The following is a 54,712-nucleotide window of genomic DNA, read 5'->3' on the forward strand; positions in this document are numbered from 1 at the left end:
CCCGGCGGAGCGACCCCCTTTGCGGGTCTGCGCCAGCGGCGCTTTGCATACAAGTAAATTCGTTTGTGCTAATATATTCCCGGTCGTGCGTATCCATGCATGACGAGCATCGGGAGGATGCGATGAAAACCATGAATCGCAGGTCTGCAATTGCCCTCGGTCTGACGACCGCCGCGGTAACGCCTTTGTTCACTCTGGCGGCATCCGCAAAAATCAAGAAATACGGCCCGAAAGAGGGCAAGGAGATTGCGCCCGGTGTCAGGTTGGTTGAGGTCGGCACCGGCAATGCAGACATTCCCGCCTACAAGAGCATCGCAATTGTCGACGTGGTGTTTCAGCCCGGAGCACACGCGCCTCAGTCGGTGATGGACAACGACATGGTATGCACCATCACCTCAGGTGCATTCACGATCAAGAAAGCCGACAGGGAATTCAAGCTCAAGGTGGGCGACATGTACACGTGCGCCAAGGGCAAGACCGACGAATCGACGAATACAAGCAAGGAGGTCGGCGTGCATCGCATCGCCGTATTGATACCTGCATAGCAGATGGGAATCCGGCCGGACGGGCGGTTGCACGCCGTCGCGAGTCCGGCCGGGCCAGACGAGGCGATCGCGTTCCGTCGTCAGGGCGACCATCTCACGCCAGCCACTCCCTGATCGCCGGGCGGGCGAGAACGGCGCGCATCCGATCCTCGGCGTCCTTGACGGCTGGCGCCATCGGTGCGCGGGTTGGACCGCAATCGACACCGATGACCCGGAAGGCCGCTTTCATACCCGGCAGCACGCCGGTTTCGAGCAGCACTTCGACGAAATCCTGCGACACCATCTGCAGGGTTTTCGCCCGCAGCAGATCGCCGTCACGGGCCGCCTGGTCAACCGCCACATAGAGCCGTCCAAGCAGATTGTAGGTGGTGCCGATGCCGCCTTCGGTGCCGAGCATGCCGGCGGCGGCGTAGATCTCATCGAAGCCGTAGAAGAACAGCTTTTGCGGCTGCCGCTTGCGCAGCTGCGAATATTTGAACAAGTCGGTGGAGGTGTATTTGATGCCGACGACATTGCCGAGGTCGAGCAGCCTGACCAGCAGCGCCAGCGGCAAGGGACGGCCAGTGCGCAACGGGATCTCGTAGACGATCAGCGGCAGGTCGGTCGCCGCCGCCAGCGCCTGGTAATAGCCGTACACCTCCTCGTCGGAGAACGGATAGGAATGCGGCGGCAGCGCCGACAGCGCGTGATAGCCGAGCTTTTTCGCGTGCCGCGCGAGGCGGATGGAATCGCGCAGGTTCGGCATACCGACATGAGCGATCAGGTTTACCCCTGCCCCCGCGGCGCCTGTAAAGACCACTTCCTGCTGCGCCAACAATTCGTCCACCGTCAGCAGGCCGGACTCGCCGCTTGAGCCGCCGACATAGAGGCCCGCCAGGCCCTGGCGCAGCACGTAATCGTTGATGTTGCGCTGGCGCTCGGGGTCGAACTCGCCGGCGTCGCTGAGGCCGGTCATCAAGGCGGCATACATGCCCGCCAATTCTCTGGTCATTGCTAAGCCCTCGGTGCTGTCAGGATTGTCTCGGGGAGATCGGCGCCTGAACCACTGATTACGGTTCCGGCTCTATAGCGTTGTTTCAGCATGATCTTTTTCGACCGCCGATTTGGGTTCGGAGGCATTGGCTAGGCCTCCCCGGCATGGTGGCAGGCGACCAGATGCCGCCCTGTGGTAGTCGAGCCGAAGTCGCGCGGTTGCGGATCCACCTTGCTGCAGATGTCGGTCGGCTTCGGGCAGCGCGGATGGAAATGGCAGCCGGACGGTGGCTTCGACGGATCAGGCACGCCACCGCCGAGCACGATGCGCCGGCGCGTGCCGCCGGCCTTCGGGTCGGGCACCGGAATCGCCGACAGCAGCGCGCGCGTATAGGGGTGCAGCGGGCTGCCGAACACCGAAGCCGTGGTGCCAATCTCGACGATGCGGCCGAGATACATCACCGCGACGCGGTCGCTGAGATAGCGGATCATGGACAGATCGTGGCCGACAAACAGATAGGTCAGGCCGAGGCGCACCTTCAGGTCATCAAGCAGGTTGACGATCTGCGCCTGGATCGAGACGTCGAGCGCCGAGATCGGCTCGTCGGCAATGATGAATTTCGGATTGGTGGCAATCGCGCGAGCAATGCCCACGCGCTGGCGCTGGCCGCCGGAGAGCTCGAACGGGTAGCGGTTGCGCAGCGCTTCCCTCAAACCGACCAGCGCCAGCAACTCGCTGACCCTTGCATCGCGCGTGGCGCGGGTGCCGATCTTCTGCGCGCGCAGGCCTTCACCGATAATGCGGCCCACGGTCATGCGCGGATTGAGCGAGCCGAACGGGTTCTGGAACACCATCTGCATGTCGCGGCGGCGCTGCTTCAGCTCTTCGCCCGTCGCACCGGCATAGTCCCTGCCCTCGAACACGATGCTGCCGGCGCTTGGCCGCTCGAGACCGAGCACGGCACGGCCTGTCGTTGACTTGCCGCAACCGCTCTCGCCGACCAGCGCCAGCGTCTCACCGTGCAGCAATTCGAAGCTGACGCCGTCGACGGCTTGCACCGCACCGACCTGCCGCCTGAGCACGCCGCGCCGGATGGGGAAATGCACCTTGAGATCGGTAACGGTGAGCAGCGCCTCCTGCCCGGCCGCACCAGCCGGTTTCACGCTTTGAGCGGCGGCGGGCGATCGGGGCAAATGGTCTACCTCGCGCCAGCGCCAGCAGGCCGTGGCGTGGCCGGCGCCAACCGCTTCCAGCGGCGGCTTTTGCTCGCGGCAGCGCGCCTCGGCATAGTCGCAGCGCGGCGCGAAGGCGCAGAAGGTCGGCGGCAGCGTGACATTGGGCGGGGCGCCCTTGATCGGCACCAACCTGGTGTTCTCAGCCGTCAGCGACGGGATCGAGTTCAACAGGCCGATCGTGTAGGGGTGCGTCGTTGTCGAAAAGAGCTCATCGACGTCAGCGCATTCGACGATCGAGCCGGCATACATCACCGCGACGCGGTCGACGAAGCCGGCGACCAGGCTGAGGTCATGACTGATCCAGATGATCGCCATGCCGAGCTGTTTTTGCAGCCGGCTGACCAGCTCGACGATCTGGGCCTGGATGGTGACGTCGAGCGCCGTGGTCGGCTCGTCGGCGATCAGGATCGACGGCTTGCAGACCAGCGCCATGGCGATGCCGATGCGCTGCAGCTGGCCGCCGGAGAACTGGTGCGGAAAGGCGCGCATGCGCTGCGGCCCGTTGGCGATGCCGACCAGTTCCAGCATGTCGAGCGCCTGGCGTTCGGCCTCGGCCTCGCTCAATCCCTGATGCTCGCGCAGCGCCTCGGTCAATTGCAGGCCGATGGTCAGCACCGGGTTCAGCGACGACATCGGGTCCTGGAAGATCATGGCGATGTCGCGGCCGCGGATCTGGCGCAATTCGCTGTCGCGAATGGCGAGGAGATCTCGGCCGCGAAACAGCGCGCGTCCCGCGGTGACACGTCCCGGCGGCTTGCGGATCAGGCCCATCAGCGTCTGCACGGTGACGGATTTGCCCGAGCCGCTCTCACCGACAATGGCCAGCGACTCGCCTTCGGCAAGTTCGAAGGAGACGTCGTTGACGGCGTAGACGGCGCTGCCTTGCGGACCGAACTGAACGCTCAGTCCTTGCACGGAAAGCACAGGGGCTGGCCCCGGCAGTTCACTAGGCTGACGATGGGCCAGTTGACCACTGGACAATGTATCCGGCCGCATCATTTGCCGCCCATAATGTGCTGCGGGTCCAGCGCATCGCGCAGGCCATCGCCGACGAAGTTGATGCTGAGCACGGCCATGGCGATCATGGCGCCGGGCGGAATCCACATCCAGGGCTGGCTCTCCAGGATCGACAAAGTGCGCGCATCGCGCAGCATGTTGCCCCAACTCGCCGCCGGCGCCTGCGCGCCGAGGCCAAGGAAGGAGAGTGACGCCTCGAGCAGGATGACGGTCGCCACGTCGAGCGTGATCGCCACCAGGATCGGGCTCAGCACATTGGGCAATATGTGTTCGAGAATGATGACCGATGGCGAGGTGCCGAGCGAGCGTGCGGCGAGAATGAATTCCTGGTTGCGCAGCGCCAGGATCTCGCCACGCGTCAGCCGGGCGATGGACGGCCAGCTGAGCAGCCCGATCACCACCATGGTGTTGAAGATGCTCGGTCCGACGACAGCGACGAAAGCGATGATGATGACCAGGCGAGGAAAGGTCAGCACCATGTCGATCAGGCCCATCAGCAAGAGGTCGACCTTGCCGCCGAAATAGCCGGCGACGCAGCCGATGAAGATGCCGATCGCCGCCGAGATCGCCACGGCGACGAAGCCGACCGTCAGCGAGATGCGGCCGCCATAGAGGATGCGGGCAAAGATATCGCGGCCGGTGCCATCGGTGCCCAGCCAATGCATGCCGCCGGGCGGCTGATTGCGGCCCCTGAGGTCGATATCGTTTGGCCCGTAATGCGCGATCAGCGGCGCCAAAACGCAAGCGAGCACGATGATGGCGAGCATGATCAGCCCGAGCGTCGCCAGCCGGTGCTGCAGGAAGCGGCGCGCCGCCTCACCCCACAGGCCGCGCGAGGCGCCGGCGGCAATGGTCGTGTCGGCGGCGGTGGCGTCAGTCATAGCTCACCCTGGGGTCGAGCACGCTGTAGGCCAGGTCGGTGGCGAGGTTGGCCAGCATGACGATGATGGCGGTGATCAGTACGTAGCCCATGATGACGGGGCTATCCCGGTTGACCACGGAATCGATGAACATCAGGCCGATGCCCGGCCACTGGAAAATGGTCTCGATCACAACCGAGCCGCCGAACAAGGTTGGCAGCGCTAGGCCGAAGACGGTGACCAGCGGGATCAGCGCATTGCGCAGCCCGTGGCGCAGCGTGATGGTGCTGGGGCGCAAGCCCTTGGCCTTGGCGGTGCGCATATAGCTCTGGTTCAGCACTTCGAGCATGCCGGCGCGGGCATAGCGCATGAAGATGGCGGCGCGGAACAAAGCGAGCGCCGCCGCCGGAAGGATCAGGTGCTTGAGATTGTCGAGCAGCGAAAAACTGTCGCCGGCGGTCGAGATGCCGGACGACGGCAGCCAGCGCAGCTCCAGCGCAAAGACATAGACCAGCAGCAGACCCATGAAGAAGTCCGGGATGGAGACGCCGACAAAGCCGGCAAGCGTCAGGGAATAGTCGGTGAGCTTGTATTGCCGCAGTGCCGAGATCACGCCGAGCGTGGTCCCGAGGAGGAAGGCTATCAGCAGCGCCACGCCCATCAGCTCCAGCGTCATCGGCAAGCGCTCGCCTATGATCTCGCCGACGCTGCGGCCATTGACGAAGGAGCGGCCGAGATTGCCGTGCAGGATCTGGCCGATCCAATTGAGGTATTGGACGTAAAGCGGCTGGTCGAGGCCGAGTTCGCCGCGTCGCATGGCGATCAGCTCCTCGCTTGACGGCGCCTCCGCGGTGATCATCGCCAGCACCGCGTCGCCCGGCATGGCATGCGCAATGGCGAAGACGATCACGGTGACGCCGAACAGTACCGGAATGCTGAACAGCAGTTTTCGCAGGAGATAGCTGAGCACCGGCCTCTCCTATGGTTGAAGGCGGTTCTGAGACATCAGATCGTGAGGCTCGGGCAGAGCCTCACGATCGGCAAGGGCGGTGACTATTTCGCCACTTCCCACTTCTCGACTTCGTTGTAGACCGGGTGATTGAAGATCACGAGCGGCTGTTCCTTGAAGTGCTGAGCCAGGCCGACGATGCGATTGTTGAAGGCCAGCGGCCGCACCTCGTTCCACAGCCAGGCTTTTGGCAGGTCCTGGTTGAGGATGCGCGAGGCTTCCTGATAGCTCGCGGCGCGCACCGCGCGATCGTTGGATTCCAGCCCCTTGTTGAAGAGTTCGTCGACCTTCGGGTTGCAATAGCCCATGGCGAGAGGCTTGGCGCCGCAGACGACCAGCGGCGAGCCGAGCGAGGGATCGAGCCCCATGCCTTGCGCGAAGAAGCCCATCTGGAAGCTGCCGTCGGCATAGACCTGATTGATCGCCGCCGGGTCGAGCAGGCGCGGCTGGATGTTGACGCCGACCGCGGCCAGATAGCTCTGGACGGCGGTGACGGTGTCGACGTTCATCTGGTCGGAATAGTAGTAGATGAAATCGACCGGCTGGCTGGCGTCCCAGCCGGCGTCGGTCAGCAGCTGCTTGGCCTTGTCGGGATTATAGTCGTAGGCTTCGAGGTCCTTGGCGCGCGCCCAGTCCTGCGGGAACAGCGTGTTCAGGAGTTCGCCGGCGCCTTGCTTGACCGTCTCGATAATGGCCTTGCGGTCGATGGCATAGAGCATCGCCTGGCGCACGCGCACATCGGCGAAGCGCTTGTTCTCCAGGTTAAACTGCAGGTAGGTCGGCAGGCCGGCGGAGAACCTCGGCAGCACGGTGAGATAGTCGAGCTTCTGCAGGCGGGCGAGTTCGGAGACCGGCACGCCGCCGCCCTCATAGGACATGGCGTCGACCTCCTGCGTCTCGAGTGCTGCGATGATCGGCGGCACGTCCTTGTAGATCTGGTAGATGATGCGATCGAGCTTGGGCGCGCCAAGGAAATAGTCGGGATTGCGGTCGACCTCGACATACTGGTCGCTCTCGTATTTCTTCCAGATGAACGGGCCGGTGCCGACACGGTTGACCCAGAAGGCGTTACCCTTGATGTCGCCGGGTGCGACCTTGCCCAGAATGTGTTCGGGAAAGATGCTGATGGCGATAAGCTGCAGCTCGACCCAGAGCGGCTTGGCGCTGTCGAGCTCGACCTGGACGGTCATGTCATCGAGCGCTTTCACTCCGGCAAGCGAGGAGGCCGAGCCATCCTGGAAAGCCTTGTATCCGGCGACCGCGCCAAGCTTCTGCGCCCAGGGCGAGCCGACCTTGGGGTTGGCGTAGAGGTTGAGGCTGAACACCACGTCCTTGGCGGTAAAGGGCGCGCCGTCATGCCATTTGACGCCATGGCGCAAGCTGAAGATGTAGGTCTTGCCGCCATCGGGCGTCTTCCAGCTCTCGGCCAGCATCGGCTGCACGCCGTCGCCCGTCCATTTGATGTGAACAAGGCCTTGCAGCACAGTCTCATCGAGCCGGTGGCCGCAGGTGGTGTGCAGCGTGCCCATCTCGATGCAGCCGGTGCGCATCGCCGAGCGGAACGTGCCGCCATCCGCGGCCTTCGCGGCGCCGGCCGCAAAGGTCAGCGCCAGCGCCGACAGAAAGCTCATCAACAGTCTTCTCATGGAATTTTCCTCCCGTTGCTTTCGCCGGCCGAAATCGATGCCATGCCCCTGCTCCAGGCCGATTTCGCACCAGGTCCTCGCCTGTCGCGCGACCGCCGCGCCGATCGGCAAAACGGCGATCTCCATCCCTTCGGTTGCGCAAGATCCTCGCTTGCGGCGATTGGTCTAATAGCTTAAAAGGTAGACCATGCACAATATGCCGGTTCGAAAAAAATTGTCCGATGAAGTTCGCCTTCGCCTGGAGGCGATGATCCGCGACGAGGTCTACCCGGTCGGCGCTTCGCTGCCGTCCGAGCGCGACTTGATGTCGATGTTCGACGTCGGCCGCCCGTCGGTGCGCGAGGCGCTGTTTGCACTGGAGAAGATGGGGCTGGTGCGCATCAACAGCGGGGAGCGGCCGAAGGTGACGCGGCCGACGCCGAAAAACATGCTGGAGCAGCTGACTGGAACGGCGCATCTTTTGATGGACCAGCCCGACGGCATCGGCCATTTCGAGCAATTGCGGCTGTTTCTCGAGGTCTCGATCGCGCGCCATGCCGCCGAGGTGGCGACCCGCGAACAGATCGACGCGCTGGCCGCCGCACTGGTCGAAAACGAGCGTGCCATTCCCCGGGCGCGGGCTTTCGCCGTCACCGATGTCGCGTTTCACCGCGTCCTGACCGTCATCCCAGGCAATCCGATCTTCCTCGCCGCGCATGAGGCGCTGGTCGAATGGCTGATCAATCAGCGCATCCACATGGCCAACACCGAAATCGAGAACCGCAAGAGTTTCGCCGGCCACCAGGCGGTGTTCGAGGCGATCGAGCGCCACGAGCCGGAAGCAGCCGGCCAGGCGATGCGCGCGCATCTGGAAAACGCCAGGCGCAAGTTCAATTCAGGTTCGGGCAGATCTGACTAGCCGGCTGACGCGCGGCGAGTGGTTTTACGCGACAGCGCACTGGCGCAAAGCAAAAAGCCCGCCGTTCAAAGCCGGCGGGCGGCATCAATCATACAGTTCGATCCGATTGTCGCTAGCCACGACAACCGAATGTCGGCCTGCGGCGGCCGCAAGCGCTCAGGGGGCGGGCTTCGACGAGATTGAAGCGACCACCGATCCGAGCTTGCCTGCTTTGGCCAGACTCGGCTTTTCATAGGCTTTTTTCACAGAATCCCTCCTCGGATGACGGCATATGTTTCCCCTGCCGGGCCCGTCTTGTCAAATGCGACAGCAGGACATCACAGGCCTCGGCAGCAACGCGTGCCCTTTACGCCGGCTCGCGTTTCAGCGCCTGCGCCATGCAGTGGATGCCGCCGCCGGTCTTGGAGATCTCGCTCATGTCTATCGCCGCGACCTCGAAGCCGCGCGCCTTGAGCTGGCCGATCAGCGACTGGCTCGACGTCGGGGCGATCACCCTGTCCTTGCCGAGCGACATGAAGTTGCAGCCGAGCGCCATCGTGTCCTGGAACGGCACGTCGATGATCTCGTGGCCCTTGCCCTTCAGCCAGTCGACGATGCCCGGCTCGGTGCAGGCGAGGCAGACGGCGGTGAGCTTTTCGGCGATCGGAACCACCATCAGGTCGATATGGACGTAGTATTCGTCGATGAAGGCTAGCCGTGTCTCCCAGCCCTCCTTGTCGAACCAGGACTGCACCTGACGGGCGCCCTCTTCCTGCGTACGGGCGCCGCCGCAGCCGATCAGCACCACGCCCTCCTCGATGACGTTGAAGTCGCCGCCCTCGAAGGTACCTGATGTGACCATGTCGTAGATCGGGATGCCGAGCTTCTCATAGGTGCGGATGGCAGCATAGTTCTCCCCGCGACGCCACCAGTTGGCCATAGCGGTGATGAAGGCGCCATAAGGTGTCATGACGCTGGAATCACGGGAATAGACCTGCATCGGCAGTTCCGGCGTCGGCTCGTGCCAGTGGATGTTGACGCCGAAATGCTCGTAGGCGGCGACCAGGTCCTTGTGCTGCGCCTGCGCGATCTGGACGTTACAGGGCGCCTCGCGCAGATGTTTGCGCGACAGCGAGCTGGTCGACAGATGGCGCAGGAAATTCGGCGAGCCGAGCAGCACGTCGGTCAAGACATCGGTCTCGTTGGCAAAACCCCAGGCGGTGAGCGGCTTGGTGCCGCCGGCGGGATTGCGGCGCTGCAGCGAGAACGGTTCGGCGACGATGCGATCATGGACGGTCATGGGGTTCTCCTCTTGGTGATATCGGTGGTCGATCATGCGGTGCCGGCGGACGGAATCCACCAGTCGCGCCCGCGCGCGGTGGTGACATATTCCGGCCAGCGGAAATTGATCGGCGGGTCATAGTCGCAAAGCGGTGCGATCCAGTTCGAGCCGCCGATGCCGCCGCTGGTGCGGGTGGCAAATTCATCCATCGCCGCATCGCGCGCGGTCTTGTCTTCAAGCAAGCGGAGGGCTGCAAGCGCAACCGTCTTGGCGGCACAAATGACCATCGGATCGATGGTGGCCGATATGCCACCCAGCGCATTCATCGCCCAGGACGGATAGGCGTGGCCGTTCGCCGAGCGCAGCGCCGGGCGGGCGACATAGAAGCGGGCCGTCGGGGCGTGCCACGACATGTCGGTGTAATCGTCGGAGGTCGAGTTGATCTGCGAGGGCGGCAAATCGCGGCGCAGGATGGCCTCGGCGTCTTGCGGCGTGATCAGCCGCTCCATCTCGTCGATGAACGGGTTTTCGCTCGCCGTGCCGCCGGCATTGACCTGCACCTCGCGGGCGACCGTCTTCGCTGCCTCGTCCCAGTGCGGCGGGCCGACCGTAGACAGCGCTTCATAGGCGATCCCGGCCATGGCGTGATTGGCGAGCCCCGGCCGCGACTTCGACACCCAATGGCGCTCGTAGCGGCAGCCGCTGATCGCAGCGGCGGCTTGCGCGTTGCGGTCGAGCACGGCGGTAACCTGTTCGGCCATGGCAATGGTCGGCACGCGGATCATGTACTGGATCTCTGAGAGCCCCGCCGGCAGATTGTCGGCCGTAGCTTGTCCTGCGGTCAGGATCGCCTCGCTGATCGACCAGCCGCCCTGGTGCGGCAGCATGGAATCACGCAGCGCCTTGGAGGCCATATACATCGTCATCAGCGCGTCGTTGGCGCCGGGCGCCCGCACGGCCGAATGCGCCTGCGGGATCGGCGCGCCATCACCCGCGCGCACCCAGTTTTCGGGTTCGTCGCAAACGAAACGGTAGATCATCGCATAAGCGGCACCGCAATGCGTGTCCCAGCGCGCCGTGTTGCAGAGCGGCAGCATGTAGAAGGGGTGGAAGGAGATCATCCCGGCAAGGCCATCATAATAGCCTTTGGCCGCATGGATCGGCTTTGAGCCCCTCACCTTTTCGGCCGGCTCGCCGGTGAAGCGCAGCGTGCCCTCGATGCCGTGGCGCTGCATTGCTGCTTTGGTGGCCAGAAGCCCGCCGAGGCTGGCGACGCCAAGTCCGGAATGCGGATCGGTATGGCCGCCGGCCTCGCTGCCAAGACCTAGGCGCGGCCGCTTCACCGTTGCCGCATCCTGGCAATTGCCGGGCACGGCGTCATACTCGGCATACATGCCGATGGTCGGGCCGGCGCCGTTGGTCCAGTGCGCGCAGAAGGCGGTCGGCATGCCGCCCGAGGCTTCCTCGACGGAAAAGCCCTCGTGCTTCAGTCGTTCGACATACCAGGCTGCCGACTGGTACTCGCGCCAGGCGGTCTCGCCGAAGTCGAAAATGGTCCGCGTCCAGGCCGACAGCGACGGCTGGATATCGTCGAGGCAGGCAAGCGCGGTGGCTTGTGCCGAGGTCGTCACCGGTTTCTCCATGCAGCCCAAGAAAGCAGTGAAGCGGCTTTCCAAAAAGTGATATGTTTTCCCGGTTCGTGCAAATTCGGTTCACCTGAGGCTTCTTGCGAATACCCTCCACACAGGCGCTGCGCGCCCTTGATAGCTTTGCCCGCCACGGCAGCGTCTGGCGCGCCGCCGACGAACTGCATCTCACCCGCAGCGCCGTCAGCCATCAGTTGCGCTTGCTCGAACGCGATCTCGGCTTCGACCTGCTTGAGCGCATCGGCAAGGGCGTCGCGCTGACGCCACGCGGCCAGCGCTATGCCGCTGACGTGCGCAAGGCACTGACCGTGCTTGGCGACGCGGTGACACGCCAGGCCGGCACCGGCGTCGGCGGCTCGTTCGCCGTCTCCTGCACGCCGGGCTTCGCCTCGCTGTTTTTATGCACCCATATCGGCGAGTTCCGGCAGATGTATCCGGATGTGGCGCTGTCCATCCTGACACCAAGGCGGCTGGACGATGTCAGCAATCCCGACGCCGACGCCTTCATCGCCTTCGGCGTCGGCAACTGGCCGAACCGGGCGGTCGATTTGCTCTGCGAAATTTCGTTCACGCCGCTCTGCAGCCCGACCTTGCTCAACAAGGTCGGCGGCTTTTCCAAACCGGCCGACGTGTTGCGCGCCAACCTGCTGCATCTCGGCGACACCGAGGACTGGGCGCGCTGGCTGGCGCTGTCCAAGGTGGAAAATCCCGACATTGAAGGCGGTATTTTCTTCTCGGACATGAACCTGGTCTTTTCCGCCGCGATCGCCGGTCAAGGCATTGCCTTGGGCGACGAGCTGACCAGCCGCCGGGCGCTCAGCGAAGGCCGGCTGGTGAAGCCGTTCGACATCGCGATCCCCTCGCCGCGCTCTTACTTTTTGGTTTCGGAGCATGCCAAGGCCAGCCACCCGGTGCTGGAGGCGTTTGCGGGGTGGCTGCGGTCGAAGCTGTCGGAGATTAGCTGATCTCCCCCCTTGAGGGGGAGATGTCGCCGAAGGCGACAGAGGGGGTCGCCGCGCGTGAAGCGCCAACCTCCATCTGCGGCACGATGTAGAGCCCAGTCGAACCGACCCCCTCTGGCCGCTTCGCGGCCATCTCCCCCTCAAGGGGGGAGATTTGGCGCCATCCGTGAATCAAATTTGCCGATCAGGCGAAAACTATTTGGTTGCGGTGAGCCGCCGCCCTGCCCTACGCTCAAGCCACGACCAAGGAAGAGGCAGGATGCAGCAACCCCGCCGGGCCGCAGAGATCAAGGCAATCGGGATCGGCAAGAGCTTCGGCTCGTTCCGTGCGCTGGACAACCTGTCGCTCAACATCGGCCGCGGTGAGTTCCTGACCCTGCTCGGTCCGTCCGGCTCCGGCAAGACCACTTTCCTGATGATCCTGGCCGGCTTCGTGCAGCCGACCGAGGGCAAGCTTTTCAGCGACGGCGCCGACATCACCGAGCGGCCGGCCGAGCAGCGCGCCGCCGGCATGGTGTTCCAAGGCTATGCGCTGTTTCCGCATATGTCAGTGGAAGCCAACATCGCCTTCCCGCTCAAGGTGCGCAAGAAATCGGCAGCCGAGATCAAGCGCCGCGTCGCCGAGATGATCGAGCGCGTCGGGCTAAAGGGCCATGAGACCAAGCTGCCCGCGCAGCTTTCCGGCGGCCAGCAGCAGCGTGTGGCGCTGGCTCGCGCTTTGGTGTTCGAACCGGGCGTGCTTTTGCTCGACGAGCCTTTCTCGGCGCTGGACAAGAGCCTGCGCGGCCAGATGCAGGCCGAGATGAAGCGGCTGCACCAGGAGACCGGCACCACCTTCGTTTTCGTCACCCACGACCAGAGCGAGGCGCTGGCGCTGTCGTCGCGCGTCGCCATCTTCAACCACGGCAAATTGCTGCAGGTCGGCGCGCCGGACGAGGTCTATGACCGTCCCGCCAACCGCTTCGTCGCCGAGTTCCTGGGTGAGATCAACATGCTGCCGCTGACGGGCGTGAAGCGCGCCGATGATGGCGCCACAGCACTTTGCGAGGACCGCGCGATCACTCTGCGCGGCAATGCCGAGGCGGTGAACGGCAACGTCATCCTTGCGATCCGCCCCGAGCATATGTCGATCGCGCGCGAAGCCGCCGTCGGCGAGAACGGCATTGCCGCAACCGCCGTCGGCTCGACCTATCTCGGTGCGGCGACCAAGCTCGACCTGACAACGCGCCAGGGCGCCAAGGTGACGGTGTCGGTGCCAAACGAGGTCGCGGCAGCGGCGCTGAGCAAAGGCAACTCCGTCTGGCTGACCTGGCCAGCGGAAAAAGGTTTCCTCCTTCCGGACGGAGGATGACGACCAAACCGGCGAAGTCTTCCAGCAAAGAATCTGGAGCGCGCCACAACCACCAGAACTATCAACGAAAAAAGGGGAACTGACATGACAAACGAAACCAAGAAACAAGCCATGGACGGCCTGTCCGCCAGGGCAGCGCGCGGCGAGATTTCGCGCCGGCAATTCACGCAGCTTGCCGCTCTTGTGTTGGCCGGCACGCCGATGCTGTTGCGCTCGACCGGTGCCTTTGCCGCGGCTAAGGAGCTGGTGCTGGTGAACTGGGGCGGCGATGCCCTCACGGCTTACGACGCCGCCTATGGCCAGGCTTTCGCCAAGGAGACCGGCATCACCGTCAAGATGGACGGCTCGGGCCCGACAGAAGGCGCGATTGCCGCGCAGTTCAAGAGCGGCGCCCCAACCTGGGACCTCGTCGACGTCGACCCGTTCTCGGCCATCACGCTCGGCGCCCAGGGCGCGCTGGAGCCGATCGATTACACCATCGTCGACAAGAAGAAGATGCGTGAGGGCTTCGGCTGGGAATACGCGGCATCGACCTATTTTTTCTCCTATGTCATCGCCTATGATTCCGAGAAATACGGCAAGGACGCGCCGACCGGCATGGCCGATTTCTTCGACGTGAAGAAATTCCCGGGCAAGCGCTCGCTCTACAAATGGGGCGTGTCGAGCTGGGAAGCCGCACTGCTTGCCGACGGCATCGCGCCGGCCTCGCTCTATCCGCTCGATTTGAAGCGCGCGCATGACAAGATCGCCGCCTTCAAGGAAAACGTCGTGGCCTATTGGGGTGGCGGCGCCGAGAGCCAGAGCGTGTTGCTCAACGGCGAAGCCTCGATGGCGATCGTCTGGTCGACCCGCGCCTCGCTGATCGAGCAGGACTCGGGCGGCAAGATCAAGTTCATCTGGGACCAGGGCCTGATCTCGCCCGGCGCACTGGCCGTGCTCAAGAACAATCCCGGTGGCAAGGACGCGGCGATGAAATTCATCGCCAGCGCCCAGGACCCGCAAAAGCAGCTGGTGATGTTCGACAAGCTCGGACAGGGTCCGGCCAATCCGGCCGCCGATGCGCTGATCCCCGCCGACAAGAAGCGTATAAACCCGGTCGATCCCGAAAACATGAAGAAGCAGATCGCGCTCGACATGGACTGGTACGCCAAGAACTACGGGCCGGCGCTCGACGAGTACACCAAGATCATCTCGGCCTGACCAAGCCGGGTGTGACCCTCAGATGAGAGGCACCCTCTCAGACAGGATGGGCGCGGCGCTGTTGATGGCGCCGCTGCTCCTGTTTCTTGTGCTGGCCTATGCCTGGCCGTTCCTCGGCGTCGTCAAATGGAGCGTCACGCTGCCGACGCCTGGCCTCGGCCAATATGGCGCGCTCGCCACCGACGCGCTGGTGCAGTCGGTGTTCATCCGCACGCTGCGCATTGCGCTGATCGTCACCGTCGTGTCTGTCGCGGCGGCCTATGCAATCACCATGGTGTGGGTGCGCGGCAGCCCGGCGCAGCGCATAGTCGCTGAATTCTGCATTCTCGTCCCCTTCTGGATCTCGGTGCTGACGCGCGCCTTCGGCTGGGTAGCGCTGCTCTCCAACCGCGGCCTGATCAACACCTGGCTGCAATCGATCGGCTTCATCTCCGAGCCGCTGGCGCTGGTGCGCAACGAATTCGGCGTCATCGTCGGCATGACGCATTTCCTCATTCCTTTCGCGGTGTTTCCGCTGGCGTCGGCCATGCGCAGCCTCGACGAGCGTGTGCTGCTGGCGGCGCGCGGGCTCGGCTCCAGCCGCATGCGCACCTTCTGGACGGTGTTCGTGCCGATGACGCGCTCGGGCATCATCGGTTCGGCGATGATCGTCTTCGTCTTCTCGCTCGGCTTCTTCGTCACGCCGGCGATCCTCGGCGGCGGCCGCAGCGTGATGATCGCCGAACTGATCTATCTCAGGATCTTCCAGAGCCCCGACTGGGGGCTGGGCGCGGCGATCAGCGTCGTGCTGGTGCTGTTCGTCGGCGCGCTGATGGCTGTGCTGTTCCGCTATGTCAGACCGAAGCAGCTGATCTGATGCCGACCTATCGCCCCGGTCCCGTCTCGCTGATCCTCGCCGTGCTGGTGGCGCTGTTCCTGCTGCTGCCGCTGCTCGCGGTCATCCCGGTGTCGCTGACGCCAAGCCGCATGCTGGCGATGCCGACGGGCGAACTGTCGCTGCGCCACTACCGCTCGCTGATCGAGGATCCGCGCTGGCTCGACGCCATCCTGCTGTCGATCCGCATCGGCATCGTCAGCAGCGTCATCTCCACCGTGCTGGCGCTCTGCTTCAGCCTTGGCGTCTGGATGTTCCAGCCGCGCTTTACCGCAGCGCTCGTTGGCTTCGTGCTGTTGCCGATGGTGGTGCCGCCGGTGGTGTCGGCGATCACGCTCTACTTCCTGCTGACTTCGATCTCCGGCATGAGTTCGTTCTTCGGCTACGACACCTGGCTGGGTGTCGCCATGGCGCATTCGGTGATGACGGTGCCCTTCGCCACCGTGCTGATCCTGGTCTCGCTCAGCCAGCTCGACCGCCGCATCGACCTCGCCGCGCGCGGCCTGGGGGCCAGCGTGTGGGAGCGCGCGACGCGCATCATCATGCCCAACATCAAGTTCGGCATCGTCACCGCTGCCCTGCTCTCCTTCGTGCTGTCCTGGGAAGAAATCGGCGTCACTTTGTTCATCACCTCGGTCAACGCCATCACGCTGCCCAGGCTGATGTGGATGGGCCTGCGCGACAACATTGACCCGGCGATCGCAGCCCTTTCGGTGATCCTGATCATCATCACCGTGCTGGTGCTGGCGCTGCGCAGCGTTGTGGTCAAGGTACGCGGCGGGCACCAAGCCAAGTAGCAACAACAGCTTTGTGAACGACGTTACCGACGGAGCGCGGGGCACATTACGCGCCGGCATGGGAAACCTGCCGCTGGTGACATTCGCCTTCGTATCGGTGCTCGGGATGGCGGTTCCGGGACCGGACGTTGTGCTCGCCATCACCAACGGGTCCCGCTACGGGGCTCGACACGCATTTCTCGGCATTGCCGGCGTTGTGCTGTCGGATTTTGTCCTCATCAGCATCGTCGCGCTCGGCTTCGGCGCCCTTCTGCCGGCCTCGGAATTCTATCTCTCGGCACTCAGGATGTTCGGCGCCTTCTATCTGCTCTTCGTCGCCATCGGCACCCTGCGCAACGCATCTCGACCTGCGTTCAATCCGAACCTTCCCGAAACACACCATTCAGCCAAGGCCCTCATTGGGCGCTGCTTTCTGGTGGCGGTCACAAATCCGGCGGCCTGGCTGCTGTTTCCCGCAATCCTACCGCACTTGTCCGAGCAGATGACCCGATCGCAATCCAATATGCGATCCTTGCCACTATCGCCGCGCTTGCCGATGTCCTCATGCTGATGCTTTACGCGACGCTTGGCTCGCGGTCGACGAGGCTTTTGGCTGGGCCAAACGCCGTCTGGATCGACCGCCTGTATGGCATCGCCCTGCTTGGTCTTTCGAGCACTTTGATCCTGCAGTCGCCCGGGCATCTCTGAGGCGCGTGCCGGCAAATATCGACGAGCCTGCGCACCGGCGAGCGCCGCCCTTTCGGTGATCCCGATCGTCATCACCGTGCTGGCGGTGCGCAGCGCCGCCAGATGCTATCCCATTGCGTTGCGGATGGTCTTGGACAGGCGGGTAAGAAATGCCGGCCGGGATGAAGCGTCGAGTTTCCACGACAGCACGGCCATGGCCATTTTGGGCGGCAACATGCCTACCGACAGAAACCAGGCGGCAAGGACGGCACGCCGCCGCAAGATGCAGTCATCTCCAGGCTGGCGACGGCACCCGCCGCCGCCAGCGCCAGCCGCGAATCGTCGGCCACCGGGTGCTGGTGGCTGTCCGCGCAGAGTGAGGCCAGCCGCTCCTCCAGATGGATCGGATCGCGGCAGACGGCATCCGACGGGACAACCGTCAGGCCGGTCCCGGAGACCTGCTCCGACAACGCCTCCAGGCGGCGGAAATCGTGCCTTACGCGCCAACGCGCCCGCTCGGCGAGTTGCGCGCCGAATATCGAATGGTTCGCGCCGTGAATCCGGTAGGCGCCGAGGCATTCGTCGATGGATTGGACGTGTCCGTGGAAGGGTGCCAACGTTGCCAGATAGCCATCGGCGCCCTGGCGGAAATCCGGCTCGGGAATCGGCATGATCGTTTCCAGGGTCTCACGGTCAAAAGCCAGCCCGCTGGTCACGGTCGTCTGGTAGCGCCCCTTGTGCAGGAGTTTCGGCTTGACGTCGCCGCTGTCGAAGGGCAGTTCGGGTGGCGGAAAGACGTCCTTGATGCGCTGTTGTTCGTCGACGATATGCAGCCTGGATTGCACTTGGGCGGTTGCCGGATCCCAAGTGTCGACGATTTTGGAGACAGCAGGCGGATAGAGATAGTCGTCGGCGTCGAGGAACAGGACAATCCTGCCCGAGCTTGCGGCAAAACCGGTGTTGAACGCCGCCGCATGTCCGCCGTTTTGCGCTCGCGGGCAGGCGACGATCCTGTCGCCATAGGATTCCATAATGGTCGTGGAATTGTCCTGCGATGCATCGTCGACGACGATGACCTCGACGTCGCCGTAGTCCTGTTCCAGGGCGCTGTCGATGCTGCGGTTGAGGAAGCGCGCGTAATTGTAATTCGGGATGATGATGGATACCGGAGTTCCGTTCGACTGCATCGTATTCGACCTCGCATCTTGCTTCGGTTTCGGCGACAGCCCGCTCCATGGGCCCGCCCCCCTCTCAAGTGCCCGACGAGTTTCCCAGGGAAAAGCTGCGCTTTTCCTTCAGGAGACGGGTCACGTCTCTCATTGCGACTTCGGGCCGCCATCTGCCTTCGAAGCCGGCCGCCGAGCTGTGGTCTGCGGCAGCCAAGGCTCCGACGGTTCGACGCGGACGATGCCACAGCCGAGCCCGGCTGCGGTCGCGATCGGATCGGACGAGCGGGCGGGCGGGAGCCGTGAAGGCATGGCGAATACTGACCTTCAAATGTGGCCGGAATAACCCCTCGGGCAGCACAGGCGATCCTGGCAGATTCGAACCTGCAACCGTCGGCCTGGTCGCCGCTTCGCCCAACCGGGCCTCACGTAGCGAAGGAATTCAACAGAATTTTCGCCGTCCCGTCGGGGTTTTCCTCCGGGAAAAAGTGCCCGCCCTCGACAGCGCCACCTTCGATGCTGTCGGCCCATTGCCGCCAGATCGCCAGCGGGCCGCCCTCGTCCGCATACCAGTTTTCCAAGCCGCCCTCGCCGCTCCAGAGCGCAAGCATAGGACATTTGATACGACTGCCGTCAGCCTGATCCTGCGCGTCGTGCTCGCGGTCTATGCCGGCGGCGGCGCGGTATTCCTCGCAAATGGCGTGCACATGGGCGGGATCGCGCAACGCCTCGATGTAAGCCTCTCTCACTTCGGCGGGGAAAGCATCGGGAGCCGAGCCCCAGCCGGCGATCGCATTGTCGACGACAGCATCCGGGGCTGCGGCCAGCAGACGCTCCGGCAGCGGCTCGGGCTGGGCAAGCAGGCTCCATGGCCAGAAGGCAAGCGCCAGCCTGGCATCGGCGCGATCCCAGGCGGCGGCAGTGGGGATGACGTCGAGGACGGCGAGTTTCGACACGGTGTCGGGATGGTCGAGCGCCAACCGATAGGCGACGCGGCCGCCGCGGTCATGGCCGGCAAGCATGAAGCGGTCGAAGCCCAGCGCGTTCATGACCTGCACCATGTCGCGCGCCATCGCACGCTTGGAGTAGGCAGTGTGATCAGCATCGAAACCCGGACAACCGCTTTGGCCGTAGCCCCTAAGATCGGCGACGACCACGCTGAAGCGCTGCGCCAAAGCCACGGCAATGTCGCGCCACATCACATGTGTTTCGGGAAAGCCATGCAGGAGCAGCAAAGGCGGCCCTGAGCCACCGACCCTGACGAAGATCGATGTCTCCTCCACTTGAACGGTTCTGGCGCCAAAGCCCGAAAACATCAGTCGCCGCCGACCATGCCGTGACTGGAGCGGATGCGGAGCACCTGGACGCCCTTCGGCAATTCGATCAGGAACTCCTTGTCGCGGTCGAGATGGTGAATGGAATTCGGATCGCCGCGGGTAAAGGCCGCCATCGCCTCGACGCTTCCCCAATAGGAGATGGTGACGAATTCCGAATGGGTGGCCGTGTCCTCGCGAAAGGTCTGCACGCCGAGCGCTTTCTCGATCAGCGGCTTGATGCCGGCCTCGTAGTTGTAGCGCTCGTAGGCGTCTGCTCTGTCGGGCAACGTCCTGCCGCGCCAGATGCGGGCGATGGTCGGGGTTTTCGGTGCCATCTCCCATAAACACCTGAGCGCAAGCCACGTTCCAGCGGTCAGCTGAAGCTCCTGACAAAAGGGCCGCAGGAAAAAGGCGATCCCGACAGGATTCGAACTTGTGACAATCAGCTTGCCTCAGGGGTATTGAGACCCGGGCCTTGAGGCCGGCCGTCCAGGCCGGCGCCATAGGGAACAACCAGGCCTCAACCCGCTCCGAACCGAAGGTCAATACAGCAAAGTCGATTCCGATATTCGCACGCACGGATCTTCGGTTCGGGATCACGCGCTGCCACCTCAAGCAGCGCGCTGGCTTTCTTTCGGCCGCAGATTCTGGTTCATGCGGAACAGGTTCAGTGGGTCGTAGCGCTGCTTGATTTCCAGAAGCCGGCGATAGTTGCCGCCATAGGCCGCTTCGACCCGGTCGACTTCGTCCTCCGGCATGAAGTTCACGTAAGCCGTGCCGGCGGCATAGGGCTTGGTCGCCTCGTAGATACCACGAGCCCAATCGATGCAGGCCTTGTCCATTGCCGGTTCGCGCCAGCGGGCGTGGACATTCATGACGAAATGCGAGTTGCGCTGCGGAAACGCCGTTTCATCTGCCGCCACCCGGCCCGCCACGCCACCGACATGACCGAAGAAAATTTCACATTCGGGGCCGGGAAGCCTGGCAATCGCCGCAGTGGTGGCACCAATCGCGCCGTCCGAAAGCCCGGTCAGGTCATGGCTCTTCCAATAGTTGCGGGCGCCGGGCGCCAGCAGCGGGTCGAAGGCCTGCTGCCAGCCGGTGAACGGGTTGGGGCCGACGACATCGGCAATCGGTGTGCCGATGGCGCGAAGCTTCTGCGTCGCCTTTTCGCCCGCCTGGATGTCGCCGCAATAGCACATGGCCAAAACCAGCACCTCCTTGCCATGCCATTCGGTCGGCAGGAACGGCAGCGGCGGCGCCTGCCGCATGACCACCCAGCAGGTCAGTTCGTCGGGCGCGGTTTCGAGCGCCTTGCGATAGTCCCGCAGCACCTTTTCGGCATCGGCGAAGGGATGGACGACGAGCCCCGACAGAACCTGCGGACCCATCTGGTGGAGTTGGAACTCGAACGCCGTGACGACACCGAAATTACCGCCGCCGCCACGCAGCGCCCAGAACAGGTCCGGATTGTCCTTTTGGCTGGCGCGCAGCAACTTGCCATCGGCGGTGACCACATCGGCTGAAACAAGATTGTCGATGGTCAGGCCGAATTTGCGGGTGATCCAGCCGAAGCCGCCGCCCAGCGTCAGGCCTGATATGCCGGTGGTCGAGTTGATACCCGTCGGCACCACCAGGCCAAAAGCCTGTGTTTCCCGATCGACATCGACGAGCGTGGCGCCGGGGCCGACCCATGCCCGCCGCGCCGCGACATCGACCCGCACCGATTTCATCGCTGATAGATCGATCATCAGGCCGCCATCGCAGACGGCACTGCCAGCAATGTTGTGGCCGCCGCCGCGCACGGAGACGAGAAGCCTGTTTTCCCGGGCGAAATTCACGGCACTGATGACGTCGGAGGCGCCGACGCAACACACAATGAGACCGGGGCGCCGGTCGACCGTGGCATTCCAGACGGTGCGCGCTTCGTCGTAGGCGGCGTCGCCCGCCTGAAGCAGTGTGCCGCGCAATTGTGCCGAAAGCGCTTCAACGACCGCAGCGTCGACGGTCGTCTTGCCGCGTTCAAGCGTGGTGAGGCTCATGCTGTTCATGGTTTCCTCCCGATTTTTTGTTTGTGAGCCGTTCTCCCCCCAAACGCTTCGAACTGTGCGCTTATATTAGAGATCGCGCAAGTTTGGCACGGACCGGTGCTGCGCCCATGTTGGCACCCAACGACGTGCGGTCTGGCCGGCATGGACGGCCCAACGCTGGAGAGGCGCAGAAACGTCGAAAATACTGGCGATCAACGCCGGGATGGTGCGGACATCGACTTCGCGTTAGCGACAATGAAGTCCGGCATAAGGGTCAACCAATCCAGGCCGATGCCTGCCCTCAGGCTGCTCGCGCCCGCCGCAGCCTTTCGGCGACGTAATGCGGGCCCGGCCCCGTGAGCGGTCTTTCGGTCGCCAGGAAGCCATCCAGCATGGAAAGCAGTTCGCGCGCCGCACCGGACGAGCAGAAATAGTAGACCATCTGGCCGTCGCGACGGGTGTCGACAAGGCCGAAGGCGCGGAGCTTGGCAAGATGCTGCGACAGGGCCGATTGGCTCAGCAGAACTTTCTCGGCAAGAACACCGACCGAAAGTTCGCCGCCGGCCAGGTGGTTCATGATCAAAAGCCGCTTCTCATTTCCCATCAAGTTGAGAAAGGCGGCGACAGTTTCTGCATTGGCGGCAAGTGTTCTCGAAATCATCGATTCCAGATCTCTTACTTTCGCGCTCATCCGGCGCCGTGCCAAACGCGACCTTTGGATACACCGTTGCGATGATTTCATCGCATTTCGCCCACTCAACCGAGGCGACCTATGCGGTGAAAACCAGCGCCAAGTTCCAGTCGGCATAAACCAAGACTCCAGTCAGAATCATCAGACCAAAGTCCTAGCCAATGTCAGACCAAAGACTATCAGCGCTGCGCTCTTTCTACAAGACCATAACGATATCTGCCGGCGACCTGCTTTCAGGCAGCACGCAGAAATGGCGCTGACGTCCACTTCGCGCCCGGCGGAAACAGGGTGAGATGTTGGAACTTTGGAGCGGCGCCTGAGCTAAGCCGTTGAATTATTGGCGATCCCGACAGGATTCGAACCTGTGACCATCGGCTTAGAAGGCCGGTGCTCTATCCAGCTGAGCTACGGGACCGCTGGCCGGACAAGCCATTTGATATCTTGGCCGGCTGATGTCTATGTGCCGGACGCTGCCGAGGCGATGCCGGTCAATGCGTCCAGGGTATCCTGCGGTCATAGCGGAAATTTTCCGCATAGGAAATCTGCCGGCGCTTGGTCTCCTTCGGCTCCTCGACGCGGAAGGTCAGCCCCTGCTTTTCGGCATAAGCCACCGCCTCTTCCCTAGTGTCGAAGGTGAGCCGGATCTGGCTCAGCATGTCGCCCGATGTGGTGTAGCCCATCAGCGGGTCGATCTTCTTACGCTGGGCGGGATCGAATTCCAGCACCCAATGGCCGGTCTTGGCCTTGCCGGACTGCATCGCGGTTTTGGCTGGGCTGAAAATACGCGCGGACATGGGCACCTCGTGGCTGCGTTGGCGGTAGCGCCGCCTTATTTCAGTCAATACTGTGCAACACTGCCGACGGCAAGGCCGAAGCGGCTTGCAACCGCGCCGCTTCGGAAGCGGCATAGGTCCGATACACTAGCGTGGCATCAAAAGTCATGGTCATGATGGCGACATATAGAGGCATGGACGCAGGGATTTTGCACGCTAAGGCCGGCCAGCAAGCGATTTTCAACGACGTGATCGTCATCGGCGCCGGCGGGGCCGGGCTGACCGCAGCCCATGCGCTGCTCAAGGCCGGCGTACAAGTGATGGTGTTGGAAAAGGAGGCCCGGCTGGCCGAGCCATGGCACCGGCGCCACCCACAGCTTCACCTCAACACGCATCGCGATCTCTCGGCACTTCCGGGCGTCTCGTTTCCCGCCGGCACCCCTGCCTTTCCGCACCGAAGCGCAATCATCCGCCATCTCAACGAATTCCGCGCCATGCACCGGCTGCCGGTCGAGTTCGGCGTCTCGGTCGATGAGATCGCTTTCGACGGTGACCACTGGCTTGTGCAGACAAGCGCCGGGCCGCGACTGGCGCGCCATGTCATCATCGCCACCGGGCGCGACCGGCAGCCCGTCATTCCGGCCTGGAAAGGTATGAAGGCCTTTGCCGGGCGCGTCATCCATTCGGCCGAGTTCGGCGACGCCAACGACTATGCCGGCCGAAAGATACTGGTGGTCGGCGCCGGCAATTCCGGTTTCGACGCGCTCAACCATCTGGCGCGGGTGGATACGGCGCAGATCTGGCTATCAGCGCGAAACGGCCCGGCGCTGCTGCCCAAGCGCATCGGCCAGATCGCTGTCCACCGCTTTTCGCCGATTCTGGCGCGGCTGCCGTTCAAGCTTGCCGATGCGGTGATGGCAGCGACGCAGCGGCTGGTCTTCGGTGACCTCACCGCCTTCGGCCTGCCGCCGACACCTTCGGGCGGGGCAAGCCGGCTGGCGTCGGATTATACCGCCATCGCCGCCGATGACGGCGCCGTCGACGCCATCAAGGACGGCCGGATCATCGTCGTGCCGACGGTGCGGGAATTCACCCGCGACACGGTCATTTTCGATAATGGCGTGACGATCCAGCCCGATATCGTCATCGCCGCGACCGGCTACCGCACCGGTCTCGAGGCCATGTTGGGCAAGCTCGGCGTGCTCGACAAAAAGGGCGTGCCGCTGTTCAACGGCGCCGACAGCGACCCGAAACTGCCGGGCCTGTGGTTCACCGGCATGCGGCCGAGCATCCGCGGCTGCTTCGCCAACGCCCGCATCCAGGCCAAGGGGATCGCTGCCAGGATTGCGCGGGAGCGCAAACCGCCGAGTCCAGTTTGACGTTTTAGGGGTTGCGCGGCAGGGCCCGGAACCTTATACGCCGCAGGGCCTCGGAGTGTAGCGCAGCCTGGTAGCGCATCTGGTTTGGGACCAGAGGGTCGGGAGTTCGAATCTCTCCACTCCGACCATTTTTCTCCCTGCAAAGGTTGTTTGTGGTCAAAGGTCGCCAACGGCGGCCTCGCCGCCGGCGCATGGCGGTGCGCGTTCGCACCCCCCGCAGACCTGTATCGGTCAAGCCGGTCGTGGCGAAGGTCTTTGCGCTGGAGGATGCCGCCGACGGCCTGCGGTATCTCATCGAGGAGCGCCCGTTCGGCCGGGTGGTGCTGAAGATTTGACGCAAAGCGCTCCGCTCGGATAATCCATCGCTTCCATCGCTGCCGTCGGTTTAGACTTTGGCAAAAGGGGAGATTCCGGATGCTTGGTCTCGAGGCATGGCTGTCGCTGATAGGCCCTGCCTACTTCGCCTATATCGGCATTGCGATTCCGTTCGTGGTCGTCTGGGCCATTATTTGTGCTGCCCTGTGGATCTGGAACAACCGGCCAAGCAAGAGGCAGGGCCTTCCCCGGTCGTGGCCCGCCAGCCTGGCGTTCTTTGGCGTCGTCGCCGCCTGTTACGTGGCGGCGCATATAACGGTCTACCTTCTGGTCCGGTATCTGGCCCCGTTGTGGGCGTGACAGGAGCGCGCGAACTTTTACCGGGCACTCTGGCGACCATTCTGCCTGAAGGTAAGCTCGCCGGGCGAGAACCCCAATCATCACTCCCGGCGAGCCTACAACCCGATCAGGAACGCGATCAGGACCGGGGTCAGCCGGCAGGCGTAGTGCTGCAAGATGGATGCCAGAGGTTTTTTCTCGAAATGGGACAGGAGCGGAGTCTTCTCCTTCCACTGCCTAAATTTCGAACTCGCCCTGACCTTCATCCATCGCACTGACGATCTCGGCTGCCAGCGCACGGGTGATCGGGGTCTTGCGTTCGAGCGCGGTGCGATCGAGCCGTTCGACCACCCGCATTGCGGTGGCCAGCGAGCGCTCGATGCGGCGCACGAGATATTGCACAACATGCTGTTCGACCTCGACCTGGCGGTCGGCGAACAGTTTGGTGATGACGCCGGCCAGAAGCAGGTCGTCCGGTTCGTGGATTTCGACCGTCGCCGCCGCCTTCAGCCGCGAGGCGAGATCGGGCAGCGTTACCCCCCACGCGGCGGGAAAGCGCCGCGCCGTCAACAGCAAGGTGGACCCGGCGCTGCGCACTTCATTGATGAGATGGAACAGGCCCGCCTCGTCGATAGCTGTCTTGTCGACATCGTCGATCAGCGCCGGCCTGCCGCCGAGCCCGGTGATGGCATTGCCGATGCGCTGGGCATCGACCGCCACAGCGTTGGCCCGCGCCTGCCAGATCGACCCCAGATGTGTCTTGCCGGAACCAGCCGGGCCGGCCAGCACGATCACCGGCGAGGGCCAGTCCGGCCAGCGGTCGACAAGGGCCACCGCCTCGCGGTTGGTGGCCGACACCACCAGTTCGTCGCGCGAATAGCCGGTGCCGTGGCCGAGATCGAGCGGCAGCTGGCGTGGCGGTTCGGTCTTTTGATCAGCCACGTTCAGCTGCGCGGCGAGCGGTGGCCTCCGCCACGATCGGCGGGGAGCGGCGGGACGGGCTCAGTGGCGTGCCCCTTGTAGAGCGGCGATTCGAGATAGCGGGCGATGGCAAAGCGCACCAGCACGGCAACCGCGGCCGAGGCCGGCACGGCAATCAGCAGCCCAACGAAGCCGAACAGGGCGCCGAAAGCAAACAGCGCGAACATCAGCCACACCGGATGCAGGCCGACGCTTTTGCCGACCAGCCTGGGCTGCAGGATGTTGCCTTCGATGAACTGGCCGATGAAGAACACGCCGGCGACCAACGCCACCATGGTCCAGTCCGGCCAGAACTGGACGAAGGCGACGCCGACGGCCAGCACCAGGCCAGTCAGCGAGCCGACATAGGGGATGAAGGAAATCAGCCCGGCGAACAAGCCGATGAGGATGCCGAAATTCAACCCGGTCAGCGTCAGGCCGGTGGCGTACATGCCGCCAAGCACCAGGCACAGCGTGCCCTGGCCGCGCACGAAGCCGGCGGTCGCGGTGTTGATGTCCCTGAAGATCGCCCTGACCGTCCCGACATAATCGCGCGGCACCCAGCTGTCGACCACCGCCACCATGCGGTCCCAGTCGAGCAGCATGTAGAAGGCAACGACCGGGGTGACCACGAATAGGCTGACCACCGAAACCAGAGCCACGCCGGAACTCCAGATCGAGGTAAAAACGGTGCTCAGCAGGCCGAAGCCTGACGTGAGCAGCGAATTCAGACCATCGCGCAGGCCATTGGCGTTGACGCCGAATTTCTGCTCCAGCCATTTCGGATCGAAGCTGGTGATCAACGACTGCAGCCGGGTCAGATATTCCGGCAGCTTGCCGGCGAAGTCGGCCATCTGCGTCGCCAGCACCGGAACCAGGATGACGAAGGCCAGCACCAGCAAGACGATGAAGGTAATGAGGATGACCACCGTCGCCATCAGCCGGGAGAGCCCGAGGCGCTGCAGCCGGTCGGCGACCGGATCGAGGAAATAGGCCAGCACCATGCCGGCGACGAAGGGTAAGAGGATGCCGGAGAAGATGTAGAGGAACAGCGCCAGGAAGACGGCGGTGCCCAGCCAGAAGAAGATCTGGCGGCGAAACGCCAGGGACGCAGCTTCGCCGGCGGCCGCTGCCTCGGCCGCAACTTCGATGGATTCTCGATCAGGTGCCCGGGGTGGAGCCTTCGCCATAGCCGCTCATATGCCTCAGCCAAGCCACGAGATAGGCCGCGGCCGAAGCCACGGTCAAGACCCCGGACAGCAATATGAGCGCGGGCCTGAGCGGGTCAAGGTGGAGGCCAAAGGCAAGTTCACCCAGCACCACGGCCGCCAGCACGATCTGGGCGGCGGTGTTGGCCTTCGACACATAGAGCGGTTTCATCTCGACCGGATGCGCCATGACGGTGGACAACAGCACGGCGCAGATGATCAGCGCATCGCGTGAGACCATGGTGACGACCAGCCACAGCGGCAGTTCGCCAATGAATCCCATGACCACGAACACCGAGACCAGGAGCACCTTGTCGGCCATCGGATCGAGATAGGCGCCGAGTTTCGAATGCTGGTTGAAACGGCGGGCGATGAAGCCATCGACGCCATCGGAAATGCCGGCAACGAGAAAGCCGGCAAAGGCCCAGTCCCAGCGCATGTTCAGCATCGCCAGCACCACGGCCGGGACCAGCACGAAGCGCATGATGGTGATCAGGTTGGGAATGGTCAAAGGCATGTCCCGCTTTGCTTGTTGGGAGATAGATGAGGGAGATGGCGGGTGGGCGCAAGTCGCGAGGCGCCGAAGCAGCTGATCTCCCCCCACAAGGGCGGAGATTGGCTGTCACCCTCCTTGCCCCCCGAAACCATTCATGCGAAGAGCCCGCAAGGGAAACAGGGATGCGCCGACGATGAGCAAGGGCGACCGGGCCAAGCGCAAGAACGGGCTCACCTATGCCGAGGCTGGCGTCGATATCGATGCCGGCAATCTGATGGTGGAGAAGATCAAGCCGCTGGTGCGCGCGACGCGCCGGCCGGGCGCCGATGGCGAGATCGGCGGCTTTGGCGGCCTGTTCGACCTGAAGGCCGCGGGCTTTACAGACCCGGTGCTGGTTGCCGCCAATGACGGCGTCGGCACCAAGCTGAAGATCGCCATCGATGCCGGCAAGCATGACACGATCGGCATCGACCTCGTTGCCATGTGCGTCAACGACATTGTCGTACAAGGGGCGGAGCCGCTGTTCTTCCTCGACTATTTCGCCACCGGCAAGCTCGACCCCGACCAGGGGGCAGCGATCGTCGGCGGTATCGCAATAGGCTGCCGGCAGGCCGGTTGCGCGCTGATCGGCGGCGAGACGGCTGAAATGCCAGGCATGTATCATGGCAACGACTACGACCTTGCCGGCTTTGCCGTGGGCGCGGCTGAACGCGGCCAGTTGCTGCCGACCGACGATATTGTCGAGGGTGACGTGCTACTGGGTCTGGCTTCCTCAGGCCTGCATTCGAATGGCTTTTCGTTGGTGCGCCGCATCGTTGGCGTCAGCGGCGTTGCCTGGAGCGATCCGGCGCCGTTCAACGATGAGGCGACGCTGGCCGAGGCGCTGCTCGAGCCGACGCGCATCTATGTGAAATCGATCCTGAAGGCGATCCGCAACACGCACGGCATCAAGGCGCTCGCCCATATCACCGGCGGCGGCTTTCCCGAAAACATCCCGCGCGTGCTGCCGAAGGATTTCTCCGCCGAGCTCGACCTCAATGCCATCGATGTGCCGTCGGTCTTTTCCTGGCTTGCGAAAACCGGCGGCGTGGCGCCGGAAGAGATGATGCGCACCTTCAATTGCGGCATCGGCATGATCCTCGTCGTCGCCTCCGGCCAGGCGGCGCAGGTCGCCGCCGTGCTGCAGGAGGCCGGCGAGACGGTGACGCCGATCGGCCGCATCGTACCGCGCCGCGACGCCGGCGTCATTTATCGGGGCTCGATCGGCCTATGAGCAGGAAACGCACGGTTGTCTTGATCTCGGGACGCGGCTCCAACATGACGGCGCTGATCGCGGCGGCGAGCGATCCGGCCTATCCCGCCGAAATCGTCGGCGTCATTTCCGACCGGGTGAACGCCGCCGGCCTCGGCATCGCAGCCGCGCGCGGCATCCCGACCAAGGTCATCGTGCGCTCCGACCATGCCAGCAAGGAAGCCCATGATGCGGCGATCGACGCCGCACTGGTTGCGTTCAACGCCGAGATCGTGGCGCTGGCCGGCTATTTGCGCATCCTTTCCCGGGGCCTGGTCGAGAAGTGGCAAGGGCGCATGCTCAACATCCACCCTGCCCTGCTACCGGCCTTCAAGGGGCTCGACACGCATGCGCGCGCGCTGCGGGCCGGCATGCGCATCCATGGCTGCACGGTGCATTTCGTCACGCCCGAGATGGATGACGGCCCGATCATAGCGCAAGCCGCGGTGCCGGTGATGGTCGGCGACAATGAGGACACGCTGGCCGCGCGCGTGCTGAAGGCCGAACACCGGCTCTATGCGCTGGCGCTCGGCCTCGTTGCCGACGGCAAGGCGCGCATGGAAGGCGGCCGCACGGTTCTCGCCCATTTCGCCGACGACGCCGACAATGCAACTTCGGTTGTGATGGCGCCTAACCCGTTGCGCGAAGAGCGCGATCTCGAGCATCTGGCGCGGATCACGCCTTGAGGGCCTAGACCCACAACGAGCCGAACCTATGAAACAGCTGCTCCTGCTGCGCCACGCCAAGTCGAGCTGGGACGATCCGGCGCTTGCCGATTTCGACCGGCCGCTTGCCCCGCGCGGACTGAAGGCAGCGCCGATGATGGGGCGCGAACTGGCCAGGCGCGACTGGCTGCCTGACCTGGCGCTGGTGTCACCGGCGCTGCGCACGCGCGAGACATGGCGGCTGGTCTCGGCCGAACTGCCGACGAGAGTGCCGGTGGAGTTTTCCGAGGGGCTGTTCGAAGCCACAGCCGGCGACATTCTGGCCGAGGTGCAACAGGCAATGGCGTCGGTCGGCTGTCTCCTGGTGCTTGGCCATAATCCAGGCCTGGAGGATTTGGCACGCCGGCTTGCCGGTCCGCGATCGGATGCCGGGGCTCGCAGGAAGCTTGAAGAGAAATTCCCGACCGGCGCCCTTGCCCGCTTTGTCGTCGACGATGGCTGGGCGGAACTCGCCTTCGGCACAGCCCGGCTAATGCATTGCATCAGGCCGAAGGATTTGGGCTGATGCTGTCCAAATCAAAAGCGGTGGACCACGCCCGCCGCTTTTGGTGCAAATGATCAGTTGCCCCAGATGCCCTGGCCAGGATCCGGCGAGGCTTTCGATCCTGCCGATCCCGTTGTCGTCGTATCGACGTTAGCCGCAGGCTTGGTCATCCTGTGCTTGCGGATCGAGGCGGTGAAGCCGCGGTCGACGCCGGCGGTCGGCTGGTTAGCGTTGTCGGCGCCATAGTGATCGCTGCCGGCAGAGGCGCTGCCCATGGCAGCGACGAGCATCGCGGCTGCGACGAATACCATCCTGGTCATTTCAGTGTTCCTTGTCTGTCGTTTCATTGCGCGGGCGCCTTGGGAGGATGGTCCGCTGTCAACAAGACCCGGAACGGTCGGGTTTTATTCCCGGGCGAAACGGATTGCCTCACGGAACCCAGCCGGCTGCACAAAAAAACAAGAGCGGCGGGCCAAGCCCACCGCTCTTTGTGGTCGTAAATCTCTCTGGAAATTAACGACCCCAGATGCCCTGGCCGGATTCACCGGGAACCTTGGCATTGGCGTCAGCCTGTGCCTTTTCGGGCTTCAGGATCGAGCCGGTGAACATGTGGTCGACGGAAGTCGACTGGCTGGCAACCGGCTGGTTGGCGTTGTTCGAGCCATAGTGGTCGCTGCCCGCGAAAGCGGAGCCCGTGGCGACGAGAATGGCGGCGGCGGTAAGAGCGATCTTGGTCATTTTTAAATACCCCTGATTTGAGACGATGATCGATTCGGATGGAGCCGGCTTAGCGGCCCCAGATGCCCTGGCCGGATTGCGGCTGGTTAGAGTCGCCCTTGATCGTGAAGCCGCCGAGGCTGACAGGCTTGCTGATCGAGGCCGTATAGCTGTGGTCGATATTGCCATAGCTGTGGTCAATATTGCCGGCAGGAGCGGTCACGGCGGGCTGGTTGACACCGTCAGAGCCGTAGTGGTCGCTGCTTGCAAAAGCGGTGCCGGTGGCAACGAGGAGGGCAGCGGCGGTAAGAGCGATCTTGGTCATTTTAAGTACTCCAGATATCTGGTCCTGTCCGTCTAGTGGCGTGCCTTGGGAGGAATTCGCGTCGCTCGGACCACCCCGAGATGGGTCTGTCTTGCCGCCATTTCCAATCACTAAAATGTGTGAACCGAACCGTTCAGTTCGATCTTGAAATTCACCGAATGACTCGGCGGTTGCAATTTTCTACAGTGATATCAAATAGTTAAATTATAGCACTTGCTATAATGCGCGGTCGACTCGTTGAGCCGACGTGCATCGATCACGATACAGTGCGTCAATGTGAATCGAACCGAACGGTTCTGCTTCTTTAGTATCTCGACTGATTAGGCGGCTCAAGGACCCATCGCAACCGCCCCTCGCTGCCGTTACCATTGCATCTCAAAGGCGGTAAAACCCAGCGCGTCGCGCATGTCGTATTCCCCGGGCGGACGTTCCACCAGCCAAAGTGCCGCGACAATGGCGCCCCGCGCGAACATCGAGCGGTCACCGGCCGAATGCGAAAGCGTGAGGGCCTCGCCTTCGCTGAGTAAGCTCACGGTATGATCGCCGACAATTCTGCCGCCGCGCAGCACGGCAAAGCCGATCTCACCGGCAGGGCGAGGACCGGTGACGCCGTCGCGACCGCGTCTCGCCACATCGTCGAGGCCGACGCCGCGCCCCCTCGCGGCCGCTTCGCCAAGCATCAGCGCCGTGCCAGACGGCGCGTCGACCTTCAGACGGTGATGCGCTTCGAGGATTTCGATGTCGGCATCGGGGCCAAGCGCCCGCGCCGCCTGTTCGACCAGCCCCGCCAGCATGTTGAGGCCGAGCGAGTAGCTGCCCGAGCGCACGATTGCGATAGACTTCGCCGCCTCGGCGATGGCTGCAAGTTCAGAGGCATTGAATCCGGTCGAGCCGATGACCAGTGCCGGGCCGCCGCGGGCCGCGCAGGCCTTTGCCAGTTCGACGGAGGCCGCCGGCGTGGTGAAGTCGATGATGACATCGGCAATCGCCAGCGCCTCGTCGCGTTCGATCAGGCCCCCGCCGGCGCTGCCAGGCCGGTGGAATCGCGCGACGAGCGCTAGCCTGGGATCGGCTTCGACGGCCAGCGCCATCTGCCTGCCCATACGGCCGAGCGCGCCGGCTATGGCAATCTTCACTGGATGCGGCATGGCGGCTTTCGTTGGAAATGCTTTACCGAACAATGGTCTACCATGCCGCCTTGCCAGATTGATTCAGGCGGCGCCATGCGTCTTCAGCATCATGCCGGCGATTTCCTTGACCAGCTTGGCGGCGACAAGCGCTGTCAGGTTGGAGACATCCTGGTTCGCATTGTATTCGACAACATCGGCTGCGACGATCGGCTGGTCGATCCGCTGGATCAGGCCGATCACTTGCCGGGTTGTAAGACCACCGGGTTCGCGGTGCGAGACGCCGGGCGCACAGGCCGGATCGAGGCCGTCGAGATCGACCGAGAGATAGACCGGCGTCTTGAGGTCGAGCCGCAGATCATCGCTGAAATGGCGCGCCTCGATCACCTCGACGCCGAAGTGTGTGAGCTGGTCACGAAGCTCGTCGTCGAGCGTGCGCAAGCCGATCTGGACCAGCCGGTCGGCCAGCCCTTCCTCCAGGATGCGTGCGAAGGACGAGGTGTGCGAGCGTTTGTTGCCCTGATAGGCATCGTAGATGTCGGGATGGGCGTCGATCTGGACGATCGTCAGGCTGGGGTGGCGGCGCCGCACGGCGCGCAGCAGCGGCCATGCGATCGCGTGGTCGCCGCCGAGACTGATCAGCGGATGGCCGGCATCGAGCGCGCGGCCGACCTCACTTTCGATCCGCTCCCACGGGTCGCCAACGCCTGAAAAATCGATGTCGCCATGGTCGAGAAAACTGTCCGCCACATCGAAGCCGGTCTCACTCCAGGAACTGTGGGCGTCGCTTTTAAGCTCGCGCCTGATCAAGGCAGGCGCTGCTGCGGCACCTTTGAGATAGGACGAGTTGTCGTCATGCGGTATTCCCAGAAGCGAAACCCTGGCCATTGGCGTGCGATCTCCGGCAACAGGCAATCTCACTAAACCCGGGAGCTGGCTGGCGATAGCGGTGCCGCTTGGGCCAGCAGCGAAGGCGAACCGGCAATCAAGCCGTCATTTGCCGGCCTCCCCGCCCAGTCTTTGCCTGACGATCGCGGCGTGGAAATTTGTGCCGTGCAACAGCCCGTCATCGTTGAAGTCGTAACTGGAATTGTGCAGCGGCACTGACGCCTCGCCATTGCCGAGGAAGACGAAGCAGCCCGGCACGTGGTCGAGGAAGCGGGCGAAATCCTCCGAACCGGTCATCGGCTCCGCCGCGACGCCAACGTCGGCCAGCACGCGTTTTGCGGCGGCAAAGGCTTCGTCCACGAGTTCAGCATCATTTTGCAGCGGCACGAACTCCCTGGTGTAGGTGACCTCGGCGGAGACATTGTAGGCGGCGGCCGTACCCTCGGCGATGATGCGCATCTGCCGCTCGATCTCGGCGCTGACCTCCGGCCGAAAACTGCGGGCGTCACCGAGGATGCGGGCAAGGCCGGGCAATGCATTGCGCGTGCCATCGGTGATCAGTTCGGTCACCGAAACCACCGATATGTCGGCCGGACTCAGCCGGCGCGAGACGATGGTCTGCAGATTGGTGACCAGCGCGCAGGCGGCAACCAGGGTTTCATTGCCGGAATGCGGTCGCGCGGCATGGCCGCCGATGCCATTAAGCACGATCTCGAAATTATCCTCGGCCGACATGATCGGGCCGGCGCGGGTTTCGAAATACCCGATGGGCAGGCCAGGCATGTTGTGCAGGCCGAAGATCTCGTCGAAGGGGAAGCGCTGCATCAGGCCGTCGTCGAGCATCGCCAGCGCGCCCTTGCCCCACTCCTCGGCCGGCTGAAAGATGAAGCGCACAGTGCCATCGAACCCGCCCTCGGTAGCCAGCAGCTTTGCCGCGCCGAGCAGCATTGTGGTGTGGCCGTCATGGCCGCAAGCATGCATGAAGCCGGGGTTTTGCGAGCGATAGGCGGCCGTTGACTGCTCGGTGATGCGCAGCGCGTCCATGTCGGCCCGCAGCGCAATCGCCCGGTTGCCGCTGCCGCGCTTCAGCGTGCCGACCACACCGGTGCCGCCGACACCCTCGGTGACATCGTCCAACCCGAATTCACGCAGCTTGGCGGCGACGAAGGCAGCGGTGCGCTTTTCCTCAAAGCCAAATTCAGGATGCGCGTGCAGATCGCGCCGCCAGCCCGTCATCTCCCGTCTCAGCGCATCACGATCGAGTTCAGCCATTTTCTCCCCCGACCTATTTTGCAAGCTGGGTGGCGACATCAAGCAGGATGTTGGCGCCGGCGACAAGCTCGGCATCGTCGGTATGTTCGCGCGGACTGTGGCTGATGCCGCCGGCACTCGGCACGAAGATCATCGCCGCCGGCGCGATGCGGGCCATCATCTGCGCGTCGTGGCCGGCGCCCGATGTCATGCGCCTGACGCCGAGACCGCGATTTTTCGCGGAGGCCTCGATCCGTTCGACGATGCCGATATCGAACAGGACCGGCTCGAAGCGGGCCAGTTGTTCGGCAGAAATCGACACGTTCTCGACCACAGCAAGCTCTTCGAGGTATGCGGCAAGCGCCGCCTCATGTGCCTGCAGGCGCTGTTCATCGGGATCGCGCAGGTCGACAGTGAAGACGGCGCGCCCGGGAATGACATTGATGGCATTCGGCTCGAAGCGCATCGTGCCGACGGTGACGACCATCGGCGTGTTCGAAACCTTGGCTCGATCGTGCAGGAAGGTGATGACGCGGGCGGCGGCGTGGCCGGCATCGCTGCGCATCGACATCGGCGTGGTGCCGGCATGATTGGCGGCGCCGTCGATGGTGATGCGCTGCCATGAGATGCCTTGCAGATTTTCCACGGCGCCGATCGGCACGCCTTCGCGCTCCAGCACCGGCCCCTGCTCGATATGCAGTTCGAGATAGGCGTGCGGCTTGAGGAAGCCGGGTTCGCGGTCGCCGGCATAGCCGATGCGGGCGAGTTCCTGGCCGAGCACGCTGCCATCCGTGCCGATGGCGGCCAACATCGCGTCCGGGCCGGCGCCACCGGCATGGACCAGCGAGCCCATCATGTCGGGCGTGTAGCGCACTCCCTCCTCATTGGTGAAAGCGGCGACCGCGACCGGACGTGAGGGCGAAAAGCCCGAGGCCTTCAGCGTCTCGATCACCTCCAGCCCGGCAAGCACGCCATAGCAGCCATCATAGATGCCGGCATCGATGACGGTGTCGATGTGCGAACCGATCAGCAGGGGCGCCTGCCCGGCACTGTCGGGGCCTTGCCAGATGCCGAAGATATTGCCGACCCGGTCGATCGCGACATCGAGCCCGGCCTGGTTGAGCCAGCCGACGAAGAGGTCGCGGCCTTGCCTGTCGGTATCGGACGCGGCGAGCCGGATCAGCCTGCCGTCCTTGTCACGACCGACGGCGCCGAGTTCACGGATGCGGCCTAGCAGGCGCTTCGCATCGATGGCGATCATGATGCTGCCTCGGCTGCCATCTTGCCGGCCAGCACATCGGCCGGTGTCATGCCGACCAGTTCGGCATAGCGATGCGGGTCGGTAGCGCCTTCGGTATTGATCAGCAGCACGCGGGATTGGCTATCGAGCCCGAGAGCGACCTTGTGGTCAGCCACCGCCCGGATTAGCCCAGCAAGACCGACACCGCCGCTTTCACCTGAAACGATCGCCGGATCGCCTGCACTTGGCTGGGCGAGAAGCCGCATTACCGCGACGGCCTCATGCTCGTCCACCGTCATGAAGGCATCGGCAACCCGCGCCAGCACACGCCAGGCGACCGCCGAGGCCTCGTAGCATTCCAGCATCGCCATCACGGTTGGCTGGTCGTGCGCGACCTTGACCACGCGACCCGCCTGGGCGGCCGCGACAACGCAGGCCGCGCGCGCTGGCTCGACCACGATGAAGATCGGCCTCGCATCGCCGAGCACGATGGCGAGATGACCGGCCACCGCTGCGGCAATGCCGCCGACACCGGCCTGCACGAAGACATGGGTTGGCGGCTGCGGCAACTGGTGCAACGCTTCGCGCACAATCGCCGTATAGCCCTGCATAACCAGACCGGGAATGCGTTCGTAGCCGGGCCAGGAGGTGTCGGACACCACCGTCCAGCCCTTGTCGGCGGACACCTTGGCGGCCTGCCTCACCGAGTCGTCATAGTTGCCGTCGACGCGGATCATCTCGGCGCCATAGCGGGCGATGGCCGCAATCCGCTCCTCGCTGACGCCGGCATGAACGAAGATTACCGCCTTGGCGCCGACGAGTTGCGCCCCTTGCGCAACCGAGCGGCCGTGATTGCCGTCGGTGGCACAGGCCACCGTCATGCCGGCAGCGATCGCCCGGACGTCGGGCCGGTTGAGATCGGCTACGTCGACGGGCCGGCCGAGCGACCGGCTTGCCTCCTCCAGCACAAGGCGGAAGACGGCATAGGCGCCGCCCAGCGCCTTGAAGCTGCCGAGGCCGAGGCGAAGGGCTTCATTCTTGATGTGGATGGTGCTGAGACCGAGTTCGCCGGCCAACGCCGGCAAGGCATGCAGCGGCGTTACCTGGTGATTGTCGCGATGGGCCAGAAAGCGCTCGACCGTGTCGGCGCCGGCAACCCCCAGCGTTTCGGCATCGACCGGATCGAGCGGCCGGCGGTGCACGGCATTGCTGTTGAGCAGGAACACGGGCGGCCTCCTTGAGATCAGACGAGACCATATTGCAGCAGAGGCGCAAAGAGCGCTGTAATTGGACCTTCCAAATGCAAGTTTGTTTCGCCGGGATACCTCCATTGCCTGCATCGTCCTCACTCGACAGTTTCGACCTCGCTATCCTTGCCATCCTGCAAAGGGACAACACCACGCCGCAGCGGCTGATCGGCGAGGCCGTCAACCTGTCGGCGCCGGCGGTGCAGCGGCGCATCAAGCGCATGGAGCAAACGGGCGTGATTGCCGGCAATGTCGCTGTCGTCGAGCCGGCGGCGGTCGGCCAGCCCATCACCATCTTCGTCGAGGTCGAGCTGGAGAGCGAACGCTCTGACCTGATCGACGCGGCCAAGCGGCAATTCTCGGCGGCGCCCGAAGTGCAGCAATGCTACTACGTCACCGGCGAGGCCGACTTCATCCTCGTCATCACCGTGGCCGACATGGGCGCCTATGAGGCGCTGACGCGCAAACTGTTCTTCGACAGCAAGAACGTGCGAAAATTCCGCACCTTCGTCGCGATGGACCGGGTCAAGGTCGGGCTCACCGTGCCTTTGCCCGGATAACCGATATCAGCCGACCGGTCGCAGCCAGACCTTGTTGTCGTGGAAGGCGGCACCGCCATAGGGCGCAGGCGCATCGGCGCCGGTCAAAACATTGATGCCTTCGCCGCGCTCATGGGCGCTGTTCGGCCAGATGCCCTCGGCGATCACCACGCCGCGCTTGATGCCTTCGAACAGTTTTGCGTGCAGCACCACCTCGCCGCGCCGGTTGCCGACCTCGATGCGGTCGCCATCGCCCAATCCAAGGGCAGCGGCATCCTCCGGATGCAACAACAATTCCGGCCGGCCTTCCTTGGCCCTCGACACCGGCGTTTCCGTGAAGGTCGAGTTGAGAAAATTGCGCGCCGGCGATGTCGTCAGCCGGAACGGATGCTCGGCGTCCGCGACCTCGATCAGGTCGACATGGTCGGGGAATTCCGGCAGTTCTGACACCGGCCCGAACAGGCCCATGCTTTTCGGCGGCCGGTTGGGCGCCGCCTGCCCGCTCCAGTTGGCGCGGAAGTGGAATTTCTTGTCGGCGTGACCGAAGCCCTCGATGAAATGCGCGGCTTCGAAATCAGGCTGCAGGTCGACCCACTTGTCTTCCTTCAGGCTGGCGAAACTGCCCAGCCCGCGCTTGCCCAGGATGATGTCGATATGTTGCTGCTCGGTCAGGCCAAAGCCCGGCCGGTCGGCGACGCCGAGGCGCTCGGCCAGTTGCTCGATGACGAAATGGTTGGTGCGCGGCCCTTCCGGCGGCTCGATCAGCTTGGGGCCGAGCGTGATGTGCTGGTTGCCGCCGCCCTTGTAGACATCGTCATGCTCGAGGAACATCGTTGCCGGCAGCACGACGTCGGCAAGTTTTGCGGTGTCGGTCATGAACTGCTCGTGCACGCAGGTGAACAAATCGTCGCGCAGGAAACCCTGCTTCACCAGTCGCTGCTCGGGCGCGACATTCACCGGATTGGTGTTCTGGATCAGCATCGCCGTCACCGGCGGGCCGCCATAGAGTGCGTCCGCCGCACCGGTCAGCACCGGGCCGGTGCGCGACTGGTCGAGATAGCGGATCGAGGGATCGCGCATCGCGGTGCCTTCCAGCACATCCTGGTTGAGCTTGAAGATGCCGGAGTTGGAATGGAAGGCGCCGCCGCCCTCATATTGCCAGGCGCCGGTGACGGCGGCGATGCAGGACGCCGCATGCATGTTGACCGAGCCGTTGCGCTGGCGGGCAAAGCCATAGCCGAGGCGGAAATAGGTTTTCTTCGTCGTGCCGACGAGGCGGGCGAAGGCCTCGATCTCGGCGACGGCAAGGCCGGTGATGGCGGAGGCCCATTTCGGCGTGCGCGTCTCCAGATGCGCTTCCAGCCCGTTGGGATCGTCGGTGTATTTTTCGAGATAGGCGCGGTCGGCCATGCCTTCCCTGAACAGCACATGCATGACCGCACAGGCCAGCGCGCCGTCGGTGCCCGGCTTCAGCACAAGGCCCATATCGGCCTGCTTCATCGTCGCGTTCTCGTAGACGTCTACGACGACGATCTTGGCTGAACGTTCCTTGCGCGCCTTGATGGCGTGGGTCATGACATTGACCTGCGTGACCACGGCATTGGTGCCCCAGATCACCACGCAGTCGGATTTGGCCATTTCGCGCGGATCGGGACCGCGCAAGGCGCCCGCCCCCATCATCCAGCCGGTCCAGGCCAGATTGGTGCAGATCGAGCCGAAGAAGCCGGAATACTTTTTCGCATGGCGCAACCGGTCAATGCCGTCGCGCTGCACCAGTCCCATCGTGCCGGCATAGTAGTAGGGCCAGACAGTCTCCGACCCGTATTTTTCCTCGGCTGCGATGAATTTTTCGGCGACGAGGTCGAGCGCCGCCTCCCAGCTGGATTCCTTCCAGAGGCCGTCGCCCTTGGCACCGGCCCGCACCAGCGGCTTCAGCAGCCGGTCCGGATGGTGGACGCGGTCGGCATAGCGCGCGACCTTGGCGCAGACGACGCCGGATGTGTAGGTATTGGCCTTGGCGCCATGGACGCGGCCGATGCGGTTGCCGTCGAGCAATTCGACCTCGAGCGCGCAGGTCGACGGGCAATCATGCGGACAGGCCGAATGGCCGATGCGGAGCTTGGCGTGCTGGTTCATGGCGCCCGCTTAGCCGGTTCCGGACGCGGCGTGTAGGGCCAGATGGCGCCTCTTCCTTCTCCCCTTGTGGGAGAAGGTGGATTGGCGCGATAGCGTCGAGACGGATGAGGGGTGTTCCAGCGAAGTGAGGCGTTGGCGTTTCCTGGAACACCCCTCATCCGGCCGCTTCGCGGCCACCTTCTCCCACAGGGGGAGAAGGGAAGAACTGCCCTACTCCGCCGTGCCTTCCTCATACTCGGCCGACATGGTCAGCCACTTCTCCTCGTGGCCGGCAAGCTGCTGTGACAGTTGCGAGCGCTCCTTGGCCAGCCTCGTCGCCGTCGACGGATCCTTCTCATAGACGGCCGGGTTGGCGAGTTCGTCCTCGATCAGGTCTATGCGCCTGCGGATACGGTCCATCAGCGCCTCGGTGGCGCGGATTTCCTTGGCCAGCGGCTCGAAGGCGGCGCGGCGCGCGGCTGCATCGCGGCGGCGATCGGCCTTTGATGCCTTCTCGGCCTCGCGCTTGCCGCGACGGTCTCCGGACACGCCGGTAACCAAAGTCTTATAGTCCTCAAGGTCGCCGTCATACGGATTGACCGCGCCGTCCTTGACCAACCACAGCCGGTCGGCCGTCGCTTCCAGAAGATGCCGGTCGTGCGAGATCAGGATGACGGCGCCGGGAAACTCGTTCAGCGCATGGATCAAGGATTCACGGCTGTCGATGTCGAGATGGTTGGTCGGCTCGTCGAGGATGAACAGGTTCGGCCCCTCGAAGGCCGACAGGCCCATCAGGAGGCGCGCCTTCTCGCCGCCGGACAGGTCCTTGGCGGCGGTGTTCATCTTTTCGGTGGTGAGACCGAACTGGGCGACGCGGCCGCGCACCTTGGATTCCGGTGCTTCCGGCATCAGCCGGCGGACATGCTCGTAGGCGTTTTCCTCCGGCCTGAGATCGTCGAGCTGATGCTGGGCGAAGATCGCCACTTTCAGCCCGGGCGCAACCGTCATGGTGCCGGTTTCCTGCTTCAGCCGGCCCGACAAAAGCTTGGCGAAGGTCGACTTGCCGTTACCATTGGCGCCGAGCAGCGCGATGCGGTCGTCGGCGTCGATGCGCAGCGTCATCTTCTTCAGGATCGGCTGGCCTTCGGTGTAGCCGACATTGACGTTGTTCAGCGCCACGATCGGCGACGCCACCGTCTTCACCGGCTCGGGGAAAGAGAACGGCCGCACTGTGTCGTTCACGATCGCGGCGATCGGCTTCATCTTCTCCAGCGCCTTGATGCGCGACTGCGCCTGCCTCGCCTTGGAAGCCTTGGCGCGGAAGCGCTCGACGAACGATTCCATATGCTTGCGCGCGGCTTCCTGCTTGACGCGGCCCTTCTCCTGCAACTCCTTCTGCTCGGTGTACTGGCGCTCGAACTGGTCGTAGCCACCGCGCCAGAAGGTCAGCTTCTTCTGGTCGAGATGGACGATGGAATTGACGGCGCGGTTAAGCAGGTCGCGATCATGCGAGATCAGAAGTACCGTGTGCGGATACTTCGACACATAGTTTTCCAGCCACAACGTGCCTTCAAGATCGAGATAGTTGGTCGGCTCGTCGAGCAGCAGAAGGTCGGGCTCGGCAAACAGCACCGCGGCGAGCGCCACGCGCATACGCCAGCCGCCGGAGAAGGACGAGGCCGGGCGGCGCTGTGCAGCATCGTCGAAGCCGAGGCCAGCAAGGATGGTGGCCGCTCGCGACTCGGCCGAGTGCGCGTCGATATCGGCCAGCCGCATGTGGATGTCGGCGATGCGGTGCGCGTCGGTGGCGGTCTTTTCCTCCTCAAGCAGGGCAGTGCGCTCGAGGTCGGCCTTCAGCACGATCTCGATCAGCGGATCCTCGGTGCCCGGCGCTTCCTGCGCCACCTGGCCGATGCGGGTGTTTTTGGGAAGGCTGATCGAGCCGGTCTCGGAGGGGAAATCGCCGGTGATCGCCTTGAACAAGGTCGTCTTGCCGGTGCCGTTGCGGCCGACGAGACCGGCCTTGGTGCCGGCCGGCAAGGTCAGCGAGGCATGGTCGAGAAGCAAGCGTCCGGCCATGCGGAGCGAAAGGTCGTTGATGATAAGCATGCCGGGGCTTTTGCACGGGAGGGCGGCGCTTCGCAAGGGCTTGGAGGGCCGGCGGGGCCATAAGGCATGAAAACGGCGCGCCTGAAGCGCGCCGTCCATGACTGCACACTGCTAACTTTCAGAGACGACCTAGGTCAGGCCTTCGTCTTGCGCTTCGTCACCTTGGCCGTGGCGGCCGGAACGGCCGGCTTGCGGCCGAGGCCCGAGGATTTGGCCAATGCCGAACGGGTCGCGGAATAGTTCGGCGCCACCATCGGATAGTCCGGCGGCAAGCTCCATTTGGTGCGATACTCGTCCGGGCTGAGGCCATGATCGGTCATCAAGTGGCGCTTCAGCGACTTGAATTTCTTGCCGTCCTCGAGGCAGACGATGTGGTCGGGAAACACCGAACGCTTCGGATTGACGGCCGGGTTAAGCACAGGGCTCTCCACGGCGGCGGCACTGCCCAACTTACGAACCGAAGCGCTGACGCTTGCGATCAAGTCCGGTAGACTAGAAGCTGGCAGTGGATTGTTGCCGACATAGGCCGATACAATGTCGGCGGTCAGTTCAATAGCAGTCTTGTTGTCGAGAGTTTGCAATTTGTTTTTCTCCCGCCGGTGATGCAGTTGCCGGCTTTTTTTTGAAGAGTGTTCTCGATGTATCCACTTAACAGCACCCCCCCAGCGGGTCGTTAAGCGTCAGTAAATCATCAAGAATCGGTGCAGGAGGATGTTTCCACATCAGGTTGCAACGTTGCAAATTAGAAAATCTAATACTTCGAAGCAGCAGATTTCGCCGTTGCGGAACTGACGGGCCTGGAGTCGGCCAATATCTCTAGAATACGTTTCCAGCGGGCGCACCGCCCGAAGTCTTTTTGCTCGATCGCCTTTTCGGCTTTCATCGCGGCATAGAGCGGCGCCTCGGCGCCGAACTCCTTGATCAGCCAGCATGCTTCCTGTCTGGCGAGGCGTTCATCGTCGTCAAGCATGGTTTTCAGCCTCCGAGCGTTCTATGCCCACCGCAATGCAACTACCGATGACGAGGACCGCACCGGCAATCGCGGTCAGCGTCAGGCTCTCACCGGACAGCGTCAGCAGCAGCGTCGAGGCGATCGGCGTCAGATAGGCGACAACCGCAACCTTGCCGCCGCCTTCGAGCTTCAAGGCGCGTGACCAGAAATAATAGCCCAGCCCCATCGGACCGGCGCCGAGATAGAGGCCAAGCAGGAGGTCCGCGCCAGATGGCCAGGCCGTGCCGTCGTGAACAGACCACAGCAAGGTCAGGCCGACGCCGACCAGTGCCGAAGGCAAAAGCAAACGTTCCGACGGAGTGGCCAGGCGAGCGACCGCGATCGAATAGAACGCCATGCACAGCGCCGAGCCGAAGGCCGCGAGATAGCCGACGATACTGCCCTGGAGAAATGGCTGGCCGCGACCACCCGAGATCACCAGCGCCACGCCGACAAAGCCGAGCACGGCAGTCAAGCCGAGAAGCACAGGGCGCTGCGGCTTGGCCAGCACGATGACCGCCGCCGCAACCATCAGCGGCCAGGTGTAGGCAACGAGATTGGCCTCGATCACCGGCATGGAGGCAAAGGCGATGTATTGCAGCACCATGGTGCCGACCAGGCCGATGATGCCGACCGCGACCGCCCGGGCGCCTGTGGCTGCGCTTTCCGGCGCCGCGTCCTTGCGGCTCGCCAGATGGATGACGGCGAACACCAGCGCCGCTCCGCAAAACTGCAGCAACTGCACCAGCGACACCGGGTGGCTGGCCAGCAGGGATTTGCCGACCAGTGCGTTGGTCGACCACAGGGCGACCGCGCCGGCGGCGAAGACCAGGGCCGATGGCGAGCCCGATCCATCCCGGAACCGCCGGGATGGCGCCCTGTTTCCGTCGCCGACCATGATTTCTTCCGAACCGACGGTCAAACCGGTGTCCACTTCTATACACTGGCTACCATGATTCCCTTGAGCCGCCCGGGAACGGCGCATCGGTCGCCGCCGCAACCGAACGCTCTTCCTCGAAGCGGCGATAGGCCGGCAACTGGTTTGTCCAGACGTCTTCGGCCAGCTCGTTGACCCATTCGCGATCATGATCATTGTCGGCTGCGAGATAGAACATGCGGTTGTCATCGACATAGGGCTTGGCCACCGAGCGCTGGTTGAGCACCAGCGTGACGCGGTCACCGAACTGGATCGGTGCCGTCCGGTGCAGAACGCCAAGAAACTGCCCGAGCGTCGCGTAGTTCATCTTGTGGTCGATGCGCATGATACGGTTGCGCGGGATCTCGCGGCCGGATTCGAGGGTGGCCCGACCGGTCTCGGAATCGTCGCAGTAGATTTCGAGATGGCCGCCAACCAGCGGATTGCTGATCGACAGCGGAATGAGTTCGGTGACCGGAACACCGTCGCAATGCCAATCGACGGCGCCGTCCTTGGGATTCATAAAGGTGACGGTCGAGCCGACGATCGACAGCGGGTAAGGCTCGAGCTTGGTGCCCATCATGTCGGACAGACGCTCCAGGCGCAGCTTGTCATGCAGCAGTTCCTTGATCTCCGGAATGAAGCGATCGGCGCCGGTGATGAAGGTCAGATCGAGATGCTTGTGCACGGCGTGGCTGGCCTTGAGCTTCAACGCCGCCTCTTCGATCGCCGCCAGCAAAGCCGGGTCGTAGCCGTGCAGATACTGCGCAACGCCGAAACTCGACACTTTCCAGGCTGTCTCGTGACCGATAATGGCTTCACGGCTCATCGCATAGCGCAAATCGGGAATGGTATGGGCGTTCATTCTACTTCTCCAGGGTGGGGGCATCACTTGGTAAACAGTCGATTAATTTCGCCACCCCTGTAAAATTAGGAATGCTGGTGCTAGTGTAAGCCCAGCTTAAGGTCGAAACCCGTGCGTCTGCTCAGTCAGGTCAACCTCAATTCGCTGAAGATTGTCGAAAGTGCCGCCCGGCACCGTAACTTTACGCGCGCCGGCGAAGAGCAGTTTATTACTGCTTCCGCGGTCAGCCAGCGCGTCAAAAGCCTCGAAGACCAGCTGCGCTTCAAGATCTTCCAGCGTGGCGGCAATGCGGTTTCGCTGACGCCCGAGGGCGAGACCTATGTGGCGCGCGTTCGCGAGGCATTGGAGCGGATCGTGGCGGCCAGCATGGAAGCGACCGGACAGTCGCAAGCGCATGTGCTGAAGATTTCGGTGCTGCCGACTTTCGCCGCGCGTTGGCTGTTTCCGCGGCTGCCGCTGTTCCAGCGGCAATATCCCGAAATCGAGATGCGCGTCTCGACCTCCTACGCCACCAATGAGTTCGCCACTTCCGAGTTCGACCTTGAGATCCGCTATGGAGACGGCAACTTTCCGGACCTGGCGGCGGACCTCTTGTTCAAGGAGGATTTGACGCCGGTATGCAGCAGGAAGCTGTTCCAGGAGATTCTCGGCGGCAAGCCGGTGTCAAAGGTGACGCCGGACGACCTCAGGTATTTCACCCTGCTGCATTCCGACACCTGCACGCAGAACTGGCAGTCGTGGCTGGGTTTTGCCGGCGCGAGTTCCGTGCTCGGCGAGGCCAAGAGCATCTATTTCGATTCCTGCATGATGTCCTATGAGGCGGCCAATGCCGGCATGGGCTTTGCAGTCGCCAACCGCGCCTATATGGCGAGCGACATCCGCGCCGAGCGGCTGGTGGCGCCGTTTGCCGTACATCACCCCAACACCGCCGGCTGGTATTTCGTCAGCCCGGTCACCGCGCCCTATGCGCGCAAAGTGGAACTGTTCAAGCAGTGGATCATGGCCGAGGCGGCGCTGACGCAGTGCCAGCTGGACGCCGAGATCGCCAGCGGCCCGGTAATGCGGCAGGCTATGGCCTGAGGTCGCTCCTACTGAGAGTTCTTGCCCAGCGCACTACTATTTCTCGCACTTCACCATAGTTTCCTACCAACGGCTGGTATTTTCGCAAAGTTGTCCGACCGGATCGATGATTTCCGGCAAAAATTCCAGGTTCTACTGTTAGTTTTTACAGTTGCTCCCGGGCCGCCCAGCAGACTTGCGCGCTCACCTCATGACGCAGAGGAAAGACTCAGCTATCTTCGGTCGTGCGGCGGGCCTGTTTTCCCGCTTGGCCGGCGCTTTCAGCTTCCTCCCGAGCAGCGCCGGCCTTCTTCACTCAGGCGCCGTTTCGCTTCACCCTATTTTGAGACGATTATTGCGCCGGTGACGGTTGTTCGCCACCAGTTGCCGGCTTTGGCGCCGAATCCGTCTGCGGCGTTTGATCGAGCACCGGGGCTTTGGTTGGCTGGATGTCGCTGTCGCAGGCCGCGAGCGCCAGGCCTGCGGCAAACAGAATCAGAAGCCTCTTCATGGCAACCTCCTAGGTCTGCCCTCTCCTTCGTAAAGGCAACGAGGTGGTTCGGCTTTGGTTGCACGTCCGCAGGCGACGCCTCCCGCCGGCTGGAACCAAATGCCGCCGCCGGGGTTGGTTGCCCGAAGGAGATCGCGCCATGATCCGTCTGCTCATAACCGGCCTTGTCGCCTATGCGGCCTATCGTGCCGTCAGAAAAGTCATCGACGAGGTGCCTGACGATTTCGATCCGCTGCCGATGCCCGGCGATGAACGCGCCTTGCGACGCCGGTCGGCGGCAATGGGAGTCGCCCCGCGGAGGTAGGCCAGCCATCCCCACAGGGATAAAGGCCCGGTAGAGGCCGGGTTGCGCTAGCCCGTTGCGAACAAAGCAGAAACGATGCTTGATGGGCGATGACCATCGCCATCAATGATTCGACCCTGCAGCCCGCCTATCTCGCCAAGCTCAACGCCGAGCAACGGCTGGCCGTCGAACATGGCGACGGCCAGATCGCGGGACCGTTGCTGGTGATCGCGGGCGCCGGCTCCGGCAAGACCAACACACTGGCCCACCGGGTTGCGCACCTGATCGTCAAGGGCGCCGATCCGAGGCGCATCCTGCTGATGACGTTCTCGCGCCGCGCCGCCACCGAAATGGCCAGGCGGGTCGAACGCATTGCCGGCGAGGTGCTGGGCCGCGACGCGTCCGTCATCGCCGACGCGCTGGCTTGGGCGGGCACGTTTCACGGCATCGGCGCCCGGTTGCTGCGCGACTATGCGCTGACGATCGGCCTCGATCCGGCCTTTACCATCCACGACAGGGAGGATTCCGCCGACCTGATGAATCTTGCCCGGCATGAGCTCGGTTTTTCGAAGACCGAAAGCCGGTTTCCGACCAAGGGCACTTGCCTGGCGATCTATTCGCGCACTGTCAACGCGCAGGCGCCGCTCGGCGAGGTGCTGGGCGCGGCGTTTCCCTGGTGCTCGGGGTGGGCCGAACAGCTAAAAGAGCTGTTCGCCGGATATGTCGAGGCCAAGCAGGCGCAGAATGTGCTCGATTACGACGACCTCCTGCTCTACTGGGCGCAGATGGCGGTCGAGCCTGAAATCGCCACGCATCTTTCTTCCCGTTTTGATCATGTGCTGGTCGACGAATACCAGGACACCAACCGGCTGCAGGCCTCGATCCTTTCAGCGCTGAAGCCGGACGGCGCCGGACTGACGGTGGTCGGCGACGACGCGCAGTCGATCTATTCGTTCCGCGCCGCCGAGGTGCGCAACATCCTGGATTTCCCCCAGCAATTCGCGCGAGCCGCAGACGTCATCATGCTGGAGCGCAACTACCGCTCGACCGAGACCATTTTGGCGGCGGCCAATGCGGTGATTTCCGAGGCGTCGGAGCGCTTCACCAAGAATCTGTGGTCGGAGCGCAAATCCTCACAAAAGCCGAAACTGGTCAGCGTGCGCGACGAGGCCGAACAGGCAAATTATGTCTGCCAGGCGATCCTTGCCGAGCGCGAGGCCGGCACGGTGCTCAAATCGCAAGCGGTGCTGTTTCGCGCCTCGCATCACAGCGGGCCGCTGGAGATCGAGCTGACGCGCCGCAACATCCCGTTCGTCAAGTTCGGCGGGCTGAAATTCCTCGACGCTGCCCACGTCAAGGACGTGCTGGCGGTGCTGCGCTTTGCCGAGAACCCGCGCGACCGTGTCGCCGGCTTTCGCGTGCTGCAGCTTCTGCCTGGCATCGGCCCTTCGGCGGCCAGCGCCGTCGTCGAGACCATGGCGACATCGCTCGATGAAGCGATGGGGCTGGCCCGCTACCGGCCGCCGCAACGCGCTGCGGAGGACTGGCCAGCTTTCGTTTCCCTGTTTTCCGGCCTGCGCGCCAGGTCAGGCAAATGGCCGGCCGATCTCGAACAGGTCAGGCTGTGGTACGAGCCGCATCTTGAGCGCATGCATGAGGATGCAACGACGCGGCGAGCCGACCTCATGCAGCTCGAGCAAATCGCCTCCGGCTACGCCTCGCGCGAGCGCTTCCTGACCGAACTGACGCTTGATCCACCGGATGCGACCAGCGACCAGGCCGGGCCGCCGCATCGCGACGAGGACTATCTGATCTTGTCGACCATCCATTCCGCCAAGGGCCAGGAATGGAAGAACGTCTTCGTGCTCAACACCGTCGATGGCTGCATCCCGGCCGATCTCGGCGTCGGCACAAAGGAAGACATCGAGGAGGAGCGCCGGCTGCTTTACGTCGCGATGACGCGGGCCAAGGACGGCCTGCACCTGGTGACGCCGCAGCGCTTTTATCCGCACAACCAGCCGGCGCGCGGCGACCGCAACGTTTATGCCTCACGCAGCCGCTTCATCCCGGCCTCGATCCTCGGCGCCTTCGAGCAGACCTCGTGGGCGAGCGTCCACGCAAAGGACGATCCGCGCCACAGACCTGAAGTCAGGGTCGACCTCGGCGCCCGCATGCGCGGCATGTGGAAATAGCCGCCGGCCGCAACTGCGGATGCCGACCGGGGAGCGACCTCAGAAAGCAAATCTCCCTGTCATGGCATCTCTCAGGGAACCTCGGGCCGCCCGCCGCGTTTTTCGGCGTCCAACCCTTGATCGGAGAGCGGCTACCGTCGCCCTTCCGCCCATCCAGAGAGGCCAGAATGCACGACGCGATGTTCTTCACTCCGGTTGCCGTCACCGTTGGCGCCGGCCACAAACGCATGCTCGCTTCGCTGTTCGAAATGCATGATTTCCTGACCGAATTTCCGCCATCGCGCCGACGCGTGAGCTATGGCGCCGCGGTGAAGGCCTGCGAGGCGGCACGCGCCGGCGAAATCTCGACTGAGGCCGCGCGCGATGCGCTGATCACCTTTGCGGTGACGGCCGGCATCCTCTGGCCACCTGTTCAGCCGATCATCTCGGCCAAGCCAGTGGCGCGTGGCTATGGCGGCTACGCCGCCTGAGACGGCGGATCAAACCTGGCTGCCGAAAAGATCAATCGGACTTGCCGGCCGACGTCGGTGAGGCTTCGGCCAGCCTTGCAGCTTGCGCGAGCTGTTCGCTGCTGCCGACAAAGAGTTGATCGGCGTTGCCGACAAACGGATAGGCAAGCTGCTGATGATAGAGCGGCGGGACCGGATCATCGGTGCCGTATTTCTGCGGCATCCTGTCGGGCATGAACAGCGTGCCTCCCAGCATGTCGAGCAAAGGCAGCTGCCCGGCGAAATTCTTGTCCCAGGCTTCACGCTCATTGGCATGATGCCAATGATGAAACTGCGGTGACGCCAGAAGCCATTTCAACGGTCCGACCTTGATACGCGTGTTGGAATGGATGAACAGCGACTGCCACTGATAGATCAGTGTGAAGATCAGTATGGCGGTGCTCGAAAAATCGAGCGCGAAAACCGGCACGAACGAGGCCGATTTTGTCAGGATCTGGTCGACAGGATGGACGCGATGCGCGGCCAGCCAATCCATCTCCTCGATGCTGTGGTGGATCGAATGGAAGCGCCACAGGAACGGGACGGCGTGAAAGGCGCGATGCGCCAGGTAGAAGCCGGTATCGGCCAGCACCAGAACCTCCACCGCCTGCAGCCAGACCGGTTGCGACTGCACCGCCTGCGTAAGCCCGGCCGGAACAAACTGGTGGAGCACCAGCATGGCTGTGCCGATCACGATGAGCAGGCCGATCTTGATGATAATGCCGTTGAACAGGAGGTAGACGACGTCGTTCAGCCAATGCCGGCGCGTCGATGACTGTTCCGCATGCAGCGGCAACAGCCGCTCCAGCGGAATGAAGATAAGCGCGATGACCAGCACCGCCTTGAGGTCTACGAGATCGGACACCCCTGCCCTCGCTGCAGCCGGAGATCGGCTCGCCAGAGATTAATAGCCAAGGGATGAACGGATTGTTGACGGGCCGCGCCGTGAACCGGCAGATTCAGACGCTCACGACAAGGAATGAGGCCCTGCTGCAGTCGACATCGTGGACGGTAACAGCTCCACTGCGCTTTGTCAGGTCGGCGTTGCAGCGATCCGCCTGATCAGGCCTGCTCCGACGCTATCGCTCAGTCTCAATGGAACGTTGCCGGATCGCCGGTCAGCAGGCCGCGCGGCCCGGTTGTCTCAAAACTGACCTGGTCGCGCCCGTTCGACTTGGCCTTGTAGAGGTGCCGGTCGGCCGTCAGGAACATGTCGGCATAGGTTGTCGGCCCGCTGAAGGCGACGCCGCCGATGCTCACCGAGAGCGGACAAGGTCGTCCACCCGGGGCAAATTCGACCTCGCGGATGCGCCGCCGGATCCCCTCGGCAACCAGCCAGGACTGCGACGGGTCGGCGCCGGGCAGGAAAACGGCGAACTCCTCGCCGCCGATGCGTCCGACAATGTCGGCGCCGCGCAGCTGGGCCTTGATCGTCTGGGCGATCAGCTTCAGCGCCTGATCGCCGCAATCGTGACCCAGCCGATCGTTGATGGTCTTGAAATGGTCGGCGTCGACGATCAGCAAGGCGCCGGCGTTGACGACGGCCTGGCTGCGCGCCTGGTCGAGATAGGCTTCGACCAGCATTGAAAACGCGCCGCGGTTGAACACCGCTGTCAGGCTGTCGGTCGCCGCTACGATGCTCAGCTCTTTCTGGGCGATGGCCAGCTGACGCATCTTGTACATCAGGAAAGAGAAGAACGATCCACCCAGCACAAGCGGCAGCAACAGGTCGGTGAGTTGCGCCCAGCGCAACGCATCAGGCGACAGCGACGGAAAATTGTAGGAATCGACAAAGAAGGCAGCCGCGATACAGATCGCCGTGCCGACAACTGTGACCGCTATGACCCTGCCCCAACTCGTGGGCGACAGATCGATCCGCATGCCATTCTCCACCGTGTCCGCCATTTTGCGGTAGGAACACAAATGAAACCCTAAAACCTTGCTTTCAATTGTAATGTGGTTAACAGCCCGTCGAAAGCACGGCCATCGTTTCCGTGAAACGGTGAACCACTCCAGTGTCGCTCCAGTGTCTTCAAACCCGAAACGCGGCCAGGAGATCAGGCGTAGGCGCGGCCTTCGTCCGTGCGCTGGAAAAGTGCCAGATCAAGCGATACCGAAGGCCGGCCGAGAATGGTCAGGATGGCGTGCGCCTGGCCGCGGTGATGGGTCTGGTGGTTGAAGACGTGGCCCAGCGCCGGCGCCAGCCGTTGCGAGACGGTGCGCATGTCGGAAACGGTCATGTAGGAGAAGCGGCCGGACAAGGCCTTTTCAGTCAGACCGCCGACCCAGTCGACGATCCGTCTGTCCTCGGCCTCGCGCGCCAGCCGGAGGCCAGGCAAAGCGCGGTGCAGGATAGCGTCGAGCTTTGCAGGTGCATCGCCCTCACCGGTGAAGCGTTTCATCCAGATGCGGTCGGTGGCAAGCAGATGGTTGAGGGTGCCCATCATCGAGCCGAAAAACGCGCCCACATCGCGGTTGAACTCTTCCTCGTCAAGTTCGGCGACGGCATCGTAGATGCGGCCATTGGCCCATTGATTGTAGGCCGCAAACATCATGAAATGCTGTTTCATCTTTTCTTCCCGCCGATGAGTTCCGCTTCAGCCGCAGGCGCCTAATTAGACCGCGAGGACGCAGCCGCCAATGACCATTCTGTTCTATGAACTCGTCGGACGCGACACGAGCCGTCCGTTCAGCCCGCATTGCTGGAAGATTGCCATGGCGCTTGCACATAAAGGTCTGGACAGATCCAGCCTGCCGACCCGCTTTCTCGACGTGCCCAGGGTCGAGGGCGGCATCTCGAAGACCGTGCCGGTGATCCGCGACGGCGAGCGTGTGGTGGCCGATTCCTTCGCCATCGCGCTTTATCTCGACGAGACCTATCCCGAGCGGCCGACGCTGTTTGCCGGCGATGGCGGCAAGGCAATGGCGCGTTTCATCGAGCGCTGGTCGCAGCTCACCATCCATCCCTATGTCACCACGGCCGCGCTGCTCGACATCCACGCCATGCAGGACGACGAGAACGCCGCCTATTTCCGCTCCAGCCGCGAGCAGCGCTTCGGCAAGCCGCTGGAAGCGGTGACGGCGGCCCGCGATGCCGGGCTCGCCGGCTTCCGTGCCGCGCTGGAGCCGCTGCGTTCGATGCTCGGCTATCAGCCGTTCATCGGCGGCGCCTTGCCGCTCTTTGCCGATTACATCGTCTTCGGCGCGCTGCAATGGGCGCGCATTACCTCGCCCTATCGCTTGCTCGACGAAAGCGACCTCGTTGCGCAATGGTTCGAACGCTGCCTCGACCTTCATGACGGCCTCGGCCGTAGGGTGGAGGCGGCACGTTAAGGCAATAGGGCAATAAGGCAGTAGGGCAGTAGGTTACGGTGCTCGGACTGCCTCAACTAAACCTTCCCCTACTGCCCTACTGCCCTACTGCCCTACTGCCTTACTGCCCTACTGCCTTACTCCCCTAGCGAGACCGCCATGCCGTCACCTCCCGATTTCACCGCCGACTTTCGCGCCGGGCTCGTTACGCTGCTGCGCTGGCGCAGGGATGTGCGGCGCTTCGAGCGGACGGCTTTGCCCGAAGGGACGCTGGAACGGCTGCTGGAGCTTGCCAGCATCGCGCCGTCCGTCGGGCTCAGCCAGCCATGGCGCTTCGTGGTCGTCGACAGCGCCGAACGGCGCGCGGCCGTGAGAGGCTCTTTCGAGCGCTGCAATGCCGAGGCGCTCACATGCTTTTCGGGCGAGCGCGCAGCGCTCTATGCGCGGCTGAAGCTTGCCGGTCTCAACGAAGCACCCTGCCAGTTCGCGGTTTTCGCCGACCGCACAACGCAACAGGGCCACAGGCTCGGCCGCATGACAATGCCGGCGACCATCGACTATTCGGCCGTCATGGCGGTGCACACTCTGTGGCTGGCGGCGCGGGCAGAAGGCATCGGCATGGGCTGGGTGTCGATCCTCGACGCGGCCGAGATGGCCAAGATCCTCGACACACCGCCCGAATGGACACTGATCGGCTATTTCTGCCTTGGCTATCCCAGCGAGGAGCACGATGTGCCGACGCTGGAGCGTGAAGGCTGGGAGCACCGGCAACCGCTCGTGCTGATCAGGCGGTAGGGCCGATCATTTTCTTTGGCGATAAGTCACTTCGCCTCATCCTTGGCGATGAGCCTGACGCAGATCGGGTCGCCCTTCGGCATCGGCGTACATTGCCATTCCGGGCCGAAGCCGAAATTCGTGTTCTTCCCAAGCCCGGGAAAGAACAACATGACAAGCGCGACGGCGGCAAATATCCCAACCATCAACAGGATGCCTTTGACATCCCGGGGTCTAAGGTTGTGCCGGTTCATCTCGTCGAAGATACTCCGCTGCCGCGCTCTCTGTTTAGCCGATATTCCTTCGGATCGGGCTTACGTGCAACAATTCCCCTCTTGCCGTGGCACCAACCGGGATACGATCCTTAGGCGGTCGCGGCGCAATAGCGCGGGTCGAGCGCCTCCCCTTGGCAATGGGCCGGGCGGCTTGTATAGAGCCCGCCACTCCCAATTCCACTCTTCATCACCCAATTCCTCTCTTCATCACAAGGACGACCAATGGCGATCGAACGCACCTTTTCCATGATCAAGCCGGACGCGACCCGGCGCAACCTCACCGGCGCCATCACCAGGATGCTGGAAGAGGCCGGCCTGCGCGTCATCGCCTCGCGCCGTGTGTGGATGAGCCGCCGTGAGGCAGAAGGCTTCTACGCCGTCCACAAGGATCGCCCGTTCTTTGGCGAGCTGGTGGAATTCATGTCGTCGGCGCCGACCATTGTGCAGGTGCTGGAAGGCGAAAACGCCATTGCCAGGAACCGCGAAGTGATGGGCGCCACCAACCCGGCCAACGCCGCCGAGGGCACCATCCGCAAGGTCCACGCGCTGTCGATCGGCGAGAATTCGGTGCATGGCTCCGATGCGCCGGAAACCGCCGCACAGGAGATCAAGTACTGGTTCTCCGACACCGAGATCGTCGGCTGAGCCGACGCAAACGGAATGCATGCAAAGGCCGGCGTTTCGCCGGCCTTTTTCTTTGGCGTCGGACCACTCCCCCCGAAGATCGGCCTGCGCTAAGGTCGGATCGCGCACCAGCGGATCCGACCCGACCATGACCAGTGCCATCCCCGGTTTCTTCCAGGGCACCGAGATGCCGTCGAGCGGCTGGTGGGAGGCGCTGTGGCCTGATCCCGCCGGCGTGCTTGCGGCAACCGGGCTGAAGCCGGGCATGGAGGTGGTCGACCTCTGCTGCGGCGACGGCTGGTTTACGTTGCCGATCGCCGCCGTCGCCCGCCGTGTCATCGCCATCGATATCGGTGCCGACCTGCTGGAGGCCGCGCAACAACGGCTGATCGGCGCCGGCGTGACCAATTGCGAATTTGTCGCCGGCGACGCCTACGAACTCGCGAGCCTGGTGTCCCGGCCAATCGACTTCGTCTTCATGGCCAACGCCTTCCACGGCGTACCCGACCGGCCGCGGCTGGCACGTGCCGTGCGCGAAGCGCTCGCCCCCGGTGGACACTTTGCCATCGTCAACTGGCACCAGCACCCGCGCGAGACGACCACGGTGCTGGGGCGAGCCGCGCGGCCCGCGCACCGAACTCAGGCTGTCGCCGCGACAGACCATCGCGGATGTCAAAGCCGGCGGCCTGAAGCTTGTTAAACTGGTCGAGGTGCCGCCCTATCACTATGGGGCGCGGTTCGAGAAGGCGAA

At 63.5% G+C, this 54,712-nt stretch carries 57 protein-coding genes, 2 tRNA genes and 1 pseudogene; 24 read left to right on the forward strand and 36 right to left on the reverse strand.

Features of this window, described 5'->3' with window-relative positions; all coding sequences use genetic code 11:
• Positions 1-122 precede the first annotated feature (122 nt).
• A complete protein-coding gene (locus tag AC04SG_RS14200) occupies positions 123-545 on the forward strand; it encodes a hypothetical protein (protein WP_488551558.1) in 423 nt (140 codons plus the stop codon).
• Positions 546-639: 94 nt separating this feature from the next.
• On the opposite strand, the gene AC04SG_RS14205 is transcribed toward AC04SG_RS14200, so the two are convergent.
• The 5 genes from AC04SG_RS14205 to AC04SG_RS14225 all read right to left on the reverse strand — a co-directional run bounded on the left by AC04SG_RS14205 (position 640) and on the right by AC04SG_RS14225 (position 7,285).
• The gene (locus AC04SG_RS14205; RefSeq protein WP_488551559.1) at positions 640-1,536 is read right to left on the reverse strand and encodes a dihydrodipicolinate synthase family protein; all 897 of its coding nucleotides are present in this window, start codon (positions 1,534-1,536) and stop codon (positions 640-642) included.
• Positions 1,537-1,667: 131 nt separating this feature from the next.
• Positions 1,668-3,668, reverse strand: a complete 2,001-nt coding sequence (locus AC04SG_RS14210; RefSeq protein WP_488551560.1) for an ABC transporter ATP-binding protein — start codon at positions 3,666-3,668, stop codon at positions 1,668-1,670.
• 80 nt (positions 3,669-3,748) lie between these two features.
• The gene (gene opp4C, locus AC04SG_RS14215; RefSeq protein ID WP_488551561.1) at positions 3,749-4,651 is read right to left on the reverse strand and encodes an oligopeptide ABC transporter permease; all 903 of its coding nucleotides are present in this window, start codon (positions 4,649-4,651) and stop codon (positions 3,749-3,751) included.
• The gene (locus tag AC04SG_RS14220; RefSeq protein ID WP_192248602.1) at positions 4,644-5,600 is read right to left on the reverse strand and encodes an ABC transporter permease; all 957 of its coding nucleotides are present in this window, start codon (positions 5,598-5,600) and stop codon (positions 4,644-4,646) included. Before AC04SG_RS14220 ends, opp4C begins: the two co-directional genes overlap by 8 nt.
• Positions 5,601-5,683: 83 nt before the next feature.
• Complete coding sequence (locus tag AC04SG_RS14225) at positions 5,684-7,285, reverse strand: ABC transporter substrate-binding protein (RefSeq protein WP_488551562.1); 1,602 nt, start codon at positions 7,283-7,285, stop codon at positions 5,684-5,686.
• A gap of 196 nt (positions 7,286-7,481) precedes the next feature.
• Between AC04SG_RS14225 and nanR the strand changes: the two genes are divergently transcribed.
• A complete protein-coding gene (gene nanR / locus AC04SG_RS14230) occupies positions 7,482-8,183 on the forward strand; it encodes a transcriptional regulator NanR (RefSeq protein ID WP_488551563.1) in 702 nt (233 codons plus the stop codon).
• A 346-nt stretch (positions 8,184-8,529) separates the two neighbouring features.
• Here nanR and AC04SG_RS14235 read toward each other — a convergent pair whose 3' ends face one another.
• Positions 8,530-9,462, reverse strand: coding sequence for a dimethylarginine dimethylaminohydrolase family protein (locus AC04SG_RS14235; RefSeq protein ID WP_112560964.1), 933 nt, complete (start codon positions 9,460-9,462; stop codon positions 8,530-8,532).
• A gap of 32 nt (positions 9,463-9,494) precedes the next feature.
• A complete protein-coding gene (locus tag AC04SG_RS14240) occupies positions 9,495-11,087 on the reverse strand; it encodes a zinc-binding metallopeptidase family protein (RefSeq protein ID WP_488551564.1) in 1,593 nt (530 codons plus the stop codon).
• An 83-nt stretch (positions 11,088-11,170) separates the two neighbouring features.
• Between AC04SG_RS14240 and AC04SG_RS14245 the strand changes: the two genes are divergently transcribed.
• The 6 genes from AC04SG_RS14245 (at position 11,171) to AC04SG_RS14270 (ending at position 16,824) form a co-directional block, all read left to right on the forward strand.
• Positions 11,171-12,055 (forward strand): LysR substrate-binding domain-containing protein, encoded by an 885-nt coding sequence (locus AC04SG_RS14245; RefSeq protein WP_488551565.1) that lies wholly within the window; start codon positions 11,171-11,173, stop codon positions 12,053-12,055.
• A 256-nt stretch (positions 12,056-12,311) separates the two neighbouring features.
• Complete coding sequence (locus AC04SG_RS14250; RefSeq protein ID WP_488551566.1) at positions 12,312-13,403, forward strand: ABC transporter ATP-binding protein; 1,092 nt, start codon at positions 12,312-12,314, stop codon at positions 13,401-13,403.
• An 84-nt stretch (positions 13,404-13,487) separates the two neighbouring features.
• Positions 13,488-14,603 (forward strand): ABC transporter substrate-binding protein, encoded by a 1,116-nt coding sequence (locus AC04SG_RS14255; RefSeq protein ID WP_488551567.1) that lies wholly within the window; start codon positions 13,488-13,490, stop codon positions 14,601-14,603.
• 22 nt (positions 14,604-14,625) lie between these two features.
• The gene (locus AC04SG_RS14260) at positions 14,626-15,459 is read left to right on the forward strand and encodes an ABC transporter permease (protein WP_477301742.1); all 834 of its coding nucleotides are present in this window, start codon (positions 14,626-14,628) and stop codon (positions 15,457-15,459) included.
• Positions 15,459-16,274: an ABC transporter permease gene (locus tag AC04SG_RS14265; protein WP_112560884.1), complete on the forward strand. Its 816-nt coding sequence runs from the start codon at positions 15,459-15,461 to the stop codon at positions 16,272-16,274. Before AC04SG_RS14260 ends, AC04SG_RS14265 begins: the two co-directional genes overlap by 1 nt.
• Before the next feature lie 106 nt (positions 16,275-16,380).
• Positions 16,381-16,824 carry a LysE family translocator gene (locus AC04SG_RS14270; RefSeq protein WP_488551645.1) on the forward strand — a complete coding sequence of 148 codons (444 nt, stop codon included), beginning with the start codon at positions 16,381-16,383 and terminating at the stop codon, positions 16,822-16,824.
• Positions 16,825-17,066: 242 nt separating this feature from the next.
• Here AC04SG_RS14270 and AC04SG_RS14275 read toward each other — a convergent pair.
• The 7 genes and pseudogenes from AC04SG_RS14275 to AC04SG_RS14305 form a co-directional block, all read right to left on the reverse strand.
• Positions 17,067-18,127: pseudogene (locus AC04SG_RS14275) on the reverse strand (glycosyltransferase family 2 protein).
• A gap of 404 nt (positions 18,128-18,531) precedes the next feature.
• Positions 18,532-19,422, reverse strand: a complete 891-nt coding sequence (locus tag AC04SG_RS14280) for an alpha/beta fold hydrolase (RefSeq protein ID WP_488551568.1) — start codon at positions 19,420-19,422, stop codon at positions 18,532-18,534.
• Positions 19,422-19,757, reverse strand: coding sequence for a hypothetical protein (locus AC04SG_RS14285; protein WP_488551569.1), 336 nt, complete (start codon positions 19,755-19,757; stop codon positions 19,422-19,424). The genes AC04SG_RS14280 and AC04SG_RS14285 overlap by 1 nt, the downstream gene beginning before the upstream one ends.
• 276 nt (positions 19,758-20,033) lie before the next feature.
• Positions 20,034-21,473 (reverse strand): FAD-binding oxidoreductase, encoded by a 1,440-nt coding sequence (locus AC04SG_RS14290; RefSeq protein WP_488551570.1) that lies wholly within the window; start codon positions 21,471-21,473, stop codon positions 20,034-20,036.
• Between the two features lie 280 nt (positions 21,474-21,753).
• Complete coding sequence (locus tag AC04SG_RS14295) at positions 21,754-22,113, reverse strand: ArsR/SmtB family transcription factor (RefSeq protein WP_203278147.1); 360 nt, start codon at positions 22,111-22,113, stop codon at positions 21,754-21,756.
• Between the two features lie 368 nt (positions 22,114-22,481).
• Positions 22,482-22,558, reverse strand: a tRNA-Arg gene (locus AC04SG_RS14300).
• Positions 22,559-22,631: 73 nt separating this feature from the next.
• A complete protein-coding gene (locus AC04SG_RS14305) occupies positions 22,632-22,937 on the reverse strand; it encodes an ETC complex I subunit (RefSeq protein WP_112560867.1) in 306 nt (101 codons plus the stop codon).
• Between the two features lie 173 nt (positions 22,938-23,110).
• Here AC04SG_RS14305 and AC04SG_RS14310 point away from each other — a divergent pair, with 173 nt between their 5' ends.
• The 4 genes from AC04SG_RS14310 (at position 23,111) to AC04SG_RS14325 (ending at position 24,970) form a co-directional block, all read left to right on the forward strand.
• Positions 23,111-24,295 (forward strand): flavin-containing monooxygenase, encoded by a 1,185-nt coding sequence (locus tag AC04SG_RS14310; RefSeq protein ID WP_488551646.1) that lies wholly within the window; start codon positions 23,111-23,113, stop codon positions 24,293-24,295.
• Between the two features lie 51 nt (positions 24,296-24,346).
• Positions 24,347-24,423 (forward strand) — tRNA-Pro (locus tag AC04SG_RS14315).
• A 69-nt stretch (positions 24,424-24,492) separates the two neighbouring features.
• On the forward strand, positions 24,493-24,630 hold the full coding sequence (locus tag AC04SG_RS14320) for a hypothetical protein (RefSeq protein WP_488551571.1): 138 nt from the start codon (positions 24,493-24,495) through the stop codon (positions 24,628-24,630).
• 79 nt (positions 24,631-24,709) lie between these two features.
• The gene (locus tag AC04SG_RS14325; protein WP_488551572.1) at positions 24,710-24,970 is read left to right on the forward strand and encodes a hypothetical protein; all 261 of its coding nucleotides are present in this window, start codon (positions 24,710-24,712) and stop codon (positions 24,968-24,970) included.
• A gap of 216 nt (positions 24,971-25,186) precedes the next feature.
• On the opposite strand, the gene hdaA is transcribed toward AC04SG_RS14325, so the two are convergent.
• Genes hdaA through AC04SG_RS14340 form a run of 3 tightly spaced genes read right to left on the reverse strand, consistent with a single transcriptional unit; the run spans position 25,187 to position 27,628 of the window.
• A complete protein-coding gene (gene hdaA, locus AC04SG_RS14330; RefSeq protein ID WP_488551573.1) occupies positions 25,187-25,891 on the reverse strand; it encodes a DnaA regulatory inactivator HdaA in 705 nt (234 codons plus the stop codon).
• A gap of 2 nt (positions 25,892-25,893) precedes the next feature.
• Entirely contained in the window at positions 25,894-27,099 is a 1,206-nt protein-coding gene (locus tag AC04SG_RS14335) for an AI-2E family transporter (RefSeq protein ID WP_488551574.1), read from the reverse strand.
• Entirely contained in the window at positions 27,071-27,628 is a 558-nt protein-coding gene (locus tag AC04SG_RS14340) for a CDP-alcohol phosphatidyltransferase family protein (RefSeq protein ID WP_488551647.1), read from the reverse strand. The genes AC04SG_RS14335 and AC04SG_RS14340 overlap by 29 nt, the downstream gene beginning before the upstream one ends.
• 178 nt (positions 27,629-27,806) lie before the next feature.
• On the opposite strand from AC04SG_RS14340, the gene purM reads away from it, so the two are divergent.
• The 3 genes from purM to AC04SG_RS14355 are packed head-to-tail and all read left to right on the forward strand — an operon-like array spanning position 27,807 to position 30,134.
• Positions 27,807-28,886: a phosphoribosylformylglycinamidine cyclo-ligase gene (purM, locus tag AC04SG_RS14345; RefSeq protein ID WP_488551575.1), complete on the forward strand. Its 1,080-nt coding sequence runs from the start codon at positions 27,807-27,809 to the stop codon at positions 28,884-28,886.
• Positions 28,883-29,590, forward strand: coding sequence for a phosphoribosylglycinamide formyltransferase (gene purN, locus AC04SG_RS14350; RefSeq protein WP_488551576.1), 708 nt, complete (start codon positions 28,883-28,885; stop codon positions 29,588-29,590). Before purM ends, purN begins: the two co-directional genes overlap by 4 nt.
• A 28-nt stretch (positions 29,591-29,618) precedes the next feature.
• Positions 29,619-30,134, forward strand: a complete 516-nt coding sequence (locus tag AC04SG_RS14355; RefSeq protein ID WP_488551577.1) for a SixA phosphatase family protein — start codon at positions 29,619-29,621, stop codon at positions 30,132-30,134.
• 53 nt (positions 30,135-30,187) lie between these two features.
• On the opposite strand, the gene AC04SG_RS14360 is transcribed toward AC04SG_RS14355, so the two are convergent.
• The 8 genes from AC04SG_RS14360 to AC04SG_RS14395 all read right to left on the reverse strand — a co-directional run bounded on the left by AC04SG_RS14360 (position 30,188) and on the right by AC04SG_RS14395 (position 36,887).
• Complete coding sequence (locus tag AC04SG_RS14360) at positions 30,188-30,433, reverse strand: DUF680 domain-containing protein (protein WP_488551578.1); 246 nt, start codon at positions 30,431-30,433, stop codon at positions 30,188-30,190.
• Between the two features lie 193 nt (positions 30,434-30,626).
• The gene (locus AC04SG_RS14365) at positions 30,627-30,851 is read right to left on the reverse strand and encodes a DUF680 domain-containing protein (protein ID WP_488551579.1); all 225 of its coding nucleotides are present in this window, start codon (positions 30,849-30,851) and stop codon (positions 30,627-30,629) included.
• Between the two features lie 49 nt (positions 30,852-30,900).
• Entirely contained in the window at positions 30,901-31,155 is a 255-nt protein-coding gene (locus tag AC04SG_RS14370) for a DUF680 domain-containing protein (protein WP_192248529.1), read from the reverse strand.
• A 362-nt stretch (positions 31,156-31,517) separates the two neighbouring features.
• Positions 31,518-32,303: a 4-hydroxy-tetrahydrodipicolinate reductase gene (gene dapB / locus AC04SG_RS14375; protein ID WP_488551580.1), complete on the reverse strand. Its 786-nt coding sequence runs from the start codon at positions 32,301-32,303 to the stop codon at positions 31,518-31,520.
• Positions 32,304-32,366: 63 nt separating this feature from the next.
• Positions 32,367-33,170: an agmatinase family protein gene (locus tag AC04SG_RS14380; protein ID WP_488551581.1), complete on the reverse strand. Its 804-nt coding sequence runs from the start codon at positions 33,168-33,170 to the stop codon at positions 32,367-32,369.
• 105 nt (positions 33,171-33,275) lie between these two features.
• The gene (locus AC04SG_RS14385; protein ID WP_488551582.1) at positions 33,276-34,442 is read right to left on the reverse strand and encodes a M20 aminoacylase family protein; all 1,167 of its coding nucleotides are present in this window, start codon (positions 34,440-34,442) and stop codon (positions 33,276-33,278) included.
• Between the two features lie 13 nt (positions 34,443-34,455).
• Positions 34,456-35,682, reverse strand: a complete 1,227-nt coding sequence (locus AC04SG_RS14390; RefSeq protein ID WP_488551583.1) for an allantoate amidohydrolase — start codon at positions 35,680-35,682, stop codon at positions 34,456-34,458.
• On the reverse strand, positions 35,679-36,887 hold the full coding sequence (locus tag AC04SG_RS14395; protein WP_488551584.1) for a diaminopropionate ammonia-lyase: 1,209 nt from the start codon (positions 36,885-36,887) through the stop codon (positions 35,679-35,681). Before AC04SG_RS14395 ends, AC04SG_RS14390 begins: the two co-directional genes overlap by 4 nt.
• A 74-nt stretch (positions 36,888-36,961) precedes the next feature.
• Between AC04SG_RS14395 and AC04SG_RS14400 the strand changes: the two genes are divergently transcribed.
• Positions 36,962-37,468: an Lrp/AsnC family transcriptional regulator gene (locus AC04SG_RS14400; protein ID WP_488551585.1), complete on the forward strand. Its 507-nt coding sequence runs from the start codon at positions 36,962-36,964 to the stop codon at positions 37,466-37,468.
• A gap of 6 nt (positions 37,469-37,474) precedes the next feature.
• Here the strand turns inward: AC04SG_RS14400 and AC04SG_RS14405 are convergent, their stop codons facing one another.
• The 6 genes from AC04SG_RS14405 to AC04SG_RS14430 all read right to left on the reverse strand — a co-directional run bounded on the left by AC04SG_RS14405 (position 37,475) and on the right by AC04SG_RS14430 (position 44,443).
• Positions 37,475-39,583: a molybdopterin-containing oxidoreductase family protein gene (locus tag AC04SG_RS14405; protein ID WP_488551586.1), complete on the reverse strand. Its 2,109-nt coding sequence runs from the start codon at positions 39,581-39,583 to the stop codon at positions 37,475-37,477.
• Between the two features lie 210 nt (positions 39,584-39,793).
• Positions 39,794-41,671 carry an ABC-F family ATP-binding cassette domain-containing protein gene (locus AC04SG_RS14410; RefSeq protein WP_488551587.1) on the reverse strand — a complete coding sequence of 626 codons (1,878 nt, stop codon included), beginning with the start codon at positions 41,669-41,671 and terminating at the stop codon, positions 39,794-39,796.
• A gap of 134 nt (positions 41,672-41,805) precedes the next feature.
• Positions 41,806-42,252 (reverse strand): Ros/MucR family transcriptional regulator, encoded by a 447-nt coding sequence (locus tag AC04SG_RS14415; protein WP_352558033.1) that lies wholly within the window; start codon positions 42,250-42,252, stop codon positions 41,806-41,808.
• A 170-nt stretch (positions 42,253-42,422) separates the two neighbouring features.
• Complete coding sequence (locus tag AC04SG_RS14420) at positions 42,423-42,641, reverse strand: hypothetical protein (protein WP_192259021.1); 219 nt, start codon at positions 42,639-42,641, stop codon at positions 42,423-42,425.
• Positions 42,634-43,560 (reverse strand): DMT family transporter, encoded by a 927-nt coding sequence (locus AC04SG_RS14425; protein ID WP_488551588.1) that lies wholly within the window; start codon positions 43,558-43,560, stop codon positions 42,634-42,636. The genes AC04SG_RS14420 and AC04SG_RS14425 overlap by 8 nt, the downstream gene beginning before the upstream one ends.
• A gap of 49 nt (positions 43,561-43,609) precedes the next feature.
• Positions 43,610-44,443 (reverse strand): hypothetical protein, encoded by an 834-nt coding sequence (locus AC04SG_RS14430; RefSeq protein WP_488551589.1) that lies wholly within the window; start codon positions 44,441-44,443, stop codon positions 43,610-43,612.
• 111 nt (positions 44,444-44,554) lie between these two features.
• Between AC04SG_RS14430 and AC04SG_RS14435 the strand changes: the two genes are divergently transcribed.
• On the forward strand, positions 44,555-45,523 hold the full coding sequence (locus AC04SG_RS14435) for a LysR substrate-binding domain-containing protein (protein ID WP_488551590.1): 969 nt from the start codon (positions 44,555-44,557) through the stop codon (positions 45,521-45,523).
• A 331-nt stretch (positions 45,524-45,854) separates the two neighbouring features.
• On the opposite strand, the gene AC04SG_RS14440 is transcribed toward AC04SG_RS14435, so the two are convergent.
• On the reverse strand, positions 45,855-46,013 hold the full coding sequence (locus AC04SG_RS14440) for a hypothetical protein (protein ID WP_203278129.1): 159 nt from the start codon (positions 46,011-46,013) through the stop codon (positions 45,855-45,857).
• Between the two features lie 139 nt (positions 46,014-46,152).
• Between AC04SG_RS14440 and AC04SG_RS14445 the strand changes: the two genes are divergently transcribed.
• The 3 genes from AC04SG_RS14445 to AC04SG_RS14455 all read left to right on the forward strand — a co-directional run bounded on the left by AC04SG_RS14445 (position 46,153) and on the right by AC04SG_RS14455 (position 48,958).
• The gene (locus AC04SG_RS14445; protein ID WP_488551591.1) at positions 46,153-46,317 is read left to right on the forward strand and encodes a hypothetical protein; all 165 of its coding nucleotides are present in this window, start codon (positions 46,153-46,155) and stop codon (positions 46,315-46,317) included.
• Between the two features lie 89 nt (positions 46,318-46,406).
• Entirely contained in the window at positions 46,407-48,488 is a 2,082-nt protein-coding gene (locus AC04SG_RS14450; RefSeq protein WP_436259148.1) for an ATP-dependent helicase, read from the forward strand.
• A 167-nt stretch (positions 48,489-48,655) separates the two neighbouring features.
• The gene (locus tag AC04SG_RS14455) at positions 48,656-48,958 is read left to right on the forward strand and encodes a DUF982 domain-containing protein (RefSeq protein ID WP_488551592.1); all 303 of its coding nucleotides are present in this window, start codon (positions 48,656-48,658) and stop codon (positions 48,956-48,958) included.
• 31 nt (positions 48,959-48,989) lie between these two features.
• Here AC04SG_RS14455 and AC04SG_RS14460 read toward each other — a convergent pair whose 3' ends face one another.
• From AC04SG_RS14460 to AC04SG_RS14470, 3 genes are all read right to left on the reverse strand, one after another.
• Positions 48,990-49,841 carry a sterol desaturase family protein gene (locus AC04SG_RS14460; RefSeq protein WP_488551593.1) on the reverse strand — a complete coding sequence of 284 codons (852 nt, stop codon included), beginning with the start codon at positions 49,839-49,841 and terminating at the stop codon, positions 48,990-48,992.
• A gap of 227 nt (positions 49,842-50,068) precedes the next feature.
• Positions 50,069-50,857, reverse strand: a complete 789-nt coding sequence (locus AC04SG_RS14465; protein WP_488551594.1) for a GGDEF domain-containing protein — start codon at positions 50,855-50,857, stop codon at positions 50,069-50,071.
• A gap of 176 nt (positions 50,858-51,033) precedes the next feature.
• Positions 51,034-51,546 carry a DinB family protein gene (locus tag AC04SG_RS14470; RefSeq protein ID WP_488551595.1) on the reverse strand — a complete coding sequence of 171 codons (513 nt, stop codon included), beginning with the start codon at positions 51,544-51,546 and terminating at the stop codon, positions 51,034-51,036.
• A 70-nt stretch (positions 51,547-51,616) separates the two neighbouring features.
• On the opposite strand from AC04SG_RS14470, the gene AC04SG_RS14475 reads away from it, so the two are divergent.
• Entirely contained in the window at positions 51,617-52,309 is a 693-nt protein-coding gene (locus AC04SG_RS14475; protein ID WP_488551596.1) for a glutathione S-transferase family protein, read from the forward strand.
• Between the two features lie 138 nt (positions 52,310-52,447).
• Entirely contained in the window at positions 52,448-53,083 is a 636-nt protein-coding gene (bluB, locus tag AC04SG_RS14480) for a 5,6-dimethylbenzimidazole synthase (protein ID WP_488551597.1), read from the forward strand.
• A gap of 26 nt (positions 53,084-53,109) precedes the next feature.
• Here bluB and AC04SG_RS14485 read toward each other — a convergent pair whose 3' ends face one another.
• Positions 53,110-53,268 carry a hypothetical protein gene (locus AC04SG_RS14485; protein WP_477344634.1) on the reverse strand — a complete coding sequence of 53 codons (159 nt, stop codon included), beginning with the start codon at positions 53,266-53,268 and terminating at the stop codon, positions 53,110-53,112.
• A gap of 291 nt (positions 53,269-53,559) precedes the next feature.
• Between AC04SG_RS14485 and ndk the strand changes: the two genes are divergently transcribed.
• Both ndk and AC04SG_RS14495 read left to right on the forward strand, forming a co-directional pair.
• Positions 53,560-53,982 (forward strand): nucleoside-diphosphate kinase, encoded by a 423-nt coding sequence (gene ndk, locus AC04SG_RS14490; protein WP_192259008.1) that lies wholly within the window; start codon positions 53,560-53,562, stop codon positions 53,980-53,982.
• A 127-nt stretch (positions 53,983-54,109) separates the two neighbouring features.
• The gene (locus tag AC04SG_RS14495; protein WP_488551598.1) at positions 54,110-54,661 is read left to right on the forward strand and encodes a class I SAM-dependent methyltransferase; all 552 of its coding nucleotides are present in this window, start codon (positions 54,110-54,112) and stop codon (positions 54,659-54,661) included.
• The last annotated feature ends 51 nt before the right edge of the window (positions 54,662-54,712 follow it).

Source organism: Mesorhizobium sp. CNPSo 4684 (genome assembly GCF_057784315.1).

Bases quoted from the DNA above. Each gene is read 5' to 3' on its own strand.
- AC04SG_RS14305 (WP_112560867.1), bottom strand. From the start codon at position 22,937: ATGTCCGCGCGTATTTTCAGCCCAGCCAAAACCGCGATGCAGTCCGGC.
- AC04SG_RS14225 (WP_488551562.1), bottom strand. From the start codon at position 7,285: ATGAGAAGACTGTTGATGAGCTTTCTGTCGGCGCTGGCGCTGACCTTT.
- AC04SG_RS14335 (WP_488551574.1), bottom strand. From the start codon at position 27,099: ATGGCGAAGGCTCCACCCCGGGCACCTGATCGAGAATCCATCGAAGTT.
- AC04SG_RS14280 (WP_488551568.1), bottom strand. From the start codon at position 19,422: ATGTTTTCGGGCTTTGGCGCCAGAACCGTTCAAGTGGAGGAGACATCG.
- AC04SG_RS14290 (WP_488551570.1), bottom strand. From the start codon at position 21,473: ATGAACAGCATGAGCCTCACCACGCTTGAACGCGGCAAGACGACCGTC.
- AC04SG_RS14205 (WP_488551559.1), bottom strand. From the start codon at position 1,536: ATGACCAGAGAATTGGCGGGCATGTATGCCGCCTTGATGACCGGCCTC.
- AC04SG_RS14355 (WP_488551577.1), top strand. From the start codon at position 29,619: ATGAAACAGCTGCTCCTGCTGCGCCACGCCAAGTCGAGCTGGGACGAT.
- AC04SG_RS14455 (WP_488551592.1), top strand. From the start codon at position 48,656: ATGCACGACGCGATGTTCTTCACTCCGGTTGCCGTCACCGTTGGCGCC.
- AC04SG_RS14360 (WP_488551578.1), bottom strand. From the start codon at position 30,433: ATGACCAGGATGGTATTCGTCGCAGCCGCGATGCTCGTCGCTGCCATG.
- AC04SG_RS14470 (WP_488551595.1), bottom strand. From the start codon at position 51,546: ATGAAACAGCATTTCATGATGTTTGCGGCCTACAATCAATGGGCCAAT.
- AC04SG_RS14325 (WP_488551572.1), top strand. From the start codon at position 24,710: ATGCTTGGTCTCGAGGCATGGCTGTCGCTGATAGGCCCTGCCTACTTC.
- nanR (WP_488551563.1), top strand. From the start codon at position 7,482: ATGCCGGTTCGAAAAAAATTGTCCGATGAAGTTCGCCTTCGCCTGGAG.
- AC04SG_RS14365 (WP_488551579.1), bottom strand. From the start codon at position 30,851: ATGACCAAGATCGCTCTTACCGCCGCCGCCATTCTCGTCGCCACGGGC.
- AC04SG_RS14425 (WP_488551588.1), bottom strand. From the start codon at position 43,560: ATGGTCGGCGACGGAAACAGGGCGCCATCCCGGCGGTTCCGGGATGGA.
- AC04SG_RS14430 (WP_488551589.1), bottom strand. From the start codon at position 44,443: ATGAACGCCCATACCATTCCCGATTTGCGCTATGCGATGAGCCGTGAA.
- AC04SG_RS14235 (WP_112560964.1), bottom strand. From the start codon at position 9,462: ATGACCGTCCATGATCGCATCGTCGCCGAACCGTTCTCGCTGCAGCGC.
- AC04SG_RS14475 (WP_488551596.1), top strand. From the start codon at position 51,617: ATGACCATTCTGTTCTATGAACTCGTCGGACGCGACACGAGCCGTCCG.
- bluB (WP_488551597.1), top strand. From the start codon at position 52,448: ATGCCGTCACCTCCCGATTTCACCGCCGACTTTCGCGCCGGGCTCGTT.
- AC04SG_RS14240 (WP_488551564.1), bottom strand. From the start codon at position 11,087: ATGGAGAAACCGGTGACGACCTCGGCACAAGCCACCGCGCTTGCCTGC.
- AC04SG_RS14405 (WP_488551586.1), bottom strand. From the start codon at position 39,583: ATGAACCAGCACGCCAAGCTCCGCATCGGCCATTCGGCCTGTCCGCAT.
- AC04SG_RS14410 (WP_488551587.1), bottom strand. From the start codon at position 41,671: ATGCTTATCATCAACGACCTTTCGCTCCGCATGGCCGGACGCTTGCTT.
- AC04SG_RS14400 (WP_488551585.1), top strand. From the start codon at position 36,962: ATGCAAGTTTGTTTCGCCGGGATACCTCCATTGCCTGCATCGTCCTCA.
- AC04SG_RS14485 (WP_477344634.1), bottom strand. From the start codon at position 53,268: ATGGTTGGGATATTTGCCGCCGTCGCGCTTGTCATGTTGTTCTTTCCC.
- AC04SG_RS14495 (WP_488551598.1), top strand. From the start codon at position 54,110: ATGACCAGTGCCATCCCCGGTTTCTTCCAGGGCACCGAGATGCCGTCG.
- AC04SG_RS14420 (WP_192259021.1), bottom strand. From the start codon at position 42,641: ATGCTTGACGACGATGAACGCCTCGCCAGACAGGAAGCATGCTGGCTG.
- AC04SG_RS14370 (WP_192248529.1), bottom strand. From the start codon at position 31,155: ATGACCAAGATCGCTCTTACCGCCGCTGCCCTCCTCGTTGCCACCGGC.
- ndk (WP_192259008.1), top strand. From the start codon at position 53,560: ATGGCGATCGAACGCACCTTTTCCATGATCAAGCCGGACGCGACCCGG.
- AC04SG_RS14260 (WP_477301742.1), top strand. From the start codon at position 14,626: ATGAGAGGCACCCTCTCAGACAGGATGGGCGCGGCGCTGTTGATGGCG.
- AC04SG_RS14255 (WP_488551567.1), top strand. From the start codon at position 13,488: ATGACAAACGAAACCAAGAAACAAGCCATGGACGGCCTGTCCGCCAGG.
- AC04SG_RS14270 (WP_488551645.1), top strand. From the start codon at position 16,381: ATGGCGGTTCCGGGACCGGACGTTGTGCTCGCCATCACCAACGGGTCC.
- AC04SG_RS14390 (WP_488551583.1), bottom strand. From the start codon at position 35,682: ATGATCGCCATCGATGCGAAGCGCCTGCTAGGCCGCATCCGTGAACTC.
- AC04SG_RS14295 (WP_203278147.1), bottom strand. From the start codon at position 22,113: ATGATTTCGAGAACACTTGCCGCCAATGCAGAAACTGTCGCCGCCTTT.
- AC04SG_RS14310 (WP_488551646.1), top strand. From the start codon at position 23,111: ATGGACGCAGGGATTTTGCACGCTAAGGCCGGCCAGCAAGCGATTTTC.
- AC04SG_RS14250 (WP_488551566.1), top strand. From the start codon at position 12,312: ATGCAGCAACCCCGCCGGGCCGCAGAGATCAAGGCAATCGGGATCGGC.
- AC04SG_RS14440 (WP_203278129.1), bottom strand. From the start codon at position 46,013: ATGAAGAGGCTTCTGATTCTGTTTGCCGCAGGCCTGGCGCTCGCGGCC.
- dapB (WP_488551580.1), bottom strand. From the start codon at position 32,303: ATGCCGCATCCAGTGAAGATTGCCATAGCCGGCGCGCTCGGCCGTATG.
- AC04SG_RS14285 (WP_488551569.1), bottom strand. From the start codon at position 19,757: ATGGCACCGAAAACCCCGACCATCGCCCGCATCTGGCGCGGCAGGACG.
- AC04SG_RS14200 (WP_488551558.1), top strand. From the start codon at position 123: ATGAAAACCATGAATCGCAGGTCTGCAATTGCCCTCGGTCTGACGACC.
- AC04SG_RS14465 (WP_488551594.1), bottom strand. From the start codon at position 50,857: ATGCGGATCGATCTGTCGCCCACGAGTTGGGGCAGGGTCATAGCGGTC.
- purM (WP_488551575.1), top strand. From the start codon at position 27,807: ATGAGCAAGGGCGACCGGGCCAAGCGCAAGAACGGGCTCACCTATGCC.
- AC04SG_RS14380 (WP_488551581.1), bottom strand. From the start codon at position 33,170: ATGGCCAGGGTTTCGCTTCTGGGAATACCGCATGACGACAACTCGTCC.
- AC04SG_RS14265 (WP_112560884.1), top strand. From the start codon at position 15,459: ATGCCGACCTATCGCCCCGGTCCCGTCTCGCTGATCCTCGCCGTGCTG.
- opp4C (WP_488551561.1), bottom strand. From the start codon at position 4,651: ATGACTGACGCCACCGCCGCCGACACGACCATTGCCGCCGGCGCCTCG.
- AC04SG_RS14450 (WP_436259148.1), top strand. From the start codon at position 46,407: ATGACCATCGCCATCAATGATTCGACCCTGCAGCCCGCCTATCTCGCC.
- purN (WP_488551576.1), top strand. From the start codon at position 28,883: ATGAGCAGGAAACGCACGGTTGTCTTGATCTCGGGACGCGGCTCCAAC.
- AC04SG_RS14385 (WP_488551582.1), bottom strand. From the start codon at position 34,442: ATGGCTGAACTCGATCGTGATGCGCTGAGACGGGAGATGACGGGCTGG.
- AC04SG_RS14445 (WP_488551591.1), top strand. From the start codon at position 46,153: ATGATCCGTCTGCTCATAACCGGCCTTGTCGCCTATGCGGCCTATCGT.